General features: G+C 72.5%; 49 protein-coding genes and 3 tRNA genes (2 of these 52 only partly in view). 29 read left to right on the top strand and 23 right to left on the bottom strand.

Features of this window, described 5'->3' with window-relative positions; all coding sequences use genetic code 11:
• A protein-coding gene (locus ABH941_RS19545; protein WP_370130702.1) for an N-acetylglucosamine kinase crosses the window boundary here: on the top strand, positions 1-514 show its end. Its footprint begins 644 nt before the window's first position; 514 of the gene's 1,158 nt are visible here — the last part of the coding sequence; the start codon falls outside the window, past its left edge; it ends in the stop codon at positions 512-514.
• A gap of 9 nt (positions 515-523) precedes the next feature.
• Here the strand turns inward: ABH941_RS19545 and ABH941_RS19540 are convergent, their stop codons facing one another.
• Entirely contained in the window at positions 524-898 is a 375-nt protein-coding gene (locus tag ABH941_RS19540) for a cupin domain-containing protein (RefSeq protein WP_370130700.1), read from the bottom strand.
• Positions 899-1,003: 105 nt separating this feature from the next.
• Between ABH941_RS19540 and ABH941_RS19535 the strand changes: the two genes are divergently transcribed.
• The 8 genes from ABH941_RS19535 to ABH941_RS19500 all read left to right on the top strand — a co-directional run bounded on the left by ABH941_RS19535 (position 1,004) and on the right by ABH941_RS19500 (position 12,251).
• Entirely contained in the window at positions 1,004-1,474 is a 471-nt protein-coding gene (locus ABH941_RS19535) for a MarR family winged helix-turn-helix transcriptional regulator (protein ID WP_370130698.1), read from the top strand.
• 140 nt (positions 1,475-1,614) lie between these two features.
• Complete coding sequence (locus tag ABH941_RS19530; protein WP_370130697.1) at positions 1,615-3,024, top strand: hypothetical protein; 1,410 nt, start codon at positions 1,615-1,617, stop codon at positions 3,022-3,024.
• 29 nt (positions 3,025-3,053) lie between these two features.
• Positions 3,054-3,989 carry a glutamate ABC transporter substrate-binding protein gene (locus ABH941_RS19525; RefSeq protein ID WP_370130696.1) on the top strand — a complete coding sequence of 312 codons (936 nt, stop codon included), beginning with the start codon at positions 3,054-3,056 and terminating at the stop codon, positions 3,987-3,989.
• A gap of 137 nt (positions 3,990-4,126) precedes the next feature.
• The gene (locus tag ABH941_RS19520) at positions 4,127-5,458 is read left to right on the top strand and encodes a hypothetical protein (protein ID WP_370130694.1); all 1,332 of its coding nucleotides are present in this window, start codon (positions 4,127-4,129) and stop codon (positions 5,456-5,458) included.
• 40 nt (positions 5,459-5,498) lie between these two features.
• A complete protein-coding gene (locus ABH941_RS19515; protein ID WP_370130693.1) occupies positions 5,499-8,198 on the top strand; it encodes a tetratricopeptide repeat protein in 2,700 nt (899 codons plus the stop codon).
• Between the two features lie 690 nt (positions 8,199-8,888).
• A complete protein-coding gene (locus tag ABH941_RS19510) occupies positions 8,889-9,860 on the top strand; it encodes a PP2C family serine/threonine-protein phosphatase (protein WP_370130692.1) in 972 nt (323 codons plus the stop codon).
• Positions 9,861-9,863: 3 nt separating this feature from the next.
• A complete protein-coding gene (locus ABH941_RS19505) occupies positions 9,864-11,210 on the top strand; it encodes a VWA domain-containing protein (protein WP_134005035.1) in 1,347 nt (448 codons plus the stop codon).
• A 75-nt stretch (positions 11,211-11,285) separates the two neighbouring features.
• On the top strand, positions 11,286-12,251 hold the full coding sequence (locus tag ABH941_RS19500) for an FHA domain-containing protein (protein WP_370130691.1): 966 nt from the start codon (positions 11,286-11,288) through the stop codon (positions 12,249-12,251).
• Between the two features lie 36 nt (positions 12,252-12,287).
• Here ABH941_RS19500 and ABH941_RS19495 read toward each other — a convergent pair whose 3' ends face one another.
• Positions 12,288-12,641, bottom strand: a complete 354-nt coding sequence (locus ABH941_RS19495; protein WP_370130689.1) for a nuclear transport factor 2 family protein — start codon at positions 12,639-12,641, stop codon at positions 12,288-12,290.
• A gap of 64 nt (positions 12,642-12,705) precedes the next feature.
• Here ABH941_RS19495 and ABH941_RS19490 point away from each other — a divergent pair, with 64 nt between their 5' ends.
• The gene (locus ABH941_RS19490; RefSeq protein ID WP_370130687.1) at positions 12,706-13,107 is read left to right on the top strand and encodes a globin; all 402 of its coding nucleotides are present in this window, start codon (positions 12,706-12,708) and stop codon (positions 13,105-13,107) included.
• Positions 13,108-13,131: 24 nt separating this feature from the next.
• Here the strand turns inward: ABH941_RS19490 and ABH941_RS19485 are convergent, their stop codons facing one another.
• Genes ABH941_RS19485 through ABH941_RS19475 form a run of 3 tightly spaced genes read right to left on the bottom strand, consistent with a single transcriptional unit; the run spans position 13,132 to position 15,792 of the window.
• On the bottom strand, positions 13,132-14,262 hold the full coding sequence (locus ABH941_RS19485) for a dihydrofolate reductase family protein (protein ID WP_370130686.1): 1,131 nt from the start codon (positions 14,260-14,262) through the stop codon (positions 13,132-13,134).
• A gap of 10 nt (positions 14,263-14,272) precedes the next feature.
• Positions 14,273-14,983: a 4'-phosphopantetheinyl transferase superfamily protein gene (locus ABH941_RS19480; RefSeq protein ID WP_370130685.1), complete on the bottom strand. Its 711-nt coding sequence runs from the start codon at positions 14,981-14,983 to the stop codon at positions 14,273-14,275.
• Positions 14,984-15,036: 53 nt separating this feature from the next.
• Positions 15,037-15,792, bottom strand: a complete 756-nt coding sequence (locus ABH941_RS19475) for an alpha/beta hydrolase family protein (RefSeq protein ID WP_370130684.1) — start codon at positions 15,790-15,792, stop codon at positions 15,037-15,039.
• Positions 15,793-15,874: 82 nt separating this feature from the next.
• On the opposite strand from ABH941_RS19475, the gene ABH941_RS19470 reads away from it, so the two are divergent.
• Complete coding sequence (locus tag ABH941_RS19470) at positions 15,875-17,497, top strand: CHAD domain-containing protein (RefSeq protein WP_370130682.1); 1,623 nt, start codon at positions 15,875-15,877, stop codon at positions 17,495-17,497.
• Here the strand turns inward: ABH941_RS19470 and ABH941_RS19465 are convergent.
• The 3 genes from ABH941_RS19465 to ABH941_RS19455 are packed head-to-tail and all read right to left on the bottom strand — an operon-like array spanning position 17,494 to position 20,620.
• Positions 17,494-18,570 (bottom strand): FecCD family ABC transporter permease, encoded by a 1,077-nt coding sequence (locus tag ABH941_RS19465; RefSeq protein WP_370130680.1) that lies wholly within the window; start codon positions 18,568-18,570, stop codon positions 17,494-17,496. The two genes, ABH941_RS19470 and ABH941_RS19465, sit on opposite strands and share 4 nt — an antisense overlap.
• Entirely contained in the window at positions 18,567-19,577 is a 1,011-nt protein-coding gene (locus tag ABH941_RS19460) for a FecCD family ABC transporter permease (RefSeq protein ID WP_370130679.1), read from the bottom strand. The genes ABH941_RS19465 and ABH941_RS19460 overlap by 4 nt, the downstream gene beginning before the upstream one ends.
• Positions 19,574-20,620 (bottom strand): iron-siderophore ABC transporter substrate-binding protein, encoded by a 1,047-nt coding sequence (locus ABH941_RS19455; protein ID WP_370130831.1) that lies wholly within the window; start codon positions 20,618-20,620, stop codon positions 19,574-19,576. Before ABH941_RS19455 ends, ABH941_RS19460 begins: the two co-directional genes overlap by 4 nt.
• Positions 20,621-20,794: 174 nt before the next feature.
• On the opposite strand from ABH941_RS19455, the gene ABH941_RS19450 reads away from it, so the two are divergent.
• Both ABH941_RS19450 and ABH941_RS19445 read left to right on the top strand, forming a co-directional pair.
• On the top strand, positions 20,795-21,829 hold the full coding sequence (locus ABH941_RS19450; protein ID WP_370130678.1) for a YihY/virulence factor BrkB family protein: 1,035 nt from the start codon (positions 20,795-20,797) through the stop codon (positions 21,827-21,829).
• Between the two features lie 51 nt (positions 21,830-21,880).
• Entirely contained in the window at positions 21,881-22,408 is a 528-nt protein-coding gene (locus ABH941_RS19445; RefSeq protein ID WP_370130676.1) for a YchJ family protein, read from the top strand.
• Positions 22,409-22,411: 3 nt separating this feature from the next.
• Here ABH941_RS19445 and ABH941_RS19440 read toward each other — a convergent pair whose 3' ends face one another.
• Positions 22,412-22,705 carry an SCO5918 family protein gene (locus ABH941_RS19440; RefSeq protein ID WP_134005015.1) on the bottom strand — a complete coding sequence of 98 codons (294 nt, stop codon included), beginning with the start codon at positions 22,703-22,705 and terminating at the stop codon, positions 22,412-22,414.
• A 308-nt stretch (positions 22,706-23,013) separates the two neighbouring features.
• Here ABH941_RS19440 and ABH941_RS19435 point away from each other — a divergent pair, with 308 nt between their 5' ends.
• Complete coding sequence (locus ABH941_RS19435; RefSeq protein WP_134005013.1) at positions 23,014-23,217, top strand: cold-shock protein; 204 nt, start codon at positions 23,014-23,016, stop codon at positions 23,215-23,217.
• Between the two features lie 79 nt (positions 23,218-23,296).
• Here ABH941_RS19435 and ABH941_RS19430 read toward each other — a convergent pair whose 3' ends face one another.
• From ABH941_RS19430 to ABH941_RS19390, 9 genes are read right to left on the bottom strand one after another with little or no spacing between them, the layout of a single operon-like run.
• Positions 23,297-24,166 carry an amidohydrolase gene (locus tag ABH941_RS19430; RefSeq protein ID WP_370130675.1) on the bottom strand — a complete coding sequence of 290 codons (870 nt, stop codon included), beginning with the start codon at positions 24,164-24,166 and terminating at the stop codon, positions 23,297-23,299.
• Positions 24,163-24,474, bottom strand: coding sequence for an L-rhamnose mutarotase (locus ABH941_RS19425; RefSeq protein WP_134005009.1), 312 nt, complete (start codon positions 24,472-24,474; stop codon positions 24,163-24,165). Before ABH941_RS19425 ends, ABH941_RS19430 begins: the two co-directional genes overlap by 4 nt.
• A complete protein-coding gene (locus ABH941_RS19420) occupies positions 24,471-25,115 on the bottom strand; it encodes a lactate utilization protein C (RefSeq protein ID WP_370130674.1) in 645 nt (214 codons plus the stop codon). Before ABH941_RS19420 ends, ABH941_RS19425 begins: the two co-directional genes overlap by 4 nt.
• A complete protein-coding gene (locus ABH941_RS19415) occupies positions 25,112-26,596 on the bottom strand; it encodes a LutB/LldF family L-lactate oxidation iron-sulfur protein (protein ID WP_370130673.1) in 1,485 nt (494 codons plus the stop codon). The genes ABH941_RS19420 and ABH941_RS19415 overlap by 4 nt, the downstream gene beginning before the upstream one ends.
• Positions 26,596-27,297 (bottom strand): (Fe-S)-binding protein, encoded by a 702-nt coding sequence (locus tag ABH941_RS19410; protein WP_370130671.1) that lies wholly within the window; start codon positions 27,295-27,297, stop codon positions 26,596-26,598. Before ABH941_RS19410 ends, ABH941_RS19415 begins: the two co-directional genes overlap by 1 nt.
• Entirely contained in the window at positions 27,297-28,256 is a 960-nt protein-coding gene (locus tag ABH941_RS19405; protein ID WP_370130669.1) for an aldo/keto reductase, read from the bottom strand. The genes ABH941_RS19410 and ABH941_RS19405 overlap by 1 nt, the downstream gene beginning before the upstream one ends.
• A gap of 36 nt (positions 28,257-28,292) precedes the next feature.
• The gene (locus ABH941_RS19400) at positions 28,293-29,051 is read right to left on the bottom strand and encodes an SDR family NAD(P)-dependent oxidoreductase (protein ID WP_370130667.1); all 759 of its coding nucleotides are present in this window, start codon (positions 29,049-29,051) and stop codon (positions 28,293-28,295) included.
• Positions 29,048-30,391: an enolase C-terminal domain-like protein gene (locus ABH941_RS19395; RefSeq protein ID WP_370130666.1), complete on the bottom strand. Its 1,344-nt coding sequence runs from the start codon at positions 30,389-30,391 to the stop codon at positions 29,048-29,050. Before ABH941_RS19395 ends, ABH941_RS19400 begins: the two co-directional genes overlap by 4 nt.
• Before the next feature lie 53 nt (positions 30,392-30,444).
• Positions 30,445-31,296: a fumarylacetoacetate hydrolase family protein gene (locus tag ABH941_RS19390; RefSeq protein ID WP_370130664.1), complete on the bottom strand. Its 852-nt coding sequence runs from the start codon at positions 31,294-31,296 to the stop codon at positions 30,445-30,447.
• Between the two features lie 342 nt (positions 31,297-31,638).
• On the opposite strand from ABH941_RS19390, the gene ABH941_RS19385 reads away from it, so the two are divergent.
• From ABH941_RS19385 to ABH941_RS19370, 4 genes are all read left to right on the top strand, one after another.
• Positions 31,639-32,691: a sugar ABC transporter substrate-binding protein gene (locus ABH941_RS19385; RefSeq protein WP_370130662.1), complete on the top strand. Its 1,053-nt coding sequence runs from the start codon at positions 31,639-31,641 to the stop codon at positions 32,689-32,691.
• Between the two features lie 62 nt (positions 32,692-32,753).
• Positions 32,754-34,358: a sugar ABC transporter ATP-binding protein gene (locus ABH941_RS19380; protein WP_370130660.1), complete on the top strand. Its 1,605-nt coding sequence runs from the start codon at positions 32,754-32,756 to the stop codon at positions 34,356-34,358.
• Positions 34,342-35,400, top strand: a complete 1,059-nt coding sequence (locus tag ABH941_RS19375; RefSeq protein WP_370130659.1) for an ABC transporter permease — start codon at positions 34,342-34,344, stop codon at positions 35,398-35,400. The genes ABH941_RS19380 and ABH941_RS19375 overlap by 17 nt, the downstream gene beginning before the upstream one ends.
• 23 nt (positions 35,401-35,423) lie before the next feature.
• Positions 35,424-36,119, top strand: coding sequence for a FadR/GntR family transcriptional regulator (locus tag ABH941_RS19370; protein ID WP_370130657.1), 696 nt, complete (start codon positions 35,424-35,426; stop codon positions 36,117-36,119).
• Positions 36,120-36,124: 5 nt separating this feature from the next.
• Here the strand turns inward: ABH941_RS19370 and ABH941_RS19365 are convergent, their stop codons facing one another.
• Positions 36,125-36,760 (bottom strand): NAD(P)-dependent oxidoreductase, encoded by a 636-nt coding sequence (locus ABH941_RS19365; protein ID WP_370130656.1) that lies wholly within the window; start codon positions 36,758-36,760, stop codon positions 36,125-36,127.
• 509 nt (positions 36,761-37,269) lie between these two features.
• Between ABH941_RS19365 and ABH941_RS19360 the strand changes: the two genes are divergently transcribed.
• Both ABH941_RS19360 and ABH941_RS19355 read left to right on the top strand, forming a co-directional pair.
• Positions 37,270-38,691 (top strand): ricin-type beta-trefoil lectin domain protein, encoded by a 1,422-nt coding sequence (locus tag ABH941_RS19360; RefSeq protein WP_370130655.1) that lies wholly within the window; start codon positions 37,270-37,272, stop codon positions 38,689-38,691.
• Positions 38,692-38,755: 64 nt separating this feature from the next.
• Positions 38,756-40,969 (top strand): RICIN domain-containing protein, encoded by a 2,214-nt coding sequence (locus ABH941_RS19355; RefSeq protein WP_370130653.1) that lies wholly within the window; start codon positions 38,756-38,758, stop codon positions 40,967-40,969.
• On the opposite strand, the gene ABH941_RS19350 is transcribed toward ABH941_RS19355, so the two are convergent.
• Entirely contained in the window at positions 40,956-42,038 is a 1,083-nt protein-coding gene (locus tag ABH941_RS19350; protein WP_370130652.1) for a sigma-70 family RNA polymerase sigma factor, read from the bottom strand. The genes ABH941_RS19355 and ABH941_RS19350 overlap by 14 nt on opposite strands.
• 179 nt (positions 42,039-42,217) lie before the next feature.
• Here ABH941_RS19350 and ABH941_RS19345 point away from each other — a divergent pair, with 179 nt between their 5' ends.
• Positions 42,218-43,681, top strand: coding sequence for a DHA2 family efflux MFS transporter permease subunit (locus tag ABH941_RS19345; RefSeq protein ID WP_370130650.1), 1,464 nt, complete (start codon positions 42,218-42,220; stop codon positions 43,679-43,681).
• 1,006 nt (positions 43,682-44,687) lie between these two features.
• On the opposite strand, the gene ABH941_RS19340 is transcribed toward ABH941_RS19345, so the two are convergent.
• Positions 44,688-45,350, bottom strand: a complete 663-nt coding sequence (locus ABH941_RS19340; RefSeq protein ID WP_370130648.1) for a hypothetical protein — start codon at positions 45,348-45,350, stop codon at positions 44,688-44,690.
• Positions 45,351-45,482: 132 nt separating this feature from the next.
• Here ABH941_RS19340 and ABH941_RS19335 point away from each other — a divergent pair.
• From ABH941_RS19335 to ABH941_RS19325, 3 genes are all read left to right on the top strand, one after another.
• A tRNA-Glu gene (locus ABH941_RS19335) sits at positions 45,483-45,554 on the top strand.
• Between the two features lie 29 nt (positions 45,555-45,583).
• Positions 45,584-45,656, top strand: a tRNA-Ala gene (locus tag ABH941_RS19330).
• Between the two features lie 23 nt (positions 45,657-45,679).
• Positions 45,680-47,095 carry an SDR family NAD(P)-dependent oxidoreductase gene (locus ABH941_RS19325; RefSeq protein ID WP_370130647.1) on the top strand — a complete coding sequence of 472 codons (1,416 nt, stop codon included), beginning with the start codon at positions 45,680-45,682 and terminating at the stop codon, positions 47,093-47,095.
• Here the strand turns inward: ABH941_RS19325 and ABH941_RS19320 are convergent.
• Together ABH941_RS19320 and ABH941_RS19315 are read right to left on the bottom strand one after the other, a co-directional pair.
• Complete coding sequence (locus ABH941_RS19320) at positions 47,074-48,864, bottom strand: AAA family ATPase (protein WP_370130830.1); 1,791 nt, start codon at positions 48,862-48,864, stop codon at positions 47,074-47,076. The genes ABH941_RS19325 and ABH941_RS19320 overlap by 22 nt on opposite strands.
• Before the next feature lie 68 nt (positions 48,865-48,932).
• The gene (locus ABH941_RS19315; RefSeq protein ID WP_370130646.1) at positions 48,933-50,354 is read right to left on the bottom strand and encodes a hypothetical protein; all 1,422 of its coding nucleotides are present in this window, start codon (positions 50,352-50,354) and stop codon (positions 48,933-48,935) included.
• 40 nt (positions 50,355-50,394) lie between these two features.
• On the opposite strand from ABH941_RS19315, the gene ABH941_RS19310 reads away from it, so the two are divergent.
• The 5 genes from ABH941_RS19310 to ABH941_RS19290 all read left to right on the top strand — a co-directional run.
• A tRNA-Arg gene (locus tag ABH941_RS19310) sits at positions 50,395-50,467 on the top strand.
• 156 nt (positions 50,468-50,623) lie between these two features.
• The gene (locus ABH941_RS19305) at positions 50,624-51,460 is read left to right on the top strand and encodes a hypothetical protein (protein ID WP_370130645.1); all 837 of its coding nucleotides are present in this window, start codon (positions 50,624-50,626) and stop codon (positions 51,458-51,460) included.
• Positions 51,461-51,703: 243 nt separating this feature from the next.
• On the top strand, positions 51,704-53,263 hold the full coding sequence (locus ABH941_RS19300) for a carboxylesterase/lipase family protein (RefSeq protein ID WP_370130644.1): 1,560 nt from the start codon (positions 51,704-51,706) through the stop codon (positions 53,261-53,263).
• A 112-nt stretch (positions 53,264-53,375) separates the two neighbouring features.
• Positions 53,376-55,130, top strand: a complete 1,755-nt coding sequence (locus ABH941_RS19295; RefSeq protein ID WP_370130643.1) for a class I adenylate-forming enzyme family protein — start codon at positions 53,376-53,378, stop codon at positions 55,128-55,130.
• A gap of 307 nt (positions 55,131-55,437) precedes the next feature.
• Positions 55,438-56,909 carry the 5' portion of a hypothetical protein gene (locus tag ABH941_RS19290; RefSeq protein WP_370130642.1) on the top strand. The gene runs 226 nt beyond the window's last position, so 1,472 of the gene's 1,698 nt are visible here — the first part of the coding sequence; it begins with the start codon at positions 55,438-55,440; the stop codon falls past the right edge of the window.

Genomic DNA, 56,909 nt, shown 5'->3' with positions numbered 1-56,909 from the left:
GGCCGCCGCCAGGGCGGAGGACGGGCGCGGGCCGCATACCGCGCTCGCCTCCGCCGCCGCCGCCCACTTCGGCCTGGAGACGGCGCTGGCCGTGGCGGAGGCGGTACACCTGGGCAGCCTGGCGGAGGCCCGGCTGCACGAACTGGTCCCGGTGCTGTTCGCCGCCGCCGAAGCGGGGGACGCGATCGCACTGGAGCTGGTGGACCGTCAGGCGGACGAGGTGGTCCGGCTCGCGGTGGTCGCGCTGCGCCGCCTGGACCTGCTGGACTCCCCCGCCGACGTGGTGCTGGGCGGCGGGGTGCTGGCCTCCCGTCAGCCGCTGCTGCTGGACGGCATCAACGCACGACTGGCCGCGGACGCGCCGAAGGCCGTGCCGCGGATCGTGACCACCCCACCGGTGGTGGGCGCCGCCCTGCTGGGCCTGGACCACCTCGCGGCGGCCGGCCTGGGCGGCGCGCCCGGCGCGCAGGAACGCCTCCGCGCCTCCTACGCCCTGCGGCGGGCGCGCGCATAGGCAGTCGCTTCAGTTGGCCCAGGGCGGGGTGATGGTGCTGCCGTCGGCGAGGGTCGCGGTCAGGCCGACGGTGGTGACGGTCCACATGGTGGCGGGCTCGCCGCCGGGGTTGTCCACGCCGAGCCGGGACCCGGCCGGGACGATCACGGTGTCGCCGGCGGTCAGCTCGGCCGCCTCGACGTCGACGGTGAAGCGCAGGGCGCCGGTGAGGACGTGGATGACCTCCTCGCGGCTGACGGTGTGCGGGACGCCGGTGGTGGCTCCGGGGATCTCGGCGCGCCAGGCGCAGATCTCCTTGCTGCCGGTGCCGGGGTTGGCGTGGGCGACGAAGCGGGCTCCATGGAGCTCATGGACGGTGGCGTCGGTGCTGCGGATGACGGGCATGGCGACTCCTGACGGATTGGGCAAGCGGCTTGTCTTTTCGCCGATAGTCAAGTCGCTTGCCCATCGATAGTCAAGCCACTTGTCTTTCTGTGGCAGAATCGGCTCATGAACGACACCCGCGACGGCAGCGGCGACGGCGCCGCAGCACGCGCCTTCTCCGCACTGCTGCTCTCCCTCAGCGGCGAACTGGTCGCGGGCATCCAGGCCGGCGGCGCGGCGCGGGGCTTCGGCGACGTACGACCCGCGCACGGCTACGCCTTCGCCCGACTCGCCCCGCACGGCGCGACCATCGGCGAACTGGCCGACCACCTCGGCTTCACCAAGCAGGCCGCCAGCCAGCTCGTCGACGAACTCGTCCGCAAGGGCTATGTGGAGCGACGCCCCCACCCCGGTGACGCCCGCGCCCGCCTGGTCGTCCTCACCGACCGGGGCTGGGCCTGCACCAGGGCGGCGGACGAGGCGGCGGCGGAGACCGTCGCCCCGTGGATCGCGGAGCTGGGAGCGGAACGGTTCCACGCCCTGGTGGCGGACCTGGCGCGGCTGGCGCCACGGGGGCCGATCCGGCCCAGCTGGTAGTCGCCGCCGCCCCGTTCTCGTCACAGCTGGGCGACGAAACCTCAAGATCGACGCAAGTCCCGTGTGGATGTCACAGGGGTTGGCCATACTGCTCCCAGAGGACCGCAGCAGGGGAGCGACGGGGGAAGGGGGCGCGCCTGATGACGACGCCGGGACAGGGTTACGGGCAGGGCGGAGGGGCGGTGGCCACGGCGCCGCCGTCACCGCCTGCCGTCGCGCGCCCCGCCGACGAGGGTTCCGCCTCGGGCCGTGGCAGCCGTGGCGGCGGGCGCCGCACCAGTTCTCCGCTCAGGCGGCTGTGGACCATGGGGACGCTGCTGGCGCTGCTGGCCGTGGTGTTCGGCGTGCTGACGGTGACCCAGGTCGTGCAGAGCTCCAACGCCGCCACCAGCGTGGTCGACCACAGCCAGCCGCTGAGCGACGACGCCGCGCAGATCTTCCACTCCCTCGCGGACGCGGACACCACGGCGGCCACGGGCTTCCTGCAGGCCGGCAATGAGACCGCGGCCGTGCAGAAGCAGTACAACAACGACATCGCCATGGCCTCGACGCTGCTGGCCAAGGCCGCCGGGAGCACCGCGGCCGACGACCCGGGCCAGATCCAGATCCGGCAGCTCAACGCACAGCTCCCGGTCTACACCGGCCTGGTGGAGACAGCCAGGGCCGACGACCGGCAGGGGCTGCCGCTGGGCGGCGCCTATCTGCGGTTCGCCTCCTCGCAGCTGCAGAACGTGATGCTCCCCGAGGCGAAGCAGCTCTACACCGCCGAGACGGCGCGGCTGCAGCACGACTACGCGGACGCCCAGGCACTGCCCTGGGCCTCGATCGGCCTCGGCCTGGTGCTGCTGGCGGCGCTGGCCTGGGCGCAGATACGGCTGTTCCGGGGCACCAACCGGGTGTTCAACATCGGCCTGCTGGCGGCCAGCGCGTTCACCGCCGCCGCGCTGATCTGGCTGGGCGCCGCGCAGAGCCTGGCCGCCTCCGACCTGAAGGCCAGCGACACCCGGGGCGCGGCCCCGCTGCAGGTGCTGAACAAGGCGCAGATCACCGCGCTGCAGTGCCGCGGAGCGGAGAACCTCAACCTGGTGGCCCGCGGCTCGACCACCGCCTACCAGACGCTCTGGAGCGCCGTCAGCAAGGAGTTGGCCGGGCAGGGCGGCTATCTGGACGAGGCCGCGCAGATGACCGGCGGCGACGCCGCGGCGCAGCAGCAGGTGCAGGCGGCCGTGGCGGCGTTCAGCACCTGGGACAAGCGGCACGAGGTGGCCGGGACCGCCAACAACAACGGCGACTACGCGACGGCGGTCAACGACACCATCGGGGTGCCGGGGGCTCCCACCGCGTCCGCGCAGACCACCGACGCGGCGTTCACCAGTCTGAACTCCAGCCTGGCCGCCGCCATCAGCCATGAGCAGGCGAACTTCGCCTCACTGGCCGCCGACGGGCGCGGGGCCACCGCGCTGCTGGCCGAGGGCGCGGGCGTGCTGGCGGCACTGGCCGCCGCCGGAGCGCTGCTGGGCATCAACCGCCGTGCGGCGGAGTACCGGTGAGGGGGCGACGGATGATGAAGGGGGATCGGATGGGCAGGCGTACCCGCGCGGCGGTGCTGACGGCGGCCGCGCTGCTGCTGGGCACGCTGGCCCTGCCGGGCAGTTCGGCGGCCGAACCGCGGCCGCAGACCGTACGGATCACCGCCGGGGCTCCGGCGCTCGCGCCGGCCGCGGAGTCCTGCGACACCGGCACCAGCCTGACGCCCAGCACGAGCGACAGCGGCGCGAACGTCCAGCGGATCAGGACGCGCGGGAAGCTGATCGCCGGCATCGACACCAACAGTGACCTGTGGGGCTTCCGCGACCCGGTGACCGGGAACCTGCAGGGCTTCGACATCGACCTGGTGCACGCCCTGGCCCAGTCGATCCTGGGCGACCCCAACGCGGTGGAGTTCCTGGCCGTGCCGACCGCGAACCGGATCAGCGCGCTGCAGAGCGGCCAGGTGGACGTGGTGGTCAGGACCATGACGATCACTTGCGCCCGGTTGAAGCAGGTCTCCTTCTCGGTGCCCTACTTCGACGCCGGACAGGAGGTCGTCGCTCCCAAGTCCTCGCCGATCACCGGTCTGAACGACACCGTCAACGGCAAGCGGGTCTGCGCGGCGACCGGCTCCACCGGTCTCGACCTGCTGAACGCCAACAAGCACGGCGCCAAGGTGTTCACCGTCGCCAACCAGCTGGACTGCCTGGTGCAGATGCAGCTCGGCAATGTCGACGCGACCATCACCGACAACGCCCTGGGCGCCGGCCAGGTCGCCCAGGACCCGACCATTCATCTGGTCGGCGGCCTGCTGGACCAGGAGGTCTACGGGGTGGCCATGAAGCTGGGCTCCACTGATCTGGTGCGCAGGGTCAACGCGGCGATGCAGGACTTCCTGGCGAACCAGTGGGCCTCCGAGTACAGCAAGTGGCTGAAGCCGCTGGGGGCGTCACCGGGAGCGCCGACTCCGCACTTCGCGGGTTGAGGCGCCCGCTGAGTTCCCCGTCGAGGTGACCGGGATTCAGAGCACGAGCGTTCAGGGACGACAATTCAAAGGACGACGACGGAGACCGAAGAGCGAATGGCGGACGGATGGCGCTGACAGGACCGAACGGTCCGGTGATGACCCGGGAGGAGGTGGACCGCACCCTGACCAGGCTCGGTGCCGAGCGTGATGCCGTGGAGGCGTCGCTGCTGGCGCTGCAGGATCACCCGGGCCGCCGCCTGCTGGAGGGCGCCGAGCTGAACGGCCGCACCCGCGAGCGCTGGCAGCAGGCCGAACCCGGCCTTGGCCTGCTCTGGTCCATGTTCGACACCTACTCGGAGGCGCTGGCCGCCGCCCGCGCGGTGCGCTCCCGCCGGGCCCGGCCCGGTCAGGCCGAGCTGTACGAGCTGACCGAACTGCTGCGCGGACGGGGCGTCACCGTCTCGGCCGGGAAGCTGCCGCAGGGCGGCCACACCGTCACCGGGATCACCGGCGGCGCCCGGCTCAGCGAGCATGTGAGCCTGACCGAGCTGGTCGAGCGGATGAACGGCTGGTACGGCCGGGTCATCGAGGTGGCCTCGGCCGCAGACGCGGTCTGGTCCGCGCTGCCGGCCCGGATCGACCTGCTCACCGCGGAGTTGGGCCGGGTGCGGGCGCTGGCCCGCTCGGTGGGCGTGCACCCCGGCGAGCACCCGGCCGGGGACGCGCTGGAGGAGATGACCAAGGAGCTGGCCGCGCTGCGCGGCGAGGTCGTCTCCGACCCGCTCGCGTTCTGGACGCCTCACCCGGCGGCCGGGGGCCAGGAGACGTCCCGGGGCGCCGTTCCCGGCAGCGTCGACACCGGTCGCTACGACCGCGCCGCCCGTGCCGTGGACGACCTCCGGCTGGAGCTGGAGGACCTGCTGCGGCTGCGGGACGACGCCGACGAACGGCTGGAGGGCGTCGGCGAGACCCTGGCCAGGGCGGACGCCACCCTGGCCGAGGCCCGGCGGGCGCGCGGCGAGGTGCTGGCGAAGATCGCGTCCACCGAGGTCCCGGCCGTGCCCGGGCCCGCGAGCGCGATGCGGGAACGGCTGGCCCAGGCCGACCAGTTGCGGCGGCACGGCCAGTGGCACCGGCTCGGCCCGCTGCTGGACACCCTGGAGGGCGCCGCCCAGCGCGAGTTGGAGCGGGCCCGGGAGTCGCTGACGGCGGTCACCGCGCCGCTGGCGATACGGGCGGAGCTGCGCGGGCGGCTGGACGCCTACAAGGCGATGGCCGCGCGGCGCGGCGTCGCGGAGGATCCGGAACTGATCGAGCGTTACGACCAGGCCCGGCGGATGCTGTGGAGCGCGCCCTGTGACCTGAGGGCCGCCGAGTACGCGGTGCGGCGCTACCAGGACGCGCTGCGACCGCCCGGCAACGGTTTTGACGGCGATCGGGGCAGCGGCGGGGGCAGTCCGGTGGACGGGCGCCCGTACAGGGGTTGACCATGATGGCGAAGAGTCGATCGATGGGGGGATGGCGGGGATGACGTCCATGACGGGCACACCGTGCACACGGCCCGAGTGCACCGGCGACGGGGTGATCGACGCCGACGGCTACTGCACCGAATGCGGTCTGGCACCGGCTGCGCTGCCCGCGCGGGCGGCGGCCGCGGCCGTGGCGGCTCCAGGTGCTCCGGCCGCCCCGGCGCAGGCGGCGGGCCCCGGCTCGCCCTGCACCCGGCCGGAGTGCACCGGCGACGGGGTGATCGACGCCGACGGCTACTGCACCGAGTGCGGTCTGGCGCCCGCGCCGACTGCCTCGGTGGCGAGCGTTCCGCAGCAGGCCTCCTCCCGCTCGGCCCGGTCCACCAGCACCTCGCGCTCGCTCTCCGGCCGCTCCCGGTCGGTCCGCAGCGGCTCCACCCGCTCCTCGGTGTCGGTGCGCAGCACCCGCAGCAGCACCTCGCAGTCCAGCCGGGGCGCGCTCGGCGCCGGCCTGGTGTCGGTGCCGCCGGTGCCCCGCCCGGACCCGCGCGCCATGGTCCAGGAGCACCCCGAGGTCCCCGAGCGCAAGCGTTACTGCAGCAAGTGCGAGGCCCCGGTGGGCCGTTCCCGCAACGGCAACGCGGGCCGCCCCGAGGGCTTCTGCACCAAGTGCGGCACCGAGTACTCGTTCACTCCCAAGCTGCACGCGGGCGACATGGTCGACGGCCAGTACGAGGTGGTCGGCTGTATCGCCCACGGCGGCCTGGGCTGGATCTACCTGGGCATCGACCGCAGGGTCAACGACCGGTGGGTGGTCCTCAAGGGCCTGCTGGACACCGGCGACGAGGAGGCCCTGGCGGTCGCCATCGCCGAGCGCCGCTACCTGGCCGAGGTCGACCACCCCAACATCGTCCGCATCATCAACTTCGCCGAGCACCCCGACCTGACCAAGGGCACCACCGACGGCTACATCGTGATGGAGTACGTCGGCGGCAAGTCGCTCAAGGACATCGCCGACGAACGGCGCGGCCCCGACGGACGGCGCGTCCCGCTGCCGGTCGAACAGGCCATCGCCTACGCCCTGGAGGCACTTCCGGCGCTGGGCTACCTGCACAGCCGGGGCCTGATCTACTGCGACTTCAAGCTGGACAACGTGATCCAGTCCGAGGACCAGCTGAAGATCATCGACATGGGCGCGGTGCGCCGTCAGGACGACGACGGGGCGATCTACGGCACCGTCGGCTACCAGGCCCCCGAGATCGCCACCGAGGGCGTCTCCCCGGCCTCCGACCTCTACACCGTGGCCCGCTCGCTGGCCGTGCTGACCTTCGACTTCCAGGGCTTCTCCACCGTCTACCGGGACACCCTGCCGGGCCCCGAGGACGTCGAGGTCTTCGACCGGTACGAGTCCTTCTACCGGCTGCTGGTCCGGGCCACCGACCCGGACCCGGACAAGCGGTTCTCCTCGGCGCAGGAGATGGCGGAGCAGCTCACCGGGGTGCTGCGGGAGATCCTGGCACTCCAGGACAACCGGCCCCGGCCCGCGCTCTCCACCCTCTTCGGCGCGGAACTGCGGGTCGTGGACACCGAGTTGGTCGGCCCCGCGGCCTTCGACGCACCCGGACGGGACAGCGGGGGCAGGCGGCGCGGGCGCAAGGGCGGGGTGCCGGCGCAGGCCGTGACGCCTGTTCCGGTACCGGCACCGGCGCCGGTACCGGCGGCGGGCGGCAACGGGACCCATCCGGCGACCGTCCCCGGGGTGGCCCCCGCGCTGCCGTTCCAGCCGGGGGGCGACGCTGCGCCGCAGGTGCTGGCGCTCGACCCGCGTCCGGCCGCACTGGCACTGCCGGTGCCGCGGATCGACGTGGCCGACCCCAATGCGGGCTTCCTCGCCGCGCTGATGGCGACCGCGCCCGCGGATGTCATCGCGGCGCTCCGCTCGGCGCCGCTGAGCTCGGTCGAGCTGCGGCTTCGGGAGCTGCGCGCGCTGATCGAGCTCGGCGATCTCGCGGCGGTGGACGAGGCGTTGAACGCGCTGTCCGCCGACCACCCCGACGACTGGCGGGTGGTCTGGTACCGCGGGCTGGCCGCGCTGGTCGCCGCCGGGACGGAAGGCGGTCCTGAGCCGCTGGCGGCGGCGGGGGCCGCGGCCGAGTCCTTCGACGCCGTCTACGACGCGTTCCCCGGCGAGGCCGCGCCCAAGCTGGCGCTGGCCATCTGCGCGGAGCTGCTGGGCTCCCGCGAGGACGCGGCCGAGTTCTACCGGCTGGTGTGGACGACCGACCGCGCCTACGTCAGCGCGGCCTTCGGCCTGGCTCGGGTGCGGCTCGCGGCCGGCGACCGGGTGGGCGCGGTGAGCGCGCTGGAATCCGTGCCGGAGACGTCCAACCACTATGTGGCGGCGCGGGTCGCGGCGGTGCGGGCGAGGCTGCGTGAGCGGTCGGCGGCCGAACCGCTCAAGCGCGACCTGGACGCCTGCTCGACCCAGCTCACCGGGCTCGGCCTGGACGCACGGCGCCGCGAGGAGCTGTCCGTCGAGGTGCTGGGCAAGGCCCTGGGCTGGGTGCTGGCCGGGCGTCCTGACGGACCGGCAGGTGCAGGACCGATTCTGCTGCTGGGCCATCCGGCCGAGGAGCGGGAACTGCGGTTCGCGCTGGAACAGTCGTACCGGGTACTGGCGCGTCTCGCGGAACAGCCCGAGAAGCGGATCGAGTGGGTGGAGCGGGCCAACCGCACCCGGCCCAGGACGTGGGTGTAAGCGCGCATGGACCAGTTGACCCTTTCCTGTCCCAACTGCGCGCAGCCGGTGGGCGAGAGCGACCGCTTCTGCGAGCAGTGCGGCAGCGATCTCACGATCGCCGCCGGCGGGCCCTCGGGGGCGGCAGCCCCCTCGGGGGCGGCTCACGCCTACGGCGTTGCGCCTGCCGGCACGGGCCCCGGCGTGCCCTCCGGGCCCGGGGCCCCTCCGGGGCAGGCCGCCTACGGCGGGATCGCGCCTGCGGCGGGCGGGCCTGGCGGAACCGGAGCGGGGGCCGTGCATGGTGGCGCCGACACTGGCCGGAGCGGGTTCGCCGGGGCGGGGGCCTCGCCTGCCGCGGGCGGGTCCGGCGGTGCCAGGGCTGCGGCTGAGGCAGTCGGCGTGAGCCAGGGCGGGTTCGCCGGGCCGGAATTCCCTGCGGGACAGGCCGCACACAGCGAGGCGGGGGCTCCGGCTCCGGCGGGGGCTCCCGGCGAAGTCGGGGTGGTGCCGCCGCGGCCGGTGGGGCCGCCGGTGGTGGGGGTGGATCCTCGGGCCGGGTTGGGGCGGGGTGGGGCGGAGACTCCGCAGCCGGGGCAAGTAGCGGGAGCCACTGGGGACTTTCTGCTGGCCGCGCCCGCACAGCTACTGGTCAGCGAGGAGGAGCCGGAGGCGGAGCTGGACCATGCGCCGACCGAACCCAATCCGGTCGTGGTGATCGCTCCGGGCAGCGGGCCGGTGTGCGTGGGGTGCGGGGAGCAGCGGATCGACGCCGACGGGTACTGCGAGGCCTGCGGGCGGGCGCAGCCGCGTCCGAGGGACCATCAGGAACGGGCGCTCGCCGGGGTCACCGGGGTCAGCGACCGGGGCCACCGGCACCACCGCAACGAGGACGCCTTCGCCGTCGCCGCCACCTCCCGTCCCGGCGGCTCCCCCGCCGTGGTCGCGGTGGTGTGCGACGGGGTGTCCTCGGCGACCCGTCCTGACGAGGCGTCACAGGCCGCTGCCGACACGGCGAGCGAGTACCTGCTGGAGTCGCTGGAGTCCGGCGCCGACCCCAAGTCGGCGATGCACGCCGCGATCATGGCCGCGGCGCAGCGGGTCGAGGACCTGGCGAGCGAGGGCCCACTGGAGCCCAGCCGCAACTCCCCCGCCTGCACCATCGTCGGCGCCATCGCGGCCGACGGCGAGGTCACCGTGGGCTGGGTCGGCGACAGCCGGGCCTACTGGTTCCCCGACGAGCGGGCCGGATCCGAACGGCTGACCGTGGACGACTCCTGGGCGGCCCGGATGGTCGAGGCGGGGCTGATGGAGGAGGCCGAGGCCTACGCCGACGCCCGTGCCCATGCGATCACCGGCTGGCTGGGGGCAGACGCCGTCGAGGTCGAGCCGCACACCACCGTCTTCGCGCCCCCCGCCGCCGGGGTGGTGCTGATCTGCACCGACGGCCTGTGGAACTACTGGGAGTCGGCCGCCGACCTGGGCGCCGTGGTCCCCGCGGACGCCAGGACCCGGCCGCTGGAGGCGGCCCAGGAACTCGTCAGGTTCGCCTGCGAGCGCGGCGGGCACGACAACATCACGGTCGCCGTGCTGCCCTGCCTCCCCTCTCCGCTGTCCGCTCCTTACACACCCACCGAGCTCTCGCTTCCCGTCATGGGCGCGGGAGAGAAGCGGGAGATCTGACCCATGGCCAGGCTCGCCAAGTCCAACCTGCCGCAGTTCGCCGTCGACATCTTCCAGAACGAGTACCTGGCCGAGGGCGCCCGCGAGGTGAACGCGATCGTCACGGTCACCGCGACCGGCGGTGGGACCAGCGGCAGCACCAACGCCCAGCCGGTCAACTTCTCCGACGGCCCGGATGCCGCCGTGGTGATCATGGTGGACTGCTCCGGCTCCATGGACTACCCGTCCGACAAGATCCGCGCCGCTCGCGAAGCGACCGCCGCCGCGATCGACGCCGTCAGGGACGGGGTCGCCTTCGCCGTGGTGGCCGGGACGCACGAGGCCAAGGAGGTCTACCCGGGCGGCGGGCAGCTCGCCGTGGCGCACGCCGGCAGCCGGGAGGAGGCCAAGCAGTCGCTGCGTCGGCTCACCCCCAGCGGCGGCACCGCCATCGGCACCTGGCTGAGCAAGGCCGAGCAGCTGTTCCTGTCCCGCCGGGACATATCCATCCGGCACGGCATCCTGCTCACCGACGGCCGCAACGAGCACGAGAACCCCAACGACCTGCAGCGCACCCTGGACCGGGTGCAGGGCCACTTCACCGCGGACTGCCGCGGCGTCGGCACCGACTGGGAGATCGCGGAGCTGCGCCGGATCTCCTCGGCGCTGCTCGGGACCGTCGACATCGTCGCCGACCCCTCGGGTCTCGCCGACGACTTCCGGGCCATGATGGAGAACGCCATGGGCAAGGAGGTGGCGGACGTGGCCCTGCGGGTGTGGACGCCGGCCAATGCCGCGGTGAAGTTCGTGAAACAGGTCGCCCCGGCCGTCGAGGACCTGTCCGGGCGGCGCAAGGAGTCGGGACCGCGCGCCGGGGACTACCCCACCGGCTCCTGGGGCGACGAGAGCCGCGACTACCACGTCTGCATCGAGGTCCCGTCGGCGGCCGTGGGCAGCGAGATGCTGGCCGGCCGGATCAGCCTGGTGGTGCCGCAGCCGGACGGGAGCACCGAGGTGCTGTCGCAGGGCCTGGTCAAGGCGGTCTGGACGGACGACATCGCCGCCTCCACCAAGATCAGCCCGCAGGTGGCGCACTACACCGGCCAGGCCGACCTGGCGAACGCGATCCAGGAGGGCATGGAGGCCCACCGGCGCGGGGATGTGGACAGCGCGACGTCCAAGCTCGGCCGGGCCGTCCAGCTGGCGCACGAATCGGGCAATGAGGACACCTTCCGGCTGTTGGCGAAGGTGGTGGACGTGGTGGACCCGAAGGAAGGTACCGTTCGATTCCGTAAGAATGTCAGCGAGGCCGACTCGATGACACTGGAGACCCGGTCCACCAAGACGGTCCGGGTCAAGAAGACGCCCTGATCAGAGCAGCACGCGTCCTGAAGAAGCAGGCCGCCCGGACGGGCGCTGCACCCACGAGCCAGAGGGGGGCTCCCCATGCCGATCTGCCCGCAGGGCCATGATTCGCCGGCCGCCGACTACTGCGACTACTGCGGCTGGCCGATGCCCGCGCAGACCGCCCAGCCGCCGCAGCAACAGCCGCAGCAGCAGTGGGGAGCCCCGGAGCCCGCGCCGCAGGCACCACAGGCACCACAGACCGCGGGGCTGGAGATGTGTCCGATCTGCAGCACCCCGCAGACCGGCCGCTACTGCGAGGAGTGCGGCTACGACTACGACCTGGCCTCCCCGTCGCGGCGGGCCCGGCAGCAGCCCCCGCAGCAGCCGTCCCCGGTGCCGCCGCACTTCCAGCAGCAGCCGTACGGGCAGTCCCAGCCACCGCAGCCGCAGTACGGGCAGCAGCCCCCCGGCTACGGACAGCAGCGGCCCGGCGGCTACGGGCAGCCCAGCCAGCCGCAACCCCAGCAGCCGTCTCAACCCCAGCCGGGCACCTACGGCGGGGTCCAGTACTCCACCGGCGACACCAGCGGCGGCTTCGGCACCGACTACATCCTGCCGCCGCCGCAGGAACAGCAGCCGTCCCAGCCGGTCGGACGGGTCACCTGGGTCGCCACCGTCGCCGCCGACCGCGACTACTTCAACGACATGATGGCCCGCAGCGGCCCGGACGCCGCCGGACTGTACTACCCGCCGTACTCGCAGGAGCGGCGGGTGCCGATGACCGGGCGCGGCCAGCTGCGAATCGGCCGACGCAGCAACCAGCGCGGCACCGTCCCCGAGATCGACCTGTCGACGGCCCCCGAGGACCCGGGCGCCTCGCACCAGCACGCCCTGCTGCAGGAGCAGCCGGACGGCGGCTGGGTGGTGATCGACCAGGACTCCACCAACGGCACCACCCTCAACGGCGCCCCGGACTCGATCCCGGCGCACACCCCGGTCCCGCTGAAGGACGGCGACCGGATCCACGTCGGCGCCTGGACCACCATCACGGTGCACCACGCCTGAGCGGCGTCGGACTGCCTGAGCGATCCGAGGAGACGTTCAGGCCAGGTCGGCACTGCCCTCGCGGTACACGGTGGCCGAGACGATCAGGTCGTCCCGGAAGCGGTAGAAGCCCGCGATCGGGACGGCACTGGTCCGGTCCTCGTGGGTGAGCGTCTCGGTGAGCTCGCAGGCGGCGAGCTCACCCTCGACCACCAGGCTGCGCAGCGTCAGGGTGGGCAGGATGTTGGCCATCGCCCAGCCGAACAGCTCGGTGAGCTCGGCCCGCCCCGAGACCGTGTCGGTGCCGGTCCGCCAGACCGCGTCGTCGGCGAACCCGGCCATCAGGGCGTCGAGTTCACGGGCGTTGAAGGCGTCCAGGTGGGCCTGCAGCAGTTCGCGCGGTGTGATCATCCGCAGAGTATGTCCGATGACCGGCCCGGGCGTCTGAGGCTCGGACATCTGAGAACATGGGGCTGTGGACCAGATCAAGCGAGGCACCCTCGACACCCGGACGTTCTTCGAGCAGGTCGGCGGCGAGCCGGTGTTCCGGCGCCTCGTGCACACGTTCTACCAGGGCGTCGCCGAGGATCCGCTGCTGCGGCCGATGTATCCGGAGCAGGACCTCGGCCCGGCCGAGGAGCGGCTCGCCCTCTTCCTGATGCAGTACTGGGGCGGCCCACGCACCTACAGCGACGAACGCGGCCACCCCCGCCTGCGAATGCGCCACGCCCCCTTCACCGTCGACCGCGCCGCCCATGACGCCTGGCTCCGCCACATGCAGGCAGCCGTCGACGAGTTGGGCCTGGCCGAGGAGCACCGCCAGCAGCTCTGGGACTACCTGGTGTACGCGGCCGCCTCGATGATCAACACACCGTGACCCGTACTCCCTGCTCCAGCGCCGTCAGCCCAGGTGGGCGTTGACCGCGCGGGCCTCGGGAGCGAGTTCGGGGCATTCCAGGACGGTGACGCCGGCCTCCTGCAGCAGTTCGACGCCCTGGCAGTCGGCGACGAAGAGGGCTGGTTCGCGCCAGGCGAGCACCACGCGGCGGATGCCGGAGGCGCGTACGAGCTGGGCGCAGGGGGTGGGCCGGGAGGCCCGGACGCTGCACGGCTCCAGGGTGGTGTAGATGGTCGCGCCGGGCAGCCGCGGGTCGTCGGCGGGGATCTTGGCCAGGGCCGCCTCCTCGGCGTGGACCTTGGGGTCGCCGCCCTCCCGGGAGTGGCCGCGGGCCAGTTCCGTGCCGTCCTCGGCGACGACCAGCGCGCCGACCGAGTAGGCGGTGTCGGAGGGCGGGCAGAGCCGGGACTCGGCGATGGCGGCGGCCAGCAGGCGGCGGTCGGCCGGGGTCAGCGGCGGCCGGGCGACCAGGTAGCGGAGCAGCGCGGTGTCGCCCAGGGCACGGGTCCCGGCCAGGGTCATCCGGTGCGCGGCGTCCTGCGGGAACACACCAGGGCGGACAAACCCGGGGGCGTCGGCGTCGCCGACGAAGAAGGGGGCGACGGCAAGCTGGATCTCGTCCACCAGACCCGCCGTCAGGAACAGGGTGTGCACCGAGCTCCCGCCCTCGACCATCAGCCGGCGCACCCCTCGGGCGCCCAGGTCGTCCAGCACCGCGCCCGGGTCCAGCCGGGCGCCGGTGCCCACCACGTCCGCGAGCGCCCCCAGCCGCCCGGCGATCGCCGCCACCGCGGCGTCCGGGGCGTAGGCGACCCTGGCGTCGCCGTGGTGCCAGAAGCGCTGGGCCGGGTCGAGGTCGCCGCTGCCGGTCAGCACCACCCGTAGCGGCTGCTCGGGCCGGCCCTCGGCCTTGCGCCCGGCCCGCCGCTCCGGCGCGTTGACCAGTAGCCGGGGGTCGTCGCCGCGCAGCGTCCCGGCGCCGATGAGGACGGCGTCGCTCTCGGCGCGCAGCTCGTCCACCCGGTCGAAGTCCTCCGGGGAGGACAGCAGCAGCCGTTCCGGCGAGGAGTCGTCGATCCTGCCGTCCACCGACATGGCGGCGCTGAGCAGGACGTACGGGCGGGGGTCGGTCATCGCGGCGCTCTCAGTGCTGGTGGGTCCGGTGGTCCTGGTCCGACGGCTTCGGTTCGGGGGTCAGCCAGGTCAACCCTGCCACAACCGGTTCCGGCTGCCGCGCCGCGACGGCGACGGCATGGCCGGCCGGGGCGGACAGGTCGGCCAGGGCCCAGCCCTCCGGGCCCGGCTGCTCGCTGCCGACGTAGTCGAGGTCGAGGCCGCGCCCGAGGCCGGTGCCCAGACCCTTGAGGTATGCCTCCTTGCGGGTCCAGAGCCGGGCGAACGCGGCCGCCGAGTCGTCCGCGGCGGCGATCTCCGCGCGCTCGGCGGGGTGCAGCTTCGTGGCGACATCGGCGACTGTCTCGGGCCTCGGCAGTGCCTCGACGTCCACGCCGACGGGCACACCGGCCCCCGCAACCGCGACGGCGACCAGGGCGCCGGCGTGCGACAGCGAGAACTCCAGCGGCCGCCCCTCCCCCGCCAGCACCGGCCGGCCGTGCGGTCCGCCGCAGCAGGGGCAGTCGTCACGGGCGAACCGCACCGCGGCCGGGTCCAGGTCCAGGCAACCGCCGAGCACCTGGCGCAGCATCAGATGCGCCGCGGTGTAGCGGCTCCGCAACTCCGCACGGACGAAGGCCGCCGCCCGGGTCAGCTCCTCCGGGTCCAGCAGCGCGGTCCCGTCGGCATCCCGGTACACGTCGCTGTCGGCCCACCCGAGCCACACCCGTATCGCGTCCATCGGGCCAGCCTAACGGGCCGGAGGCGGCGTTTTGTCGGCTCGGCTCCGTCGGCTCAGGACACCCGCACCCCGGCCGACTCCGCGATCAGCCGGGCCGTCACCTCGCCGGCCCTGAGGGCGCGGTCCGAGGTGGCGCCGCGGCAGCGGCCCAGGACGCGGTCGTACTCGGCCATCACCACGCCGGAGTGGTCCGCGTCCGTCTCGGTGAGGGTGACCGGCCAGCCCCGGGACCGCAGCGCGGCGGCGAACTCGCGGGAGCGGGCGACGTCGACGACGGAGTCGGCGGTGCCGTGGTGCAGCCGGACCGGGACCGGGACGGCCGTGGAGCGGGCCAGGTCCTCCATGACGGTCGGGTACATCAGCTCGTCCTCGGAGCGGTAGTTGCTGCCGAGGCCGACGACGGCGCTCGGGCGCCAGCCGTCGGAGCTGGCGGCGGACGGCCGCAGGGCGGTGGCCAGGGCCGCGCGTCCGCCCAGGGACCAGCCAGCCAGCACCATCCGCCGGGCGTCGCCGCCGTGCCAGACCGCGCGGCTGCGGGCGTAGGCCAGGGATTCGCGCAGCTGTCCCCAGCCGCCGTCCGGAGCGTCTGTACGCCAGTCGGGCACCAGGACGACCAGGCCGTAGCCGGCCACCTCCTGGGCCAGTGTGGCCATCACCGCCCGGTTGTCGGCGGGGCGGCCGTGCCACAGCAGCACGGTCGGCACCAGCTCACCGGGCCGGGTGGCCGCCCGGTAGACGTCGAGCAGCTGCCCGCTGGGGCCGTAGCGAAGGCCCCGCCGCACCTCGACGCGTTCCGCGAGTTTGTTCATGCACATCTCTTCCGCCGATCGGAGTCGGCTGAAACCTCGCCGCGCGCGGTATGGGGCTGCTGGTGTTGGGCAAGGAAGGGACATGAAGAACAGCCGCATCGAGAAAGAACGCAAGTTCGACGGCCTGGTGGACGCGGCCTTCCCGGCCCTGGACGGGCTCCCCGGCGTCGCCGAGGTGTCCGATCCCGGCGTCGAGGACCTCGATGCGGTCTACTACGACACCCTCGACCTCCGGCTGCTCGACCACGGTGTCACCCTGCGCCGCCGCACCGGCGGGCACGACGCCGGCTGGCATCTGAAGCTCCCGGTCGGCCCGGACGAGCGCCGCGAGGTGCAGCTGCCGCTGAGCGCCGGCGCGCCGGGGCGGGTGCCCCGCGTGTTCACGCAGCGTACCCGGGCCTACGCGCGGGGTGAGAAGCTGGTCCCGATCGTACATCTGCGCACCCACCGGCTCCGCCGACTGCTGCTGGACAGCGAGCACCGGTCCCTGGCCGAGGTGGCCCAGGACGCCGTGTCGGCGCAGGTACTGGCCCCGGAGCGGTCCCCCGCGCAGCCGGCGATCCCGGCCCAGCGGAACGGGACCGCCCACCACAACGGCGGCGGCAGCTCCGCCGTGCCGACCGCGTGGACCGAGGTCGAGGCCGAGCTGGTCAAGGGCGGCACCGAGCTGCTGGACGCGGTGGAGCAGCGGCTCGCCCGCGCCGGGCTGCGGCGGTCCGTCAGCCGCTCCAAGCTGGCCCGCGCGCTGGGACGGGAGACCGTCCGGCCCGACGCGAACAGACAGCACGGCAAACGGGACCGCGCGCAGCAGGCCCGGACCGGGCCCGGCACCATCGGCGGCGCCGTCACCGCGCTGTTGCGCGGGCAGACCGAGCAGCTGATCGCGCTGGACCCGGCCGTCCGCGCGGACGAGTTCGACGCGGTGCACAGGATGCGGGTCGCGGTGCGCCGGCTGCGCAGCACCCTGCGCACCCATCGGCGGCTGCTGGCCGACGAGCCCTGCCAGGCGCTGGCCGAGGAGCTCCGCTGGCTCGGCGCGGTGCTCGGCGAGGCCCGCGACCGGGAGGTGCTGGGGGCCAGGCTCGGCGCGGAGATCGGACGGCTGCCGTCGGCGGAGTGCCCGGGCCCGGTGCGGGAGCGGATCGACGGCTGGACGTCGGCGGAGTACCGGCGCTCCTGGAAGCGCGCGGTCGCCACCCTGGACAGCCCGCGCTACTTCATCCTGCTGGACGCCCTGGAGGCGCTGGCCGCCAGGCCGCCGATGCGCGGCCGGGCCCGCCGGGGCGCCGTCACGGAGTTCCGCCGCACCGCGCGCCGGGAGCAGCAGCGGGTCGCCCTGCGCCTCGTCGAGGCGTCCGCCGCCCCGGCCGGCCCGCAGCACGACCAGGCCCTGCACGAGGCGCGCAAGGCCGCCAAGCGGGCCCGCTACGCCGCCGAGGGCGCCCGCGCCACGGTGGGGAAATCCGCCGGGATGCTGGCCGCCCGGATGAAGGACCTGCAGGAACTGCTCGGGGAGCGCCAGGACGCACTGCTGGCCTGCGCCGCGCTGCCGGAGCTGGCCGCGGCCGCGCACCGGGCCGGCGAGGAGGGCTTCGGCTACGGCGTCCTCTACGCGGGCCAGCGGGCCGCCGTCGCCGAGGCGGACCGGCGACTGCCCGCCGTCCGGCGCGCGGCCGGGAAGCGCAAGCTCACTCGCTTCCGCTAGCGACCGCCGCGGCGCTCCCGGCCGAGCAGCCAGAGCAGGTACGGTCCGCCGATCAGAGCGGTGAGGGCGCCGACCGGGATCTCCAGCGGGGGCAGCAGAGTGCGGGCGGCCAGGTCGGCGCCTACCACGATGATCGCGCCGGTCAACGCGGAGGCCGCGAGCGGCAGTTGAGGGGTACGGGTGAGGCGGCGGGCCAGCTGGGGTGCGGTGAGCGCGACGAACCCGATCGGCCCTGCGGCACCGGTGGCGGTCGCCGCGAGGAGCACTCCGAGGACGGTCAGCGCGAGCCGGGTCCGCTGGACCCGTACCCCGAGACCGGCTGCGGTCTCGTCGTCGAGGCCGAGCACGGACAGCGCCCGGCCCGCCCACACCAGGGCGGGCAGCGAGAGGAGCAGCACCAGGGCGAGCGGACCCGCCTGCGCCCAGCCGCGCCCGTTCAGGCTGCCGGTCAGCCACAGCTTGACCTGCTCGGCCTCGGCGAGCTCGCTCTCGGTCATGTACAGCTGCACCACGGCCGAGAGCGCCACCCCGATCCCGACGCCGGTCAGCACGAACCGGCTCGGCTGCATGCCGTACCGCCAGGCGAGGACGTACACCAGCGCGGCGGCCGCGAGCCCGCCGGCCACGGAGACGGCGGGGAGCGCGCCCGGGGAGGCGACGGTTCCGGTGGCCAGCGCGAGGACGGTCGCAGCGGCGGCCCCGTGCCCGACGCCGATGACGTCCGGGCTGGCAAGCGGATTGCGGGTGACGCTCTGCACCAGGGCCCCGGACACCCCGAGCGCGGCGCCGACCAACGCCCCGAGCACGATCCGCGGCAGCCGCAACTCCCCGACCACCAGGTTCGGTTCACCGCACAGGACGCGCCAGACCTCGGCCGGGGAGGCGTAGGTCAGACCGAGGCAGGCGGAGGCCAACATGAGGGTGGCGAGCAGCAGGAGCAGGGCTACGGCGAGGGCTGCGGAGCGGCGGTGGAGGAGCAGCGAGAAGCGGCGGTGGCGGAGGGCGACCAGGCCGGCCGAGCGGGGGTAGGCCCTGGAGGACGGGGCCGGAGCCGGAGCCGGGGGCGACGTCACGCACCCACCGCCTTGCTGCGCCGCACCAGGAGCACCAGCACCGGCACCCCCACCAGCGCCGTCATCACCCCGGCCGGCACCTCCGCCGGAGGCCGCACCACCCGGCCCGCCACGTCCGCGCCGACCAGGAGTGCCGCACCGAGCAAGGCCGACAGCGGCAGCACCCAACGGTGGTCGGCGGAGACCAGCCGGCGGGCGAGGTGCGGCACGGCGAGCCCGATGAACGCGATCGGCCCGGCAGCGGCCACCGCGGCGGCGGTGAGCAGGGTGGCGCCGAGCGCCGTACAGCCTCGTACCAGCTGGACCCGGTGGCCCAGCGAGTGCGCGGTGTCGTCCCCGAGGGCGAGCGCGTCGAGGCCGCGTGCGCAGGCCAGCACCAGGACCGCGCCCACCATGACGAACGGCAGCATCCGCCCGGCCGTCCCCGCGTCCCGCCCGCTGAGCGCGCCCACCTGCCAGAACCGGAACTGGTCCAGCGTGGCCGAACTTGAGGTCAGCACAACGGTGTTGGCACCGGCCACCATCGCCGCCAGCGCGGTCCCGGCCAGCGCGAGCTTCACCGGGGAGGCCCCGCCGCGCCCACGCGAGGCGATGGCGTACACCACGCACGCCGCGAGGACGGCGCCGGCGAAGGCGTACCGGACGTACCCGTCGAACCCGTTGGCGAGCCCGAAGGAGATCGCGATCACGACTCCGGCGGCCGCGCCCTGGCTCAGCCCGAGGATCCCCGGGTCGGCCAGCGGGTTGCGGGTGACCGCCTGGAGCCCCGCCCCCGCGACGCCCAGCGCAGCGCCGGCCAGCAGACCGACCGTCGTACGCGGCACCCGCAGCGACCGGACGACCAGCGCGTCCGGTGAACTCCCGCCGTGCACCAGGGCGTTGACGACCGCTCCCGGCGACACCGGCCGGGTCCCGACGCACAGGCTGAGGGCGGCGGCGCCGACCGCCAGCCCCAGGCCCACGGCCAGCCAGACGGTGCCGGCCGTACGGCCGGTGGCCGTGCTCACTTGGCGAGGGCGGCTGCGAGCTGCTTCACGACGATCTGCGCGGCGGCCGGCCCGGCGTTGAGGTACCACGGGTCGTCGTCGACCTTGACGGTGTGCCCGGCCTTGACCGCGCCCATGGACTTCCACAGCGGCCCGGCGAGGACGGATCCGGCGTCGGTCTTGGACGCGTCCCCCTGCACCGAGTAGAAGATCCAGTCGCCGTCCACGGTGTCGATGCTCTCCGCCCCGACGTCCTCCGAGACGGCGTTGAACTGCTGGGCCTTGGGCCGCTTGAGCCCCATGTCCACGGCGATGGACCCGGTGAAGGAGGACACGCCGAACATGCGGGTACGGTCCGCGGTGAACCGCACCATGGAGACCGTGGGCGCCCCGAGCGGCTTCCCCGCCGCGGCGGCGTCCTCGGTGTAGCTGTCGAGCAGCTTCTGCGCGGCCTGCCCCTTGCCGACGGCGGCTCCCACGAGCAGCAGATCGCGCTTCCAGTTGATGCCGTTGCCCGCGGTGACGACAGTCGGCGCGATCTTGGCGAGCTTGGGGTAGAGGTCGCCGAGGGAGTCGTTGACGAGGATGAGGTCGGGCTTGGCGGCGGCGAGCGCCTCCAGATTGGGCGCGGTACGGGTGCCCGCGTCGGCCATCGCGGCCAGCTGCTTCTTGTCCTGCGGGAAGGCCTGGGCGAGGTAGTCCGGCACCAGCCCGGCGTTCTGGGCACGGGTGGTGACCGTGGGCACGACGCCGAGGGAGAGCAGGTCGTCGAGCTGCCCGGTGCTGAGCACGGCGATCCTGGTGGGCTGCGCCTTGACCGTGGTGCTGCCCTCGAAGTGCCCGACGGTACGCGGAAAGACCCCGTCGGTCGTCTGGTCGGACCCCATGCCCTTGGCCAGGGCACTGGGCGCGACCGAGGGCCCCTGGGAGGCTCCGGCAACGAGATTGCGCGTTCCGGCGGTCGCACTACCGCTGCCCCCGCTCCCGCCGCCGTCCCCGGACGAACAGCCGGCCAGCAGGCCGCCGACGAGGGCCACGGCCAGGAATGCCTTCATCCGCACCATACGCACGGTCGCTCCGATCACTTTGCCAACGCTTTGGTTAGGTGAGGCTTACCTTAACCACGTTTGGCGATCGTGAGTAACCGGGTCCGGTGTCCTCCGGGCGGATCAGGGCAGATAACCTGACGGACGCCGACTGCTCGGTACGACGGGGACGGGGACAGGCGGAGACACGCGGTGAACATCTTCGAACGGGTACTGCACTCGGCGGACCGCGCCCAACAGCGGCGCCGCGTCCCGGGGTTCGTGGTCGGCGTGGTCAAGAAGTTCGGCGACGACCACGGCGGCCAGCTCGCCGTACTGATCACCTACTACGCCTTCGCGGCGGTGTTCCCGCTGCTTCTGCTGCTCACCACGGGACTTGGCTTCGTGCTGCACGGCAACCCCGCCGCACAGCGGGCCGTGCTGCACTCCGCCCTCGCCGACTTCCCCATCATCGGCAACCAGCTGCAGCAGAACGTGCACTCCCTGCAGGGCACCGGGGCCGCCGTCGCCATCGGCGCCGTCGGGCTGCTCTACGGCTCACTGGGGATGACCCAGATCCTGCAGTTCGCCATGGCGCAGGTGTGGAACATCCCCGACACCGAGCGCCCCGGCTTCTTCGACCGGATGGGGCGCGGGCTGCTGATGCTGGTGGCACTGGGCCTCGGATTGGCCCTCAGTACCGCCACGGCCGGGCTGGTCGGCTTCATCGCGCACGGCGCCCTGGCCTGGATCGGCGGGCTGCTCGGCTCGCTGGCCGTCAACAGCGGCCTCTATCTGGTCTGTTTCCGCATCCTGACCCCGGATGAGGTGACGCTCCGTCAACTCCTGCCGGGCTGCCTGGCCGCGGGTCCGGCCTGGACCGCGCTGCAGACCTTCGGCGGCATTCTGGTGGCCCATCAACTGCGGCACTCCACCCAGGTCTACGGCTTCTTCGGCACCGTCCTCGGGCTGGCCGCCTGGCTCCACCTCGCCGCACTGATCACCCTGTACGCGGCCGAGGCCAATGTGGTGCGAGCCCGCCAGCTGTGGCCCCGCGCGCTGATGAACGCGGCGCCGCTGACCCGGGCGGACCGGGAGGTGCTGGACGCCCTGGTGCGGCAGCAGGAACGGCGGCCGGGGCAGGAGGTGAGCATCGCCTTCGGCGATCAGCCGCCCGAGGCTCCGCCGCCTCGCAAAGCACCCCGGAATGCACCCCAGGAGGGTGCCGAGGGCCACCCCGGAGAGTGACCGGGTGCGGCTCGCGGCCCGACCGGGGTTCGGAGCGGGCACAATCGAGGGATGTCCCGACGCAGCAAGGCCCGCACCAGCAAGGCGCGCAGCAGTAACAGCACCACGGCGAAGACCGGCACGCGCAGAACGGCTGCCCCCGCAGCAACGTTTCCGCTCGACGCCGACTGCCCCTGCGGCTTCGGCAAGCCGTACGAGGAATGCTGCCGCCCCTTCCACGCCGCCACCGCGCCCGAGCCGGGCCGGGCCCCCGTGCCCGCCCCCGCCACCGCCGAGTTGCTGATGCGCTCCCGCTACAGCGCCTTCGCCGTCGGCGACACCGCCTATCTGCTGCGCAGCTGGCACTCCAGCACCCGGCCCGCAGCGCTGGCCCTCGATCCGGGGCAGCGCTGGCTGCGGCTGGAGGTGCTGGGCAGCAGCGAGGGCGGCCCGTTCCACCTCGCGGGCACGGTCGAGTTCCGGGCCCACTTCGCCGAGGGCGGCGAGGAGGGCGTGCTGCACGAGAACAGCAGGTTCATCCGCGAGGGGGGCGTGTGGGTCTATCTGGACGCGCAGCCGGACCCGTCGGCGTCCCGCTAGCGGTTACTGCCAGAGCTGCTCGGTACTGGGCTCGGGCTGGGCGACCGGGGCGGGCTCCGGCGCGGGTGCCGGGCTGCAGGTGAAGCCGAGCTTCTCCATCGCCCGGATGACGTCGGCGGCGCTGAAGTCGCGCCGGTCCTGCTTGGTGATCACGGCGCCGACCTGCTTGATCGGGTAGTTGCGCCGTCCGATCCGGACCGACTCGCCGGTGACCGGCTCGGCCTTGATGTCCTTCATCAGCGCGACGACCTCGTTCGCCTGGAGATAGAAGGAGCAGCCGGCGATGGTGACGCGCATCGTGCCTCGCAGTCGGGGGGAGGGATTCTCGGGGGACGGGGGTGGCGTCCGTACAGTCCAGCCTTGCACAGCCTGACCCGGACGGAAAGAACGGCTGCTTCGGCGCGGCGTGTGCTAGCTTTGAAGACGTTGCAGTTTTGGTGTTCCCATGAACGTTGTGTGCGCCTGGCGGGTTAACAGTAACCGCGGGCGCACTTTTGTTTTTCCGGCCTTTTGTGTCTTGTCGCAGCCGGAGCGGGGCGATCATCGCGGCGACTCGGACACCGCACAGTGCGGGGTCCGAACTCTGCCCCTGAAGGAGACAGATCATGGCCAGTGGAACCGTTAAGTGGTTCAACGCCGAAAAGGGCTTCGGCTTCATCGAGCAGGACGGCGGCGGCGCCGACGTCTTCGCCCACTACTCGAACATCAACGCCCAGGGCTTCCGCGAGCTCCTCGAGGGCCAGAAGGTCGAGTTCGACGTCACGCAGGGCCCCAAGGGCCCGCAGGCGGAGAACATCCGCCCGGTCTGATCGACTCGATCGACTGACAGGCTGATGCCGTGAGGGCCTCGCCGTCCGCGCCTCCTACTGGCTGCGGACGGCGGGGCCCTCACGCTGTCCGCAGCCGGTAGGCGCGCACCGCGGTGCCGCCCAGTACCGCCTCCCGCTCATCGCGGCCGAGCGCCGAGATGAGGTCGCGGGCGGTGTCCAGGACCCGTCCGTAGTCCGCCGCGAGGGTGCACACCGGCCAGTCCGAGCCGGCCATCAGCCGGCCGGGGCCGAAGGCGTCCAGCGCCGTCTCGGCGTAGGGACGCAGATCGGCGGTGGTCCAGCTCTGCCAGTCGGCCTCGGTGACCAGGCCGGAGAGCTTGGCGTGGACGTTGGGGCGCAGTGCCAGCTCGCGCAGCCGGCTCGCCCAGGGCTCCGTCTCCCCCGATCCGACCGGCGGCTTTCCCAGGTGGTCCAGGACGAGGGTGAGCCCGGGCAGCAGTTCGGCGGCCCGGGCGGCTGCCGGCAGCTGCTGCGGGAGCACCAGCAGGTCGTAGGCCAGACCCGCTGCGGCCACAGCGGCCAGGCCGCGCAGCACGTCGGGACGGATGAGCCAGTCGGGGTCGGGCTCGCCCTGCACCTGGTGCCGGATGCCGACCAGGTACCCGCCGCCCGGTCCTTCGCACAGCTCGGCAAGGGTGTCGGCGACGTCGGGAGCGGTCAGGTCGGTCCAGCCGACGACTCCGGCGACCAGCTCGCTGCCCGCCGCGAGCGCGAGGAATTCCGGGGTCTCCTCGGCCACCGTGACCGTCTGCACCAGCACAGTGGCGCCGACCCCGGCCGCCCGCGCCTGCGGTTCCAGCTCGGCCAGGGTGAAGTCACGGCGCAGCGGGGCGAGTTCGGGACCGGTGATCCAGTCCTGGTCGCGGACCGAGAGGTCCCAGACGTGGTGGTGGGCGTCCACGACGCCGAACGTGCCGTCCGGGCTCACAGTTGCCACACCACCGGCAGGACCGCCGAGCCGCCATCGGCCGAGTAGTCGTGGGCGACGTCCAGGAGTTCGGCCATCCTGGCCTGCCAGGCGATGTTCACCGGCAGCTGCTCCAGCGCCGCCAGCAGCGCAGGGTAGTCGGCGCAGTCCAGCAGGTGGAACAGGTCGGTGCCGCTGCGCCAGATCGTCCAGGAGCTGGCGCCGGCCGCGCGGATGGCGGCGGTGAGCTCGGCCGGGACCTCGCGGTGGGCCTGCTCGTAGGCCTCGATCCGGTCGGCGCGGACCCGGGTGTGCAGGGCGACCCTCATACGGTCGGCTCCGTTCCGACGAGGACGACGACGAGGGTGCGCGGCCCGTGCACACCCTCGACCCGGTCGAGTTCGATGTCGCTGGTGGCCGATGGTCCGGAGACGAAGGTCAGCGGACAGGCCGGGTCGAGCGCGGCGAGGGCCTCCGGCACATCGCCGACGATCTGCTCCTCGCGGACCACGCACAGGTGGTAGTCGGGCAGCAGGGTGAGCGCGCGGCGGCCCTGCCCCGGTCCGGTGTCCAGCACGATGGTGCCGGTGACCGCGATGCCGACCGCCGCGGTGGTCAACACCCCGTCCGCCGCGTCGAGTTCGGCGACCGTCAGGTGCGGGTCGTCGCCGAGCCGCTGCCAGGGGCCGTCCGGGAGGAACTCCTCGGGAAAGCCGGGCGGCACCACCAGGCTCCGCACCCCCCTGCGCCGCAGGGCGTCGCCGACGGCATGCTTCGCGTCCCCGGGGCCGGTCCGGACCACCTCGGCGCGGTAGTCGGCGACCCGGGCCGCGAACAGGCCGGTCGGGTCGGCCCCGGCATGGCTGGACAGGTAGTCCCGGACGACCAGGACGTCCTGCGGGGCCTCGTCGGCGGGGACGTCCGCGAGGGCGGCACGGATCCGTCCGAGCACGGTGTCGCGGGCGCTCATCTGCTCTCTCCTGAATGCGTCTCCGCTGGATGCGTGCGCTGCCACCAGGCACGGAAGGTCTCGGCCGGGGGCTGCGGGCTGTCCCGGGTGTCGGACCAGGCACGCAGCGGTCCCGGCAGCCGGCCGATGCGTCCCTTGCGGGCCAGCAGATGGCTGCCCAGCCGGGCCGTGCGCTGAGCGGCGGCCAGCCGGCGCGGGTTGGCCAGCGCGGCCGCTGCGGCCTTCATCACCAGCGCCTCGGGGGTCGGCGTGCGGCGGCCGCGGCGCTTGGCCTCGACCACCTCGGCCCGCAGATGGGCCAGCACCTCGGGGATGTTGATCTTCACCGGGCAGGCGTCGTAGCAGGCCCCGCACAGGGTGGAGGCGAACGGCAGCGACGGCGCCTTGTCGACCCCGGCCAGTTGCGGCGTGAGCACCGCGCCGATCGGCCCGGGGTAGACCGAGCCGTAGGCGTGGCCGCCGGTGCGCTCGTAGACCGGGCAGACGTTCAGGCAGGCCGAGCAGCGGATGCAGGCCAGCGCCTGGCGGCCGACGGTGTCGGCCAGGGTGGCGGTGCGGCCGTTGTCCAGCAGCACCAGATGGAAGTCCTGCGGGCCGTCGCCGGGGGTGCGGCCGGTCCAGGTGGAGGTGTAGGGGTTCATCCGCTCGCCGGTGGAGCTGCGTGGCAGCAGTTGCAGGAACACCTCCAGGTCCGACCAGGCGGGCAGCACCTTCTCGATGCCCATCACGGTGATCAGGGTCTGCGGCAGGGTCAGACACATCCGGCCGTTGCCCTCGGACTCCACCACCCCCACCGTCCCGGTCTCGGCGATCGCGAAGTTGGCCCCGGAGACGGCTACCCGGGCCCGGAGGAACTTCTCCCGCAGGTGCAGCCTGGCCGCCTCGGCCAGCGCCCGCGGTTCGTCGGTGAGGCCCTCGGGGGCCGGGCGGCCCCAGGCGGCCATCTCGCGCTGGAAGATGCCCCGGATCTCGCCGCGGTTGCGGTGGATCGCCGGAACCAGGATGTGCGAGGGCCGGTCCCGGCCCAACTGCACGATCAGCTCGGCCAGATCGGTCTCGTAGGCGGCGATCCCGGCCTCGGCGAGGGCCTCGTTGAGGCCGATCTCCTGGGTGGCCATCGACTTGACCTTGACCACCTCGTCCGCGCCCGCGGCCTGCACCAGGCCGGTGACGATCCGGTTGGCCTCGTCCGCGTCGGCGGCCCAGTGCACCGTGCCGCCGGCCCTGGTCACCGACTCCTCCAACTCGACCAGATAGCGGTCGAGATGACGGAGGGTCCGACGCTTGAGCGCGGCCCCGGCCTCGCGCAGCTGCTCCCAGTCGCCCAGTTCGCCGGTCACCGCGAGGCGCTTGTCGCGGATGGTGCCGGTGGCCTTGCGGAGATTGCCGCGCAGCTGGGTGTCGGCGAGGGCGGTCCTGGCGGCCTCGGGGAAGGCCGGGGTGTCCAGCCAGATCAGGCCGTCGCCGGTGCCGGTCGTCATCAGGCGTCTCCTTCCGTCGCGGCGAGGATCTCGGCCAGGTGCAGCGTCCGCACGCCCGAACGGAGCCGTGAGAGCCCGCCACCGATGTGCATCAGGCAGGAGTTGTCGGCGGCGGAGAGCACCTCGGCGCCGGTCCCGAGTACGCAGTCGGCCTTGTCGGCGAGCATCGCCGCCGACGTCCCGGCGTTCTTGAGGGCGAAGGTGCCGCCGAAGCCGCAGCAGGAGTCGGCGGCGGGGAGCTCGACCAGGTCGATGCCCTTGACCGCGCGCAGCAGCCGCAGCGGCTTGTCCCCCACTCGCAGCATCCGCAGCGAGTGGCAGGTGGGGTGGTAGGTCACCCGGTGCGGGAAGTACGCGCCCACGTCGGTCACCCCGAGCACGTCCACCAGGAACTCCGAGAGCTCGTACACCCGCGGCGGCCGCTGACCGGTCAGCAGCTCGTGACTGTCGCGCACCATGCCGGTGCAGGAGGCCGAGGGGCTGACCACGGCGTCGTAGCCGGCGAACACCTCGCTGAAGCGGCGGGCCAGCGGGGTCGCCTCGGGGCGGTAGCCGGTGTTGAAGTGCATCTGCCCGCAGCAGGTCTGGTCGAGCGGGAACTCCACGGTGTGCCCCAGCCGCTCCAGCAGCCGCACCACCGCCTTCCCCGTGTCCGGGTACAGCGTGTCGTTGAAGCAGGTAATGAACAGGGCCACCCGCATCAGCGCACCCCCTCCGACTCGGCGAGGTCGACCCAGAGCGCCTCCGGGATCTCCCGCCGGTACTGCGCCAGCGCGTCCTGGACCTGGGCCGCGTCGCGCAGGCCGAGCAGCACTCCGGCGACTGCGGGCTGCCGCAGCGGGTAGCGGGCGGCGGCGGCGCGCAGCGGGACGCCGTGCCGCTCGCACACCTGCTGCAGCCGCAGCGCCCGGCTCAGCAGTTCGTCCGGGGCGGCGGCGTAGTCGTAGGTGGCGCCGGGCCGGGGGTCCGCCAGCAGGCCGGAGTTGAAGACTCCGCCGACGATCACGGAGACGCCGCGCCGGGCCGCCTCCGGCAGCAGTTCGTCCAGGCCGCTGTCGTCCAGCAGCGAGAGGCGCCCGGCGAGCAGCACCACGTCCAGGTCGGTCTCGCGGACGAACCTGGTCGGCAGCGCGGTCTGGTTCATGCCGACGCCGATGGCACCGACGACGCCCTCGGCGCGCAGGCGCTCCAGGGCCGGGTAGGCCTCGGTGAGGGCCTGTTCGGCGTGGTCGTCGGGGTCGTGGAGGAGGACGGTGTCGACGCGGTCCAGGCCCAGCCGGACCAGGCTCTGCTCCAGGCTGCGGCGGACCCCGTCGGCGCTGAAGTCCCAGACGCGGCGATGGCTGGCCGGGACGGCGAAGCCCTGGTCGTCCAGGCCGGTCGCGCCGGGGTTGGGCACCAGCAGCCGGCCGACCTTGGTGGAGACGGTGTACTCGGCGCGCGGACGGTCTCGCAGCGCCGCGCCCAGTCTGCGCTCGGACAGGCCGAGGCCGTAGTGCGGCGCGGTGTCGAAGGAGCGGATGCCCCCGTCCCAGGCCGCCGCGACGGCCTCGGCCGCGTCCTGCTCGCTGACCTCGGTGAACAGGCTGCCGATTCCGGCCGCGCCGAAGGACAGCTCGGTCACCTCGGTCTTGCTGCGGCCCAGCGGGTGCGTTCGCATCGTCCCTGCTCTCCTGCTCTCTTGTTGCGGTGGTTCTCAGTTGTCGGCGGGCGGCCGGAGGCGCAGGCCCTGCATACCACCGTCGACGGCCAGCGCGGTACCGGTGACGGATCCGGCGGCCGGGCTGAGCAGGTAGGCGATGGCGGCGGCCACCTCCTCCGCGGTGACCAGCCGGCCGTGCGGCTGACGGGCCATCAGCGCCGCCCGCTCGGCCGCCGGGTCCTCGGCGTCGTCGAGCAGCCTGCCGACCCAGGGGGTGTCCACGGTGCCGGGGTTGACGCAGTTCACCCGGACGCCCTCGCGGACGTGGTCGGCGGCCATGGCCAGGGTGAGCGAGAGCACCGCGCCCTTGCTCGCGCTGTACAGGGCGCGCTGCGGCAGCCCGGCGGTGGCGGCGATGCTGCAGGTGTTGACGATCGCGGCATGCGCCGAGGAGCGCAGGTAGGGCAGGGCGGCGCGGCTGGTGCGCACGATGCCGAGCACATTGACGTCCAGGACCCGGAGCCACTGCTCGTCGGGGTTGGACTCGACGGTGCCGGCCGCGCCGATGCCGGCGTTGTTGACCAGCAGATCGAGGCCGCCCAGCGCCTCGGCCGCCGCCGCGACGGCGGTCCGCACGGCCGCGTCGTCGGTGACGTCGGCGCTGAAGCCGGTCAGCTCCTTGGGCAGGCCGTGCGGCTCCCGGTCCAGCACGGCGACCGCCGCGCCTCGGTCGGCGAGCAGCAGCGCCGTCGCCAGACCGATGCCGGAGGACCCGCCGGTGACCAGGGCGCGCAGTCCGGAGAGTTCGCTCATACCGGCAGCTCCTGGGGTTCGTTGCGGAGGTCGGCGGCCCAGAAGCCGCCGTCGGGGTAGCTGTAGCGGAGGATCGACTCGGGGCGCATCTGGGCGGAGAAGCCGGGCCCGGTCGGGGCCAGGTAGCGGCCGCGCCGGATCTCGACCGGGGCGAGGAAGTGCTCGTGCAGATGGTCCACGTACTCGATGACGCGGTCCTCGGTGGTGCCGGTCAGCGCGACGAAGTCGAACATGGACAGGTGCTGGACCAGCTCGCACAGCCCCACCCCGCCGGCGTGCGGGCAGACCGGGACGCCGAACCTGGCCGCCAGCAGCAGGATCGCCAGGTTCTCGTTGACCCCGCCGACCCGGGCCGCGTCCAGCTGCAGCACGTCGATCGCCCCGGCCTGGAGCAGCTGCTTGAACACCACGCGGTTCTGCACATGCTCGCCGGTGGCCACCTTCACCGGGGCGACCGCGGCCCTGATCGCCGCGTGCCCGAGGACGTCGTCGGGGCTGGTGGGCTCCTCGATCCAGTACGGGTCGAACTCGCCCAGCGCCCGGGTCCATGCGACGGCCTCGTCGACGTTCCAGCGCTGGTTGGCGTCGACGGCCATCCTGATGTCCGGACCGACGGCCGCCCTGGCGGCGCGGCAGCGGCGGATGTCGTCGGCCAGGTCCGCGCCGACCTTCAGCTTGATCTGGGTGAAGCCGTCGGCCAGCGCCTGGTGGGCCAGCCGGGTCAGCTTCTCGTCGGAGTAGCCGAGCCAGCCCGGCGAGGTGGTGTAGGCGGGGTAGCCCTCGGCGCGCAGCACGGCTTCGCGCTCGGCGCGGCCGGCCCGGCCGCGGGTGAGCAGCTCCAGTGCCTCGGCGGGGGTGAGCGCGTCGGCGATGTAGCGGAAGTCGACCTGGCTGACCAGCCAGGCCGGGTCGGCGTCGGCGAGGAACTGCCACAGCGGCTTGCCCGCGGACTTGGCGGCGAGGTCCCAGACGGCGTTGACGACGGCGCCGATCGCCATGTGCATCACCCCCTTCTCGGGGCCGAGCCAGCGCAGCTGGCTGTCGCCGATCAGGGCGCGGGAGAGCGTCCCCGGGTCGGCGCACAGCTCGCTGACGGAGCGCCCGAGCACATGCGGGCGCAGCGCCTCGATCGCCGCGACCTGGACCTCGTTGCCGCGCCCGATGGTGAAGCTGAAGCCGTGGCCCTCCAGCCCGTCGCCGGCGTCGGTGCGCAGCACCAGGTAGGCGGCGGAGTAGTCGGGGTCGGGGTTCATCGCGTCCGAACCGTCCAACGACCGCGAGGTGGGGAAGCGGATGTCGTAGGTGTCGACGGCGATGACGCGCGCCGCTGCTGCGGGCATGCTGGGGCCTCTCGTGCTCGGGTCTCGGTGCGGGTCTCGATGTGGCGGCCGTCTCATGCCGGGACGAGGGACTGGCGCTGGCTGCCGAGACCGTCGATGGAGAGCTCCATGACGTCGCCGGGTCGCAGGTAGGGGTGGTCGGGCAGGCCGAGGGCGACTCCTGCCGGGGTCCCCGTGTTGATCACGTCGCCGGGCTCCAGCACCAGGTACTGGCTCAGGTAGTGGACGATGTGGGCGACGCTGAAGATCATGTTCTTGGTGCTGGACCGCTGCCGCTCGGTCCCGTTCACCGACAGCGCCAGTCCCAGGTCCTGGGGGTCGGCGACCTCGTCCGCGGTGACCAGCCAGGGGCCGAGCGGGTTGAAGGTCTCGCAGGACTTGCCCAGGTCCCACTGGCCCGAGTACTCCAGCTGGAACTCCCGCTCGGACACGTCGTTGCTGACGGCGTAGCCGGCGACGGCCTGCCGGGCCTCCTGCACCGAGTCCAGGTAGCGGGCCCGGCGGCCGATCACCACCGCCAGCTCCACCTCCCAGTCGGTCTTCACCGATCCCCTGGGGATCAGCACCTGGTCCTGCGGGCCGACGACCGTGCCCGGGTCCTTCATGAAGACCACCGGCCTGGGCGGGATCGCCGCGCCGGTCTCCTCGGCGTGGTCCCGGTAGTTGAGCCCGATGCAGACGACCTTCCCGGGCCGCGCGACCGGTGCGCCGGTGCGCAGTCCGGCGCCGTCCAGCACCGGCAGCGCTCCGGCCGCGGCCGCCGCCCGGACCCGCTCGACCCCGCCGCCGGCCAGGAAGGCTCCGTCGATGTCGGAGGTGAGGCCAGAGAGGTCCCGCAGCACGCCGTCCGCACCGAGGAGCGCCGGGCGCTCCTGACCGACCGGTCCTACGCGCATCAACTTCACGCTGTGTGCCCATTCTTGAGGTTCCATCAGGAAGCAGCGGAGGCGGGTTCTCCCGGCTCGGTCCGCGACTGCCGGGAACTCTACCCAGCCCCCGCCCTCCCCACAAGTATTCATCGGAGGACTCGCCCGAAATCGCCGGATCCCGACCTGGCAGCCCTGCATCGGAGCAGCAATTCTCCCGCCGATCCGGGGGTTTGTCCGCAGGTCCGAGGGTTTTCGGACGACAACCCTCCGGTTTCGCGAAAATTCATCGGAGGACACCCCTTGTCGCCCGCACTCCGGCACTCGTATTCTCCGTTGCGCCCAGCGCACACCCACCGCACAGGCAGAGAAGAGTGAGCAATGAAGCTCGCACGATCCCGCACCGCAGCCGCCGCAGCCACCGTCCTCGCCGTCGCCGCCCTCGCCACCGCCTGCAACCGGGGCAGCACCACCAGCGCCGCTTCCGGCGGCTCGGCGAAATCGCCGATAGGCATCGACCTGCCGCGCTCCGACTCGGACTTCTGGAACTCCTACGCCCAGTACGTCAACAAGGACATCACCGCCGCCGGCGCCGCCACCCTGCCGATCAGCAACTCGCAGAACGACATCACCAAGCTGGTCGCCAACGTCCAGGTCTTCGAGAACACCGGGGCCAAGGCCGTGGTGATGGCCCCGCAGGACACCGGGGCCATCGCCTCCACCCTGGACGCCCTCGCCGCCAAGAACATCCCGGTGGTGAGCGTCGACACCCGGCCCGACAAGGGCAAGGTCTACATGGTGGTCCGCGCCGACAACCGCGCCTACGGCACCAACGCCTGCCAGTTCCTGGGCAAGCAGCTGGCCGGCAAGGGCAAGGTCGCCGAGTTCGAGGGCGACCTCACCTCGATCAACGGCCGGGACCGCTCCGAGGCCTTCGCCGACTGCATGAAGCAGAACTTCCCCGGCATCACGTTCTATCCGCTGGTGACCAACTGGGACGGCTCGATCGCCTCCAGCAAGCTGCAGACCCTGCTCGCCCAGCACCCCGACATCAACGGCCTCTACATGCAGGCCGGCGGGGTGTTCCTGCAGCCCACCCTGGCCCTGCTGCAGCAGAAGGGCCTGCTCAAGCCGGCCGGCACCGCCGGACACATCACCATCATCTCCAACGACGGCATCCCGGCCGAGTTCGACGCCATCCGCAAGGGCCAGATCGACGCCACCATCTCCCAGCCCGCCGACCTCTACGCCAAGTACGCGCTGTACTACGCGGAGGCCGCGGTCCAGGGCAAGACCTTCGCGCCGGGCCCGACCGACCACGGCTCGACCATCATCCAGCTGCCCAACGGCCTGGAGGACCAGCTGCCGGCCCCGCTGGTGACCAAGGCGAACGTCGACGACAAGACGCTGTGGGGCAACAACATCGGCAAGTGACCGGCGCCTCGTCCACGGCGCCCGCGGCGCCGCAGCACCCCAGCGAAAGGACGGCAGTCCCCGTGCCGGACCCAGTGCCCCAACCAGACCTGGATTCAGAACCGGAGCTCGCGGCCCCCGTCGTGGAGGCCACCGGGATCTCCAAGCGCTACGGCGCCACCGTCGCCCTGCACCAGGCCCGGATCACCGTCCGGCCGGGCGAGTCGCACGCCCTGGTGGGCCGGAACGGGGCCGGCAAGTCGACGCTGGTCTCCGTCCTCACCGGAATGCAGCGCCCCGACAGCGGCAGCCTGCGCTTCCACGGCGAACCCGCCCCGGCCCTCGGCGACACCGACGCCTGGCGGGCCCGGGTGGCCTGCGTCTACCAGCACTCCACCATCCTCCCGGACCTGAGCGTCGCCGAGAATCTCTTCATCAATCGACAGAGCGCATCGGCCCCGCGTCCGATCCGCTGGAAGGAGCTGCGCCGCCGTGCCGCCACCCTCCTCACCGAGTACGGCGTCGACATCGACCCGTCCCGGCGGGCCCGGGAACTGACGGTGGAGCAGCGGCAGTTCGTGGAGATCGCCCGGGCGCTGTCCTTCGGCGCCCGGTTCATCGTCCTGGACGAGCCCACGGCCAAGCTGGACGCCAAGGGCATCGACCGGCTGTTCGGCAAGCTCCGCGAGCTCCAGCGGCGGGGCGTGGCCTTCCTGTTCATCTCGCACCACCTCGCCGAGGTGTTCGAGCTGTGCACCACGGTCACCGTCTACCGGGACGCCCGCCACATCCTCACCACCGAGGTGGCCGGGCTCAGCCCCGACGCCCTGGTGGAGGCGATGACCGGTGAGCAGTCGGCTCCGGCGGCCACCCCCGCCACCGCGGCCAGGGCGGCCAAGGGCGCCGAGCTCCTCCGGGTCACCGGCCTCACCCTGCCCGGCTCCTTCCAGGACATCAGCCTCAGCCTGCACGCCGGCGAGGTGCTCGGCCTGGCCGGCGGCGCGGCCAGCGGCAACGTCCGGCTCGGCGAGACCCTCGCCGGGCTGCACCGGGCCAGGTCCGGCCTGATCGAGGTCGCCGGGCGGACGGTGCGGGGCGGGGACGTGCCCTCCGCGCTGGCCGCCGGGGTCGGCCTGGTCCCCGAGGACCGCCGGGCTCAGGGCCTGGTGCTGCAGCGCAGCGTGGCGGAGAACGCCACCCTGACGGTCAGCGACCAGCTCGGCCCCTACGGCACCGTGCTGCCGTCGCGGACCAGGGCCTTCGCCCAGCGGATGGTCAAGGACCTGGACATCAAGACGCCGAGGTCGGACACTCCGGTCTCGGCGCTGTCCGGCGGCAACCAGCAGAAGGTGGTGGTGGCCAGGGCGCTGGCCACCGATCCGCAGGTCCTGGTGGCGATCCGGCCCACCAACGGGGTCGATGTGAAGTCCAAGGAGTTCCTGCTCGCCAGGATCCGCCGGGTGGCCGACGAGGGCCGGGCGGCGCTGGTGGTCTCCGACGAACTGGACGACCTGCGCGGCTGCGACCGGGTGGTGGCCATGTTCCACGGCGGGGTGGTCGCCGAGTTCGGTCCCAACTGGACCGACGAGCAGCTGGTCGCCGCCATGGAGGGCATGGCGGCCACGGCCGCTGCGAACCAGAGCGAGAACGAGCGCGAGAGGGAGAACGACGATGTCCAGCAGCAGTGACCTCGCCCCGCAGGCGGAGGCGGCCGCCACCGCACTGAGCGCGCCGGCCGCCGACCCGGGGTCCGCCCGGGACGGCTTCTCCTTCGCCCGCTACCGGGAGCTGTCGCTGATCCCGGTGCTGCTGGTGATGTGCGTGATCGGCTTCATCGTCTCGCCCGCGTTCCTGACCTCGGCCAATCTGCTCGGGGTGGCCCAGCAGGCGACCGAGCTGAGCCTGCTGGTGCTGGCCGAGGCGCTGATCCTGATCTCCGGCCGGATGGACCTGTCGCTGGAGTCGACCATCGGCGTCGCCCCGGTGATCGCGGTGTGGCTGGTGCTGCCCCAGCACGGCGGCCGCTTCCAGGGACTCGCCCTGCTGCCGACCTGGACCGCGATCCCGCTCTGCCTGGTGGTGGGCGCGCTGATCGGGGCGCTGAACGGATTTCTGATCCTGAAGCTGCGGCTGAACGGCTTCATCGTCACCCTCGGGGCGCTGACCATGCTCCGCGGGCTGCAGATCGCGGTCTCCCGGGGCCAGTCCATCGTGGAACTCCCGAGCTCCTTCACCTATCTGGGCCGGGCCTCCTGGCTGGGGGCGCCGGCCTCGATCTGGGTCTGCGCGCTGCTGTTCCTGGTCGGCGGCCTGGCCATGGGCTGGCTCAGGCACGGCCGGGCCCTGTACGCCATCGGCGGCAACACCGAGGCGGCCCGTACCGCCGGTATCAGGGTGGACCGGGCGGTGTGGTCGGTGCTGGTCATCGGAGGAGTGCTGGCCGCTTTCGCCGGTATCCTCTACACCGGCCACTACGGCTCGATCTCGGCGGACCAGGGCAGCGGATGGATCTTCCAGGTCTTCGCGGCGACGGTGATCGGCGGGGTCAGCCTCAACGGCGGCCGGGGCACCCTGTTCGGCGCGCTGACCGGGGTGCTCACCCTGCAGCTGGTCGTCAATGTGATGACCCTGGCCGGGGTGCCCCCGCTGTGGAACCAGTTCCTGAACGGCGCGATCATCATCCTCGCGCTGATCATCTCCCGCTTCGCCGCCGGCGAGCAGCAGGAGTAGCACCGACCGACCCGAGGAGTGCCATGGCCGTCACCGACGAGGCGATCGCCCGGATCAAGGAGATGATCGTCTCCGGCCTGCTGCCGGCCGGCGCACGGCTGCCGCGCGAGGAGGACCTGGCGGTCCAGCTCGGCATCTCCCGCAACTCGCTGCGCGAGGCGGTCAGGGCACTCACCGCGATGCGGATCCTGATCAGCAGGCAGGGCGACGGGACCTATGTCTCCAGCCTGGAGCCGCATCTGCTGCTGGAGGAGCTGTCCTTCGTCGCGGACGTCTCCCACGGCGACTCGGCCGCCCAACTGCTGGAGGTCAGACGGCTGCTGGAGCCGCAGGCGACCGCCCTGGCGGCGCACCGGATCACCGACCAGGGCCTGGCCGCGCTGCGGGTCATCCTGGAGAGCAGCATGAAGGCCGACAGCGTGGAGGCCTTCATCGAATGGGACATCGCCTTCCACCGGGCCATCGTCGACACCATCGGCAACCCGGTGCTGTCCCTGCTGCTGGACACCCTCTCCACGCACACCCAGCGGGTCCGCATCGTCCGCGGCGCCCACCTCGCCACCGCGCTGGAGTCGGTCCACCGCGAGCACGAGTCCATCCTGCGCGCCCTGGAGGCCCATGACGGCCAACTCGCAGCCTCCGCCGCCATGCTGCATGTCTCCGCGGTGGAGCAGTGGCTCCAGGCGCGCACCACCGACCTTCTGACCGGCGGTCAGTAGGGCAGTCAGTAGGCGATCCCCACCGCCTGCTTGAGGGTGGCCGGGTCGTCCAGGGCGGCGAGCATGGCGTGGGCCACGTCCGCCCGGGAGATCGACCAGCCCTTGGGCACCCCGGCGCCGATGATCCGCCGGTAGACCCCGGTCAGCGGGGCGTCCTTGAGCTGGGGCGGCCGGAACGCGGTCCACTCCAGGTCGCTGGCGACCAGCGCCGCCTCCATGTCGGCGAGGTCCGCGTAGACGTCCTTGAGGACCCGGCGGACCATCGGGGTGGCGACGTAGCGCATCAGCAGCGCGTCGTGCTCCGGGATCGGGAAGAGCGGCGCGGCGCTGATCACCACGATGCGCCGCACCTCGGCGGCGTCCATGGCCTGGATGATCGCCCCGGTGGCGGCCCCGGCGATGCCGGCCTGCTTGCGCCCGCGCGGCCCGAGGCCGGACAGCACCGCGTCCCGCCCGGTGAGGTGCGGGATCAGCGCCCAGGCGTCGGTGACGTCGGCGGTGACGATCCGGAGCCCGGGGTCGACCAGCGGCAGCCTGGCCTTCTCCCGGACCACGGCGGTGACCTCGTGCCCGGCGTCCAGGGCCTGTCGGACGATCTGTCCGCCGACCCCGCCGGTGGCGCCGAAGACGGTGAGTTTCACTTGGCTTCTCCTCGGGATGTCCAGGCACGACGGTCACTGACCACGGGTTCACGTGGGGCTACGGGGGGTCGCCCCCCGAAAGGTTGGAGCACGGCATCTCCTCGGTTGGTGAGCACTCACTCCTCTGACGCCCGGGCCGCGGAGAGTGTGACCGCCAGGACCGCCACGACCGCCGCCCCGCTGTGCTCAAGCGTTGATCACTGGAAATGAGAGCGCTCTCAATACCTCTTGACGGACAATCAGCGGTCGTCCTGCTGGTAAAACTTCCCAACACCTGCACTGAGCTGGGCGGATACCCGTTACAACGGTCGGCTTTCCGATCCAAATTGGCCCAGACCATTGACGTGGCCATGTGACATGAGTTCAATCATGCTCTGAGCACAGTCGCTGAGAGAGCGCTCACTGAGTTCACTTCCTGAACGTTTGGCCCGCCCGGGCAGACACCCCCACCATCCTCGGGCGCGCACCCCCACTGTCCCCAGGAGGACACCCCCATGCTCAGGTTCAGCATGCCCAGAACCCGATCAGCCGTCACCGCCGCGCTCGTCCCGCTGGCCGCAGCGGGACTGGTGCTCAGCGGCAGCGGCGCCGCCCACGCGGCCGCCAACGCCGGCCCCGGCTTCCCGGCGCACTACGCCGCGCCCTACGTGGAGACCTGGAACTCCCCCTCCGCCATGGCCTCCGCCGAGTCCGCCACCGGCCTCAAGTACTTCACCCTGGCGTTCGTCATCGCCGGCAGTGGCTGTACGCCGACCTTCAACGGCAGCACGTCCATCTCCGACGCCGGCTGGACCAGCGCCATCAACACCCTGCGTGCCTCCGGCGGCGACGTCATCGCCTCCTTCGGCGGAGCGTCGGGAACCGAGCTGGCCCAGGCCTGCACCTCGGTCTCCTCGCTGCAGGCCGCGTACAAGACCGTCATCGACACCCTCAACCTGACCCGGGTCGACCTGGACGTCGAGGGCTCGGCGCTGGACGACACCGCCGCCAACGACCGCCGCAACCAGGCGCTGGCCAACCTGCAGACCCAGTACGCCGCAGCGGGCAAGACGCTCTCCGTCGACTACACCCTCCCGGTCGACCCGACCGGCCTGCTGTCCAACTCGCTCAGCCTGCTGAACAACGCGAAGAGCCACAACCTCAACGTCAACCTGGTCAACATCATGACCATGGACTACGGGCCCAACGAGGACATGGGCGCGGCCGCGATCAGCGCCGCCAACGCGCTGCACGGCCAGCTCGGCGCGATCTGGACCAGCAAGACCTCCGCCCAGCTCTGGGCCATGGAGGGCAACACCCCGATGCTCGGCGTCAACGACTCCACCAACGAGGTGTTCAGCACCTCCAACGGGTCCAGCCTGGAGAGCTTCGCCGCCTCCAACGGCATCCAGGAGCTGTCCTACTGGTCGCTGGGCCGCGACAAGGCCTGCGCCGTGCTCGGCACCTACTCCGACACCTGCAGCGGCACCGCGCAGAGCACGTACCAGTTCGCGAGCATCTTCAACGCCCTGACCAGCGGCAGCACCGGCGGTGGCGGCGGCACGACGCCGACCGGCGCGATCACCGGCTACGGCGGCAAGTGCGTGGACGTCGCCGGCGCCAGCAGCACCAACGGCACCGCCGTCCAGCTCTACGACTGCAACGGCACCAGCGCGCAGAGCTGGACCGTCGCCTCCAACGGCTCGCTGCAGGCCCTCGGCAAGTGCATGGACCTCACCTCGGCCGGCACCGCCAACGGCACCCAGGTCCAGCTCTACGACTGCAACGGCACCGGCGCCCAGCAGTGGCAGCACCAGAGCAACGGCGAACTGGTCAACCCGGCCTCGGGCAAGTGCCTGGACGCCACCGGCCCCAGCTCGGCCAACGGCACCCGGCTGCAGATCTGGACCTGCGCCGACAGCGCCAACCAGCAGTGGACCCTGCCGAGCTGACACCGTCCGTCCGAACTCGTACGCCTGAACTCGTCGTCACCCTGACGACCGCATGGAGGCACCCATGAGAACAGCCCAGAAAGCGCGTGCGGCGATCGCCGCGTCAGCGCTGGTCGCCGGCGGCCTGACCGTCGCGCTCGTCCCGTCCGCGACAGCGGCATCGGCAGCCGTCACCTCGGGGACGACCTACACCGTCACCAACGTGAACAGCGGCAAGTGCGTCGACGCCGCTGCCGCCGCCACCGCCAACGGCACCGCCGTCCAGCAGTACACCTGCAACGGCACCACCGCCCAGCAGTGGGTCTTCACCGCCACCAGCGGCGGCTACTACCAGGTCGGCACCGCCAACAGCTCCGCGCAGGCGTGGGACGTCACCAATGTCTCCACCGCCGACAGCGCGTTGATCCAGCTGTGGGCCTACGGCGGCGGCAACAACCAGCAGTGGCTCCCGGTCGTCGAGGCCAGCGGCAGCTACCACTTCGTGAACCGCAACAGCGGCAAGTGCCTGGACACCCCGTCGGCCTCCACCGCCGACGCCGTCCAGTTGCAGCAGTACACCTGCAACGGCACCGCCGCCCAGTCGTTCAACCTCTCCACCACCGCCGGTGGCGGGACGACCACCCCGCCGGCCGGCACCCCGGACTTTGGCTCCAATGTGCTGACCTTCGACCCGTCGGAGTCCAGCGCCACCATCCAGAGCCAGATCAACGCGGTCTACAACACCCAGCAGAGCAACCAGTTCGGCACCCAGCGCTACGCCCTGCTGTTCAAGCCCGGCTCGTACAACGTCAGCGTCCCGGTGGGCTTCTATACCCAGGTGCTCGGCCTCGGCCAGAACCCCAACCAGGTCACCATCACCGGCGGCGGCGTCAACGCCGACGCCCAGTGGTTCAGCGGCAACGCCACCCAGAACTTCTGGCGCTCCGTCGAGAACCTCACCGACAGCCCGTCCAGCGGGACGGTGAAGTGGGCCGTCTCGCAGGCCTCGCCGATGCGCCGGGTGCACGTCACCGGCAACATGGTGCTGGACGACAACGGCGGCTGGTCCAGCGGCGGTTCGCTGAGCGACTCGCAGATCAACGGGCAGGTCAACTCCGGCAGCCAGCAGCAGTGGCTGTCGCGCAATAGCTCGTGGGGCAGCTGGACCGGTTCCAACTGGAACATGGTCTTCGTCGGCGACACCAACGCGCCCTCCAACAGCTTCCCCAGCCCGCCCTACACCACGGTGGCGCAGACCCCGACCATCGCCGAGAAGCCGTACCTCTACGTCGACTCCTCCGGCAACTACCAGGTCTTCGTCCCCGGCGACCGGACCAACAGCAGCGGCAGCACCTGGTCCGCCACCGGCAACACCGCCGGCACCTCGCTGCCGATCAGCCAGTTCTACATCGCCAAGCCGACCGACACCGCGGCGACCATCAACGCGGCGCTGACGGCAGGTCAGAACCTGCTGTTCACCCCGGGCGTCTACCACCTCACCGACACCATCAGGGTGACCCGGGCCGACACCGTCGTGCTGGGCCTCGGCCTGGCCACGCTGGAGGCCGACAACGGCGTCACCGCGATGTCCACCGCCGACGTCAGCGGCGTCCGCATCGGCGGGCTGCTGTTCGACGCCGGGACCACCAACTCGCCGGTGCTGCTGCAGGTCGGCCCGACCGGATCGAGCGCCGACCACAGCGCCGACCCGACCGTGCTGTCCGACGTCTTCGCCCGCATCGGCGGCGCGGCCGTCGGCAAGGCGACCGTCAGCGTGCAGGTCAACAGCAACAACGTGATCGGCGACGACTTCTGGCTGTGGCGCGCCGACCACGGCAGCGGCGTCGGCTGGACCTCCAACACCGCGCAGAACGGCCTGGTCGTCAACGGCGCCAACGTCACCATGTACGGGCTGGCCGCCGAGCACTACCAGCAGTACGCGGTGCTGTGGAACGGCAACGGGGGCAGGACCTACTTCCTGCAGAACGAGCTCCCCTACGACCCGCCGAACCAGGCAAGCTGGATGAACGGCAGCACCAACGGCTACGCCGCCTACAAGGTGGCCGCCGGGGTCACCAGCCATGAGGCCTGGGGGCTGGGCGTGTACTGCTACTTCAGCACCAACTCCTCGGTCGTGGGCGACCACGCCATCGAGGTGCCGCAGGTCTCCGGGGTGAAGCTGCACGACATGGTCACCGTGGCGCTCGGCGGCGTCGGGACCATCAGCCATATCGTCAACAGCACCGGAGGCCCGTCCAACTCCTCCAACAACGTGGCGGACCTGGTCAGCTACCCGTAGCAGACGCCCGGTCCACCTCACAGCTCCGCCCCGCCAGGGTCCGCTCCCCGGCGGGGCGGACCCGTTCCAGGCCGAAGACCGGAAACAGCGACAGGTCCTGGAAGGCGCTGATCCGGCTCACCGCGCCGCCGTCCTGATCCAGCGTCAGCACCTGGATCGAGTGCGCGTGCAGCGCACCGTCCGCCTCCAGCCGGTAGGTCGCCAGTGCCGGCTGCCCGTTGGCGGCGGTCTGCACGGCCCGGATCCGCCCCGAGGTGATCAGGACCCGGGTGGACAGGAACCGCACGGCGGCGTCCCGTCCGCTGAACCAGTCCGGGTGCGGCGGCATCTCCAGCACGACGTCCTGCGCCAGCAGCCTGCTGATCGCGCCCATGTCCCCGGCCTCGAACGCGGCGGCATAGCGGTCCAGCAGCGCCCGACGGCGCGGATCGCGCGGCTCCCGCACCGTCTCCTCCGCGAGCGCGGCCTGGTCGATCTGGGCACGGGCCCGCTGCAGCAGGCTGTTGACGGCGAAGACCGACACCCCCAGCAGCTCGGCCACCTCGGCCGCCCGCCAGTCCAGCACCTCACGCAGGATCAGCACCGCCCGCTGACGCGGCGGCAGATACTGCAGCGCCGCCACCAACGCCAACCGCACCCCGGCGCGTGACGCGACGACAGCGGCGGGGTCGGCGGGATCGCTCCCGTTCCCGGGCCCGGCCCCGAACCCGAGCAGCGCGTCCGGGATCGGCTGCAGCCAGGGCACCTCCGGCAGCGGCCGCCGCAACGGCCCCTCCAGCGCGCCGTTGGCCGTCGTCCCCAGCCCCGACGGCATCGGCCGCCGACTGCGGCCCTCCAGGGCGCGCAGACAGGCGTTGGTCGCGATCCGGTACAGCCAGGTCCGCAGCGACGACCGGCCCTCGAAACGCCCGAACGAGTTCCAGGCCCGCAGCATGGTCTCCTGCAGCAGGTCCTCGGCATCGTGCACCGAGCCCAGCATCCGGTAGCAGTGGGCCAGCAGCTCCCGCCGGAACGGATCGGTGAGCCGGACGAAGTCCTCGCTGCGCTCCACGGTGTCCGCCATCGCCATCCCCGCTCCTCGGTTGCTTTCAGTGTGTCGTGTCGTGTCGTGTCGCCTCTCGATGAGTACTGATCCGCGCGATGAGCGGAACTCATCGGTGAATCCGGTCGGCGCCCCGGATCGGTACCGGGTGATTCCTCACCCGTCCCCGTCCCCGTCCCCGCCACTCGCTCCGAGGAGCAGCCTGCATGTCCGCCACCGTCAGCACGCCCGAACAGCGCTGGGTCCTCGCCCTGGCCTCCACCGCCTCCTTCATGATCGCCCTGGACGGCACCGTGGTCGCCACCGCGCTCAGCACGATCCGACGCGACCTCGGCGCGCCCCTGGAGACCCTCCAGTGGACCGTCAGCGCCTATGTCCTCAGCTTCGCCGTGCTGCTGCTCACCGGCGCCGCACTCGGGGACCGCTACGGCCGCCGCCGCATGCTCGTCCTCGGCCTCGGCCTGTTCACCGCCGCCTCCGCCGCCTGCGCGCTGGCGCCCGGAATCGGCGCGCTCATCGCCGCCCGCGCGGTCCAGGGCGCGGGGGCGGCGCTGGTGCTGCCGCTGGCGATGACCCACCTCAGCGCCGCGTTCCCGCCCCGGCAGCGGGGACGGGCCCTCGGCCTCTTCAGCGGGCTCACCGGGCTGGCCACCTTCAGCGGCCCCTTCGTCGGCGGGGCAGTCGCGCAGGGGCTGGCCTGGCAGTGGATCTTCTGGATCAACATCCCGATCGGCCTGCTCGCCATGGTCCTGGTCCGGCTGCGCCTGGACGAGAGCACCGGCCCGACCGTGCGCTTCGACACCTTCGGCGTCGCCCTCGCGACCGGCGGAGCGCTCGGCCTGGTCTGGGCCCTGGTCCGGGGCAACGACGCGGGCTGGAGCAGCACGGAGGTGCTGAGCGCGCTCGGCGCCGGAGCGGCGCTGACGGTCGGCTTCGTACGCTGGGAACTGCGCACCGCCGCCCCGATGCTGCCCATGCGCTTCTTCCGCAACCGCACCTTCGCCGCCGCCAACACGTCCAGCTTCTGCCTGACCGCGAGCCTCTACGGCACCCTGTTCTTCCTCGCCCAGTACCTGCAGACCGCCCTCGGCCACGGACCGCTCGCCGCGGGCCTGCGGTTGATGACCTGGACCGGGATCCTGATGCTCTGCGCCCCCGTCGCCGGCACCCTGGCCGACCGCCTCGGCGAACGCCCCCTGCTCGTCACCGGGATGCTCCTGCAGGCAGCAGGCGGCGCGTGGCTCGCCCTGGCGGCGACCCCCTCACTCCCGTACGACCGGCTGATCGCGCCCCTGCTCATCAGCGGCACCGGCATCTCCATGGCGATGCCCTCCGCCCAGAAGGCGGTCGTCGGCGCCGTCGCCCAGACCGAGATCGGCCAGGCCTCCGGCGCCTTCAACATGCTCCGCCAACTCGGCGCCGCCTTCGGCATCGCCCTCTGCGCCGCCGTCTTCACCACCCACGGCTCCTACGCCTCAGCCCCCGCCTTCACCAACGGCTTCTCGGCAGCCATGTGGGCAACCGCCGGCCTCGCCCTGGCGGGCGCCCTGGCCGGAACAGCGGTACGACGAGCCCCGACGGAGAGCCCCGCAGCGGGGAAGCCTCCGGCCCGGCGGGAGGTGGGGGTCGGGGCTGAGCGCGGTGCGGTCGGGGGAGGCGGGGCGGCGTAGCAGGGCTCTGCGCTCCACGCTTGCAACGGCAGCGCGTGGTGGGGCGTGTTGGGCGCCGTCTCCCGGGCTCCGCCCGGAAAGATGCGGCTCCGCCGCGCGACAAGGGCCGGGGGTGGGGTGCTCTGGCGCGGAGCATTTGGCGGTGGGCGGGGGCGACGCTCCACGCTTGCAAAGGCAGCGCGTGGTGAGGCGAGTTGGGCGCCGCCTCCCGGGCTCCGCCCGGAAAGATGCGGCTCCGCCGCGCGACAAGGGCCGGGGGTGAGGTGCTCTGGCGCGGAGTGTTTGGCGGTGGGCGATGGTGGCGCCCCACCCTTGCAACGGCAGCGTGCGGTGGGGCGAGTTGCGCGCCGTCTCCCGGGCTCGCGCTTGGAAGGAAGCGGCTCCCTCCGCAAGCACTTCGTGCAGGGGATACCCCATGCGCGACAACGGCCGGGGGCGGCCCGGGTCCGGCGCGGAGTGCTCGCCGGGGGCGCGGGGCGAGGGCTTTCGCGCCTGCCGTTCGGGGTGTGGGGAAGTCCAGGCCCACCTTGGGGAGTGCTGGGCTCGCTCAGCGAGTCGGAACTACCCCAGGGTGAGGCCAGACGTCCCCAACGACCCCGTTCGTGGGCCATTCGAGCGATTTGGCTGGCTGCTGGGGGGAGTTACAACCACGCTGGGTGCCGTAGCAACCATATATGGGTGTAATTCACCCCAGCATGGGTGTAACTCCCCCCAACCCGGCGCGCACGCCCCTCCCCGGCAAGAAACCGGCGCGCACCCGGCAACGCACGCCCCACCAACCGCCCCGCTCCTCGTGGTTGCCGCGAGGCGGAGCCGAGCCACCCCAGCCAGGCACGGACCGGCGTGCCCTACGGAGGCGACGGACGTTCAGCGGGAGCAATCGCGCACGTCGGAGACGGCGTCGGGACGGGGGCTCGGCCGCGGTGGGGTATCCCCTGCACGAAGTGCTTGGGGAGGGACCCCGCCGCACCAACGGACGCCGCTCCGCCTCCCCCGCCCCCGACCCTCACCCGCTGAACCACGGCCAGAACACCCCCACCGAAATCGCCATCCCCACCAGCATGGCCCGCACCCCCATCCGTCCGGGGCGGCGGTAGGCGCCGGGGCGTGGGAGTGGGAGGGGGCGGGCGACCATCGTCGAGGCGGGGGCGGAGTCGAGCTTGGCGAGGGTCGCTCGGGAGCGCCACTCCGGTGACGGGCTGTGCTGGAGCGTCACCCGCCAGAGGCGGTCCGGGTCGTGGTCCACGACGATCACGCAGCCGGCCCGGTAGGCGTCCATGTCCATGAGGTTGACGGTGGCGTGCATCTCGACCCGGTAGCCGGGGCGGCCGTCGGGAGCGACTGTGAGGTCGAGCAGCAGAGGCAGGTCGGGCCCTTCGCCGACGGCGCGGGAGGTCTCGATCCTGGCCAGTGCGGGCGTCTTCGGGGCCGCCTCGACCTTGGCCCGCTCGGCCCGCTCGGCCTGCTCAGCCAGCCGCTCGGCCTTCGACCGGCTGTTGCGCACGGCGGCGAAGCCGATCAGCCCGGTCCACGGGATCAGGTTCATGCCCAGCACGAACAGCAGCACGCTGCTGGAAAAGGCCGGGTCAGTGAGATGGACAGCCCCCGCTGCGACCCCGCCGATCTCGACGCCGAGCAGGGCGCAGCACAGCAGCCCGAACCAGTACACAGTCCATCCCCCCGCCCGGAGAACCCGGGTCGGCCAACAAGGCCCGGCACGCGCCGGGCACGTCCAGTGTGTCGGAGCCTCTGCCGCAGTGTCAGGTGAACACCGGGTGAGCGCTACGATCCTCGGCAATGCCCGGAGGTAGCGCAGAGGCAGGCGCATCCTCTCCTCAAGGGGAGCACGCCGGTTCGAATCCGGCCCTTCGGGCAGCTGACAGTGGCAGTTCGCAGTTGATCGGCCCCGTAGCGCAGAGGCAGTCGCATCCCCTTGGCATGGGGGAGCACGCCGGTTCGAATCCGGTCGGGACCACAGGAAACGAAACGGGGGGCGGGATGACCTTGGCGGACGACATCCCGCTCACCGACGCCGAGTTGGAGGCGTTCAACCGTACCGTCGGCCGCCTGCGGGCGCTGCCCGCCACCGACCCGGTGCGGCTCCGTGCCGAGCGGGTGGCGGAGTCGTTCGCGCGGGACGGGCAACAGCAGCGCCGACGGGCCCGCCGGACGGAGAACGCCGAGGCGGACGCGGCGGTGGTCCGGGCCACTGCGACCGGGGGCGGGGAACGGCGCGAGGACGCACCGCTGGTACCCCCCGCCCGGGACGGCGACAGCGACAGCAGCGCCACCGCCATCGCTACCTACCGCCGACCGCGTCGCTGCTACATCTGCAAGGAGACCTACACCCTCGCCGACGCCTTCTACCATCTCCTCTGCCCCACCTGCGCGGCGGAGAACCTGAGCCACCGCGAGGCGCGGGCCGACCTGCGGGGGCGGCGGGCGGTGCTGACCGGCGGGCGGGTGAAGATCGGGTTCCAGCTGGCGCTGATGCTGTTGCGGGACGGGGCCGAACTCCTGGTCACCAGCCGTTTCCCCAAGGACACCGTGCGTCGTTTCCGGGCCGCGCCCGGCAGCGGCGACTGGCTGCACCGCCTGACCGTGGTCGGCATCGACCTGCGCGACCCGCGCCAGGTGCTCGGCCTGTGCGAGCACCTGCGGGCCGAAGGCCGACCGTTGGACATCCTGGTGAACAACGCCGCGCAGACCGTACGCCGCCCACCCGGTGCGTACGCCGTGCTGGCCGCCGGGGAGCGGGAGGCTCTGGCCGATGATGCGTCGCAAACGCAGCAGCAGATGCGGATACGGATACGGATGCTGGAGGCTCCTGGCTTCCGCACAGGCCAGGAGCTGGCCCCCGCCGGTGCCGCCGGACCCTCGTCCGCGCTCGCGCTGCTCACCGACGAGGCCGGGCTGCTGCCCGACACCGCGCCGGAGAACTCCTGGTCCGCCCGGCTGGGTGGGCTGGACCCGGCCGAGCTGCTGGAGACCCAGCTGGTCAACGCCGTGTCACCGACGCTGCTCTGCGACCGGCTGCTGCCGCTGCTGCTGGCCTCACCCCACCCCCGCCGCTACATCGTCAATGTCACGGCCGTCGAGGGCCGCTTCTCGGTGCGTAACAAGACGGCAGGGCACCCCCACACCAACATGGCCAAGGCCGCCCTGAACATGCTGACCCGCACCAGTGCCGAGGAGCTGGCGGCCCAGGGGGTGTATCTCAGCAGCGTCGACACCGGCTGGATCACCGACGAGAACCCGGCGCCCAAGAAGGCCCGGATCGCCGACCAGGGCTTCCGCACCCCGCTCGACATCGTGGACGGAGCCGCCAGGATCTACGACCCGATCGTGCGCGGCGAGGCCGGCCGGCCCGTCTCCGGCGTCTTCCTCAAGGACTACCGGGTCGCCGACTGGTGAGAATCCTGCGAGCGTTGGGGCTGCGGCTGACGCGGCATCAGCGCAAACGTCTCGATCCAGTACCGCTGGTGCTCGTCCGACGCTCCCACCAGATACGTCGACCTGAGCTTGGGCGGCAGCCAGGCCACCAGCCGGGCTATCAGCGCCTGGTGTCTCCGTAGCTGGGACAACTCGGCGTTGGAGATCACCTGGTGCACCGTGTCGCTGTCATTGGTCCCCTCGCTGGACGCCTCCGCAGCCCGGCGCAGCCGCTGCTCCCAGCCGGCCGGGTCGGCGGCCAGCTCGCGGAGCCCGGTCACCGGGCGGCGTTCCAGCCGCTCCACCAACGCCGTGAGCGGGACCGGCGCGTACTCACCGTCCCCCAGGTAGATCGTCCCGATCTGCAGCGGCAGGCCCTTGCCGTGCAGCTTGATCAGCCGTTCCAGGGTGCGCTTGGTGATCCAGGCCCGGCCGTCCTCGTCGATGTCGTTCTTCCACCACTCCAGCACGGTCTCGGCGACCGCGCCGTACCGTGCGATCAGCCATTCGTTGGCGGGGATGTCGGCCGGGTCGACGACCAGCGAGGCGGTGAACCGCGTCGCCTGGGCGATGTTGTTCCTGGCCACCTGAAGCTTGCGGCCCAGGTGGTACGGCGGGTTCTGCAGGGCGATCTGGGCCCGCAGCCCACCGATGCGCTGTCCGGCCAGCGACCACTCCTGGGTGATCTCCATCAGCTTGGCGAAGGCGGCCTTGTCCTTGGGACGGTTGTACTCGTCCCAGACCACGGCCTTCGGGGCGTCGCCGGTGAAGTGCACGGCGAGCAGATTGTCCAGCGAACCGTCCGGGGTCGGGACCGGTGCGCACAGGTCCTCGACGTTGGTGACCGGCATGGAGTAGTACAGCGGTTCGCGGCCCAGCTCCTCCCGGACCAACTGCCGGACGATCTCCGTCTTGCCGCAGCCGGGCGGGCCCTGGAGCAGCACCGTCCAGCGGTTGCGGAGCGCGGCGCGGACGACCCGGCGCACCGGGTCCGGGACCTGGGCGGGGTTGGCGACGCCGAGGGCGGCGGCGATCCGGTCCAGGATCTCGCCGGTGCGGCTTGGGTGCGGTTTGCCGTCGTCGCCCAGGCCGGGTTCGGCCAGCCGCAGCCGCTCGCCGTTGATCAGCGGCAGGCCCCAGACCAGCGGGAATCCCTCCCGGGCATTGGCGAGGATGTGCTCCAGGGTGCGCGGGGACAGCAGTTCCCGCACGGCCGGGGTCTGCGCGGCCCAGATCCGGAACAGCGGCCGCAGGTCCCACTCCGTGAAGCGGGCGCTCAGCTCGGCCCGCCAGGCGGTGTCGTTGGCCGTGATCCGCACCGTGACCATGCGGTCCAGGATCGCCAGGTCGCTCCGCCTGGCCGCGGTCTCGGCCAACGACTCGTTGTCGGTGAGGAAGACCCCGACACAGCCCAGCTCCCGCAGGTCGAACTCGCCCAGGGTCCAGTTGCAGGCGATCTGCATCAGCTGCGACTGGATCGACTCCCCGGCCTGCAGCGAGTCGTCGATCAGCAGCACGAACCGCTTCCCGGGCCGGAGCTGACGCATCACCAGCTGACGCAGCACCAGTTCGCCGCTGGCCGCGTCCCGCACCGGGGCGTTGGCGAGCAGGTCGTCGGGGGTGAGGTTGGCAGCGGGCACGAAGACCAGCTCGGTGTCCGGATGGCTCCGGGCGATGTGCGAGAAGAACGTCGCGGTCTTGCCGATGCCGTGCTCGCCGAAGACCTGGCCGGTCTGGCCGAGGTCGATCATCGCATCGATGAACTGCTCCAGCGGGGAGAGCTCCCGAACGACGGCGTCCACCGTCGTGCTGTGCTGGTTCACTGCTCTCCTGTCGTCACGCGATGGCAGGCCATGGCGGGGGTGTGGGTCTCGGGCCAGTCGTCGCCGCCCTCGGTGATCAACCAGATCCACTTGTCGGGTTCCGCCGGGGTGATGTGCGGGGCGTAGCCGTCGGTCAGCATGACCACGGCGTCGGGGCGCTCCTCGAAGCGCCGCCCGTCGATCTCCGAGCGGCCCTCCAGGTAGTCGGCGACGACCTGGAAGCTGGTGCCGCCTCCGCCGCGCACCCGCTCACCCGGCCGGAAGGGCATCACCGCGCCGTCAAACGACAGCCAGTGCGCCTCCACCCCGTCGATCTGGCCGACCAGTTCGGTCAGCCAGTGCACCACCGGGTCGGGCATCGACCCCGAGGTGTCGTAGGCGATGGCCAGCACCTTGTCCCGGACCGGACCGCGCCGGGAGAGCATCGGATCGTGACCCAGGGCGGCGAGGATCGCCCCGCGCTTCTTGGGGTAGACCAGCCGCTCGCCCTCGCGCAGTCTGGACGCCAGGACGTCCACCAGCCAGCGCTGCCACCAGTCGACCCGCCTGGTCCGTACCGTCTCCCCGCGCAGCGCGCCGGCGCCGATCCGGCCCCAGACCCGGGACGCGTTGGCGGAGCCGTCCTCGCTGCGGCTCATCAGGTCCACCAGTTCGTCCTCGGCGATCCGGTTGCCACGCCGAGCCGCGAGCAGGGCGTTGAGCAGGACGGACGACACGGCGGCGTCCACCGCCTCCTGATCGCACGGCACCCCGCCGCTCGCTCCGCCGCCGCCCGCTCCCCCGCCGCTGAGGTGAATGCAACGCGGCTGCGGGACGGGCGGGTTGCGCATGCGCTTGAGTTCGGAGTAGCAGCCGTGGTCGGTCCGGACGAACGCCGGGTAGGGCAGCGGCGTCAGCCCCTGCGCGTCGAGGTCGGCGACATAGCCGGCGTGCACGGTCCGCGGGTCGATGCCCACCGGTGCGCCGTTCAGCAGCGGGAGCCGCTCGCGGCCGAGCCGAAGCAGCACGACATGGTTGATGGTGACCTCGGCTGCCACCGCGAACACCGGGTCCTCCCGCAGTTCCGGCTCGGTGTAGAGGTGACGCTGGATCAGATGCCGGGCCTCGTGGAACAGGACGAACTTGACCCCGTCCAGGCCCAGGCCGACGAAGAACTCCGGGTTGTAGAGCAGCAGGCAGCTGCCGTCGCCGGAGGCCACCACGGCGGCGGTGTCCACGGCCGTGGTGGGCAGCTGGTGGTGGCATTTGGCATACAGCCAGGAGGCGACGGCGGACTCGGTCAGACCGAAGTCCAGCAGGGCGGCCTCCTTGAGCCGCCCCGCCTCAGCGACGACGGCCGGCGGGGCCGGACGGTAGTCGGCCAGGGCCCGGCGGTCGGTGGGGTCGACGACATGCATTCGGGGGCGGTCGTAACTCATGGCCCAACCGCCCCTCCAACGGCTAGGGTCGGGGCCGACGGGGGCTGTAGCGCAGAGGCAGGCGCGCCTGACTGCGGATCAGGTATACGCGGGTTCGAATCCGGCCGGTCCCCGTCGCCCACTCCCAACGGGTCCGGATCAGGCTCCAGGTTCGGATCAGGCTCCGGGTTCGGGTCAGGACCTGCGATCGCACCGGCCGTACTGATCAGCTCCGGAAGCGATCCGCTGAACGTCGGCAGCAGCTGGGCCAGCACCGCCCAGGCGTCGGCGTGCCCGCCCAGGCGCTCCCGTACCAGCGGCGCCAGTTCCTCCCGGAACTGACGGCCCGCCGGGAAGTGGGGCTGTGCGATCACACCCAGGGTCAGCAGGACGTCCCGGGCCGAGCCCCGCGCGATGTAGCCGTGCGGCTCCGCCAGCACCCCGGCCTGCTGGAGCCGGTACCGGAACTTGCCATGGCTGCCGAACTGCTCGCGCAGCGACGGCGGACAGTTGACCTGGCAGGAGAGCGCCCAGCGCGCATAGCCCGGCAGCGGGTCGGCCAGGTCCGCCCGCGCCACCTGGTCCCACTCGTCACGCGGCAGCGCCCCGGCGAACTTCCTGGCCCGGCGCAGCTTTCGGGCCTCGCCCGCGGCGCGCAGCGCAGGCAGCAACTGCTCGGTGGTCTGCCGGGACGGCAGGTCGAACTCCGTCTCCATCCGCCCCCAACTCTGACGCTGCTCCAGGATCGGCGACAGCGGCAGCCGCTCGGTCTGCCGGTCCCGGTCCGGCCCGAACGGGACGCCCTCGATGATGTCTCTGCGGATGGCGTCCCCCAGCTCGCGCACGTCGAACGCCACCGCGTTGAGCTCGGGCAGGTCGCAGGCCAGCACCCACAGCCACACGATGAGCGGCGGAGGCCGGCGTCCGTTCAGCAGTGCGCGCAACTCGCGCGGCGCCGACTGCTCGCTGCCGAGCTGCCCGATCCGGCCCAGCACCCGCTGCGCCTGGTCCGGACGCACCAGTTCCAGCAGGAAGGTCAGCTTCCGCCCGTCCGCAATCGTCAGCCCCACCCGAACCGCCCCCCTCTTCTCCCCTCCGATCTCCCGAAGACTATCGACCGGGACTGACAACCCGCACCCGGGAATCGAGGGCCCCCGGTGGTCCACGTCAACTCCGAGTTCGGCCGTGACCCGGCTGCGGTAACCCCGCACGAACGGAGCAGCGGTTGCGGGCCCGTCGGCGCGGCCCTACGGTCGGAGCCGCGGCAACTGACCACCCATCATGCCGAGGCATTCACAACGGAGACCGTCTTGACGCAGCCTGGTGAGCGGAGTGACAGGCCGAACGTCGCGCCCAGCATGGTGCGGACCGTGGTGCGAACCTCCCGGGGAGCCGTCCGCGGCACGCCGGTCGAGGGCGACGCCGTCGCCTTCAAGGGAATCCCCTACGCCGCACCGCCCTTCGGCGCGAACCGCTTCCGACCGCCGCAGCCACCGGCGCCGTGGGAGGGGGAACTCGACGCCACCGCGTACGGGCCGACCGTGCCCAAGCCGCCGTACCCGGCGCCGCTGGACAGCCTGCTCCCCGAGGTCGACATCCCGGGCGAGGACTGTCTCAACCTCAATGTCTGGACTCCGGCCGAGGCGCTGACTCACGGCGGGTCCGCCGGCCGGCCGGTCATGGTCTGGCTGCACGGCGGCGGGTTCACCAACGGCTCGGGCTCACTCCCGGGCTACGACGGCTCCCGCTTCGCCCGCGACGGCGTCGTCTGCGTCACCGTCAACTACCGCCTGGGCGTGGAGGGCTTCCTGTACCTCGGTGCGGACGACCCGGCGCCGCCCAACCTGGGTCTGCTCGACCAAATCGCCGCGCTGGAGTGGGTCCGGGACGACATCGCGGCCTTCGGCGGGGATCCCGAACAGGTCACCCTCTTCGGCCAGTCGGCCGGAGCGATGAGCATCGGCACGCTGCTGGCCGTGCCCCGGGCCCGGGGGCTGTTCCGTCGCGCGATCCTGCAGAGCGGCGCCGCCCAGCACACCCTTTCCCTGGGCACGGCCGAGCTGGTGGGCCGTCATCTCGCACAGCGGCTGGGCATTCCGGCCACCCGCGAGGCGTTCGCCACCGTGCCGTCGGACCGGCTCCTCTCCGTCCAGCGGGGCCTGCGCGGCGAGATCGCGACCGATCCCGAACCGGCCAGGTGGGGCGAGGCTGCACGCAATCTGATGCCCCTGGAACCCGTGGTCGACGGAGAGTTGCTCCCCGTGCCACCGCTGGAGGCAGTGGCGGCGGGGTCCGCCGCCGGGATCGACCTGCTGATCGGCTCCAACAGCGACGAGTTCCGCCTCTACCTCACCCCCTCGGGCCTGCTCGACCTGGTGTCCGAGGAGCTGGCCCGGAAGACCGCCACCGGATACGACCTCGACGATCCCGAGCAGGCCCTCGCCGTCTACCGCGGGCGGCAGCCCGATGCCTCACCAGGGGAGTTGCTGGCGGCCCTCGCCACCGACTGGTTCTTCCGCATCCCCGCCATCCGCCTGGCCGAGGCCCAAGGGAGGCAGGGGAGGCAGGGGAGGCAGGGGAAGCAGGACGAGCGGGGTGAGGCCGACGGCCACGGCACCGTCCACCTCTACGAGTTCGGCTGGCAGCCGCCCACCTTCGACGGCCGCCTGGGCGCCTGCCATGTCACCGAACTGGCCTTCGTCTTCGACAACCTCCACGACAAGTCCATGGCCGAGCTGCTCGGAACCAGTCCCCCGCAGCGGCTCGCCGACGCCATGCACGCCGCCTGGGTCTCCTTCGCGGTCACCGGCGAGCCGGGCTGGCCGGCCTACGACCGCAACGATCGCGCCACCATGCGCTTCGACCTGGATCCCGAGGTGCAGTACGATCCGCGGCCGCGAGAACGCGAGCTCTGGGAGGGACACCGCTGAGTCAGATCCCTTCCCGGACCGTCCTCCGCTTGCCAGACTGCACGTGCGGGACGCCACCGCACCGGGCGTCCCCTCCAGCTGGACGAACAGCGGGAAAGGGGGCCGTCCCACGATGCTGCTGCCGCCGGGAATGCCGCAGAACCTGGACTATCCGCGCTGCACCGTCGGCGACATCCTCGCCGGGACCGCAGCCCGTCACCCGGAGCGGGTGGCGCTGCGGGACGGTGAGGAGTCGCTGACCTTCGCCGAACTGTACGACCAGGCGCTGCGTCTGGCCCAGGGGCTGCGGGAGCACGGCGTCCGCCCCGGCGACGTGGTGGCCCTGCACCAGCCCAACTCGCTCCGCTACACCCTGAGTTACTTCGGGGTCCTGCTCGCGGGAGCAGTCGTCAGCCCGCTCAGCCCGCTGCTGCCCGCCAGGCTCCTGGCCGAACAGCTCGCCGAGGTCGCCGCTGTCGCGGTGATCACCCACCCGGGCGTCGCCCACGTCCTCAGCGAAGCCCGCAGTCTCGGCAGGGCCCGCAGCCTCGGTGGGACCCGCAGTCTCGGCGAATCCGGTGCCGCCCTGGGCGCCGAGCCGCGGTTCGTCGTCGAGGTCCCGGCCACCCACGCGGCGCCGGGCCGCCCGCCGGGCACTGCCGAGGGCAACCCCCCACTGGCAGAACTGCTCACCGCCCGCCCTGCCCCGGCGGCCCCGGTGAACCCCGACGACCTGGCCCATCTCTCCTTCACCGGCGGCACCACCGGGCGCTCCAAGGCCGTCCGGATCCTGCACCGGCACGCCGTCGCCAACGCCCTGCAGATGGGCTGCTGGCGCGGGGCCTCGCTGCCGCGCCTGGACCGGAACGGCGGCATGTACCTGGAGCAGGTCCCGGAGGCCGTCGGCCCCGGCACCGTCCCGATCGGCGAGAGCATCCTGCTCTCGGTCGCCCCGATGTTCCACGCGATGGGCCTGGTCACCCAGCTGCTGTGCACCGCGAACGCGACGACCGTGGTGGTCTCCGGACGTTTCGATCCGGCCCGCTACCTCGCCGAGGCCGAGCGGTGGCAGGTCACCCACCTGGCGGGATCACCCGCCCTGTTCCACGCGCTGCTCGCCGCCCCCGCCGTCCACAAGGCCGACCTCTCCTCCGTCCGCCAGGTCAGCTCGGGCGCGGCGCCGCTGGACTCGGAGACCTTGGCCCGGCTCCGCGAACTGCTGCCGCAGGCGGAGATCAGCGAGGGCTACGGACTCACCGAAGCCACCATGGGGCTCACCAGCCACCCGCCGGGCGGGCCGACGGCCGCCCCGATCGGCAGCGTCGGCGTCCCGGTGTTCGACACCGTCGTCGAGATCAGGGACCCGGTCACCCGCGAGGCCCTGCCGACCGGCGAGGTCGGCGAGGTCTGGGCGCGCGGTCCGCAGATCGCCGACGGCTACCACAATCATCCGGAGCTGACGGCCGAACAGTTCGAGGACGGCTGGCTGCGCACCGGCGACCTGGGCCGCAGCGACCAGGAGGGCTGGCTGTACCTGGTCGGCCGGGCGAAGGACATGCTGATCCACAAGGGCTACAACGTCTATCCCGCCCCGCTGGAGGACCTGCTGCACCAGCACCCCGCCGTCGCCGTCGCAGCCGTCGTCGGCGCTCCCGACCCGCTGGCCGGGGAGATTCCGGTCGCCCATGTGATGCTGCGGGCCGGCTACCGCGCTTCCCCCGAACTCGCCGACGAGCTGATGGCTCATGTCGCCGCCCGGGTCGCCCCCTACCAGCGGGTCCGCGCGGTCCATTTCACCGCCGCACTGCCCGTCTCGGCCGCAGGAAAGATCCTCAAGACCGAGCTCCGCCGCCTGCACGAGACGCCGGGGACGGGTTCGGGTCGGTAGGGAGAGGGGCGTGAAAATCCGAGCGCCGGCGTCAACGCGCCCCGGCGTCCGGTCCGGCGCACCCTGAGGTGCGCCCAACTCCTCTGGGGCAATAGTGTTATGAGCTGCAGCGGTCCGGTGCTGCCCGGCAGCAGCCGAGGGCTGGCGAATGGACGAACCCTGCGGCATGTTCCGCCGGGGATTGGCAGGGTGCGTGCGCCGCTCGCAAGCGCACCCGTATCGTGTGCGTTCACGCAGCACGGGACCACCGCTGCGCATGACTCTGCCCCGACGCCGCAGTCCTCCCTGCCACGAAGCGGACCTCACCATGACGACGATCGACCTGACTAACACCGACGAGACACCAACGGCCCCCGCGGCCACTCCGAACGATGAGCAGCAGTCGGACGTCCTCTCAGGCGTCCGCGACGACCTGCTCAAGTACTCCGCCCAGGGCGGATTCACCCTCACCGCCGAGACCCACGCCTGGTACGCGGCGGTCGGCACCGTGGCGACCCCCGAGGACGCCCGCGCCGCCTCGACCGTCCTCGCCGAGCTGCGCGGACGCGACCTGGCGACCGTCCGCGAGGCCGCCGAGCTGCTCGACTCCGGCACGCCGCTGGGCGGGCTGGACACGGTGGCAGCGGTGGCCGAGGCCGTCGCCCTGCTGCTCCGGGTCCGCGAGACCCTCGCCACGCTGACCCCCGCCGCGTACCGGTCGGCCGACCTGGACCGGCTCTCCGCCGCCACCGCGAGCAGCGCCGAGCGCAAGGCGCAGGGCGTGAAGCTGTCCTGGGGCGACCGCCGCGCGCTGGCCAAGGCCGCCCGCAACCTCGCCGTGTCCAAGCGCACCCGTCGCGCCACCCTGCACACGGCGATCAACGCCGCCGCCGCGCAGCGCGCGGACTGGGCCGTGCTCGCCCCGGACACCCTCCCGGCGCTGCCCAGCGACGCCTCGGTGCTGGACAGCGCGGCCCCGTCCGTCGAGACCGTCCGCACCGGCCTGGCCGTACTCGGCAAGCTCCTGCCGGAGCAGGGTGAGCTCGCCGAGCTGCCCTTCGCCGAGCTAGCCGAGCTGGTCGACCGCCTGGCCGCCGACGAGGGCACCCTCTACCGGCTGCCCACCCTGCGGGCGCTCCGCGACAGCATCGAGGAGCGCGGCCACGGCGAGCTGCTCGCCGAACTGACGGAGCAGCGAGCCGACGCCGACGCCGTCACCGCGGCCTGCGACCGCCACTTCGGCCCGGCCGAGGCCGCGTCTCCTGCGGAGGCGCCCGTCGCCGCCGAGGCGGCCCCGGCCACCGCCACCGACCTGCTGCCCGCCCCCCGCGCGACGGACGACGCGACGGAGGTGGAGGTTGCGACGGAGGTGGAGGTCGCGGCCGAGGTGGGGGTCGCGGCCGAGGTGGCTGAAGCCGAGGTCGTCGAGGCTGAGGTGGACGCTGAGGTCGAGGTGGCTCAGGCAGAGGTCGAGCCGGTGGCCGAGGCTGAGGCCGAAGTTGAGCATGAGGCGGCCGAGGTTGAGGCGGAAGTCGAGGTCGAGGTCGAGGTCGAGGCTGCAGTCGAGCCGGTGACGGTCGAGGTTGAGGCCGAGGTCGAGGTCCAGGTGGAGGCGGAAGCCGCCGACGTTGAGGTTGCAGCTGAACCGGTGACGGTCGAGGTAGAGGTTGAGGTCGAACCGGAGGCTGTGGTCGAGGTTGCCGAGACTGCGCCGGTCGAGGTCAAGGCTGTCGAGGGCGAGGCGCCCGAGACCGAAGGGGCCGAGGCGGAGATCGCCGAGCCCGAGGCAGTCGAGGAGCC

This window comes from Streptacidiphilus sp. EB103A (assembly GCF_041261405.1).
Classification (GTDB): domain Bacteria; phylum Actinomycetota; class Actinomycetes; order Streptomycetales; family Streptomycetaceae; genus Streptacidiphilus.
The sequence above is the reverse complement of the archived record's forward strand: the minus strand, read 5'-3'. Positions and strand labels throughout refer to the sequence as shown.

Coding starts and splice junctions, on each gene's coding strand:
- ABH941_RS19540 (WP_370130700.1), bottom strand. CDS start 898: ATGCCCGTCATCCGCAGCACCGACGCCACCGTCCATGAGCTCCATGGA.
- ABH941_RS19535 (WP_370130698.1), top strand. CDS start 1,004: ATGAACGACACCCGCGACGGCAGCGGCGACGGCGCCGCAGCACGCGCC.
- ABH941_RS19530 (WP_370130697.1), top strand. CDS start 1,615: ATGACGACGCCGGGACAGGGTTACGGGCAGGGCGGAGGGGCGGTGGCC.
- ABH941_RS19525 (WP_370130696.1), top strand. CDS start 3,054: ATGGGCAGGCGTACCCGCGCGGCGGTGCTGACGGCGGCCGCGCTGCTG.
- ABH941_RS19520 (WP_370130694.1), top strand. CDS start 4,127: ATGACCCGGGAGGAGGTGGACCGCACCCTGACCAGGCTCGGTGCCGAG.
- ABH941_RS19515 (WP_370130693.1), top strand. CDS start 5,499: ATGACGTCCATGACGGGCACACCGTGCACACGGCCCGAGTGCACCGGC.
- ABH941_RS19505 (WP_134005035.1), top strand. CDS start 9,864: ATGGCCAGGCTCGCCAAGTCCAACCTGCCGCAGTTCGCCGTCGACATC.
- ABH941_RS19500 (WP_370130691.1), top strand. CDS start 11,286: ATGCCGATCTGCCCGCAGGGCCATGATTCGCCGGCCGCCGACTACTGC.
- ABH941_RS19495 (WP_370130689.1), bottom strand. CDS start 12,641: ATGATCACACCGCGCGAACTGCTGCAGGCCCACCTGGACGCCTTCAAC.
- ABH941_RS19485 (WP_370130686.1), bottom strand. CDS start 14,262: ATGACCGACCCCCGCCCGTACGTCCTGCTCAGCGCCGCCATGTCGGTG.
- ABH941_RS19480 (WP_370130685.1), bottom strand. CDS start 14,983: ATGGACGCGATACGGGTGTGGCTCGGGTGGGCCGACAGCGACGTGTAC.
- ABH941_RS19475 (WP_370130684.1), bottom strand. CDS start 15,792: ATGAACAAACTCGCGGAACGCGTCGAGGTGCGGCGGGGCCTTCGCTAC.
- ABH941_RS19470 (WP_370130682.1), top strand. CDS start 15,875: ATGAAGAACAGCCGCATCGAGAAAGAACGCAAGTTCGACGGCCTGGTG.
- ABH941_RS19455 (WP_370130831.1), bottom strand. CDS start 20,620: ATGGTGCGGATGAAGGCATTCCTGGCCGTGGCCCTCGTCGGCGGCCTG.
- ABH941_RS19445 (WP_370130676.1), top strand. CDS start 21,881: ATGTCCCGACGCAGCAAGGCCCGCACCAGCAAGGCGCGCAGCAGTAAC.
- ABH941_RS19440 (WP_134005015.1), bottom strand. CDS start 22,705: ATGCGCGTCACCATCGCCGGCTGCTCCTTCTATCTCCAGGCGAACGAG.
- ABH941_RS19435 (WP_134005013.1), top strand. CDS start 23,014: ATGGCCAGTGGAACCGTTAAGTGGTTCAACGCCGAAAAGGGCTTCGGC.
- ABH941_RS19425 (WP_134005009.1), bottom strand. CDS start 24,474: ATGAGGGTCGCCCTGCACACCCGGGTCCGCGCCGACCGGATCGAGGCC.
- ABH941_RS19420 (WP_370130674.1), bottom strand. CDS start 25,115: ATGAGCGCCCGCGACACCGTGCTCGGACGGATCCGTGCCGCCCTCGCG.
- ABH941_RS19415 (WP_370130673.1), bottom strand. CDS start 26,596: ATGACGACCGGCACCGGCGACGGCCTGATCTGGCTGGACACCCCGGCC.
- ABH941_RS19410 (WP_370130671.1), bottom strand. CDS start 27,297: ATGCGGGTGGCCCTGTTCATTACCTGCTTCAACGACACGCTGTACCCG.
- ABH941_RS19405 (WP_370130669.1), bottom strand. CDS start 28,256: ATGCGAACGCACCCGCTGGGCCGCAGCAAGACCGAGGTGACCGAGCTG.
- ABH941_RS19400 (WP_370130667.1), bottom strand. CDS start 29,051: ATGAGCGAACTCTCCGGACTGCGCGCCCTGGTCACCGGCGGGTCCTCC.
- ABH941_RS19395 (WP_370130666.1), bottom strand. CDS start 30,391: ATGCCCGCAGCAGCGGCGCGCGTCATCGCCGTCGACACCTACGACATC.
- ABH941_RS19385 (WP_370130662.1), top strand. CDS start 31,639: ATGAAGCTCGCACGATCCCGCACCGCAGCCGCCGCAGCCACCGTCCTC.
- ABH941_RS19375 (WP_370130659.1), top strand. CDS start 34,342: ATGTCCAGCAGCAGTGACCTCGCCCCGCAGGCGGAGGCGGCCGCCACC.
- ABH941_RS19370 (WP_370130657.1), top strand. CDS start 35,424: ATGGCCGTCACCGACGAGGCGATCGCCCGGATCAAGGAGATGATCGTC.
- ABH941_RS19360 (WP_370130655.1), top strand. CDS start 37,270: ATGCCCAGAACCCGATCAGCCGTCACCGCCGCGCTCGTCCCGCTGGCC.
- ABH941_RS19355 (WP_370130653.1), top strand. CDS start 38,756: ATGAGAACAGCCCAGAAAGCGCGTGCGGCGATCGCCGCGTCAGCGCTG.
- ABH941_RS19350 (WP_370130652.1), bottom strand. CDS start 42,038: ATGGCGATGGCGGACACCGTGGAGCGCAGCGAGGACTTCGTCCGGCTC.
- ABH941_RS19345 (WP_370130650.1), top strand. CDS start 42,218: ATGTCCGCCACCGTCAGCACGCCCGAACAGCGCTGGGTCCTCGCCCTG.
- ABH941_RS19325 (WP_370130647.1), top strand. CDS start 45,680: ATGACCTTGGCGGACGACATCCCGCTCACCGACGCCGAGTTGGAGGCG.
- ABH941_RS19320 (WP_370130830.1), bottom strand. CDS start 48,864: ATGATCGACCTCGGCCAGACCGGCCAGGTCTTCGGCGAGCACGGCATC.
- ABH941_RS19315 (WP_370130646.1), bottom strand. CDS start 50,354: ATGAGTTACGACCGCCCCCGAATGCATGTCGTCGACCCCACCGACCGC.
- ABH941_RS19295 (WP_370130643.1), top strand. CDS start 53,376: ATGCTGCTGCCGCCGGGAATGCCGCAGAACCTGGACTATCCGCGCTGC.